This is a genomic window from Zobellia nedashkovskayae, from assembly GCF_015330125.1.
In the GTDB taxonomy this organism is placed as follows: Bacteria; Bacteroidota; Bacteroidia; order Flavobacteriales; family Flavobacteriaceae; genus Zobellia; species Zobellia nedashkovskayae.
In genome coordinates this window covers 1,787,819-1,845,489 of record NZ_JADDXR010000002.1, presented here as the reverse complement: position 1 = coordinate 1,845,489, position 57,671 = coordinate 1,787,819, and the positions used below count along the sequence as shown (strand labels likewise).

The following is a 57,671-nucleotide window of genomic DNA, read 5'->3' as shown; positions in this document are numbered from 1 at the left end:
GATCCAGCCCGAAAAAGCCAAATCACATTACGAGAAAATAATTTACAACTATCAAGACAGTTATTATTTTCCACAAGCCCGAAAGAATTTTAGAATCTTACGAGGTGATGCCCTGAATTAATAAAGTTGAACCAAAAGACCAGCAACATGTATATATACAACATAACAACAAATATTGAAGAATCCGCTCATGATGAATGGTTAATATGGATGCGGGAAGTTCATATTCCAGACGTGCTTGCTACCGGAAAATTTTTGAATGCCAAAATGAGTAAAATCTTGATAGAAGAAGATATGGGCGGCGTAAGTTATTCGGTACAGTTCACAACATTAAGCAAAGAGGTTCTGGAAAGCTATTATACTGAAGACGCACCAAGGCTACGCGAAGAGGCACACAAACGGTTTCCGAACAAATTTGTCTCGTTCAGAACAGAAATGGAGATTGTAAGCGAGCATTAAGCAAGATGCACTACCTTTTTACCTACGGCACCCTTCAGAACATTTCTATACAAAAACAGGTTTTTGGACGTACGTTGGCGGGAATTCATGATGTTCTAAACGGATATCAAATTTCCTCAGAAAAAATAATGGGTAGATACCTCGTTATTGAAAAAACCAACAAAAAAGAAAGTAAAACTGAAGGCATTGTCTACGAACTGCACAAGAGTGAGTTAATAAAAGTAGATTTGTACGAAGGCAAAGCATACAAGAGAATAAAAGTCGGTTTAAAATCAGGTAAAAGTGCTTGGGTTTATGTAAAGGCTTAAAAGAAATATATGGTCGAGAAAAAGAAAAAAAGTTACGGAAATAAATTTGCAAGACCTTGGAAAGAGGATAGCCCCGTAAAAGCCAAAAAACATTTAGGACAGCACTTTTTAAAGGATGAGGAAATTGCCGAAAAAATTGCGAACACCCTTTCTTTGGACGGTTATAGAAATGTAGTAGAAATAGGCCCTGGTACCGGTGTGCTTACAAAATATCTACTTAAACAAGATATGAAGCTCGTAGCTATGGATCTTGATACGGACTCCATAGTTTACCTCAACAACAATTTTCCGTTAGAACACGTAGAAGTAATGTCTGGCAAAAGTACCCTTCAAGTAATAGAAGGAGATTTTTTAAAGTATGACATATCCACTCTTTTTGGTGATGAACAATTTGCTATAACCGGCAATTTCCCATACAACATATCTACCCAAATCGTTTTTAAAATGTTGGAAATCAAGGAACAAGTGCCCGAGTTTTCAGGTATGTTTCAAATGGAAGTCGCAAAGCGTATTTGCGAAGGAGAAGGAAATAAAACGTACGGTATTTTATCTGTATTGGTACAAGCCTATTATGACGCAGAATATTTATTTACGGTGTCTCCCGAAGTATTTGATCCACCACCAAAAGTACAATCCGGTGTGCTGCGTTTGGTCCGTAAAAAAGACTTCACACTAGACTGCGATGAAAAACTGCTCTTTAGAGTTGTAAAAGCCGCTTTCAACCAGCGCAGAAAGACCATCCGCAACAGCTTAAAAACATTTGACCTTTCACCGGAACTTAGAGAAGATATCATATTTAATAAACGTCCTGAACAACTCAGCGTAGCTGATTTTATTGAATTGACTAAAAAAATAGCCTCAGATTTGAGCTAGAAATTTCTACTAAAACCCCTTTAACAGCATATATTTAAAATTTTTACCGTCCAGTAAAGTGGATTTCATGGATAAAGCGTACTAAGAAATCGTAAAGAGCATAAAGCTTTAAGCCTTTTTCTTTAGCTTTGCCGCAGTTTCGTCATAACCGTTTTATATGATAGCATAAAATGACACCGTTTAAACTCACAGATGAACTTCTAGCTGAAATAGAGCAGCTTATTGAATCCCGAGGGGATACCAATTTGGTAAGCCTTTTGGAAGATATTCATTATGCTGATATTGCTGATATCATTGATGAGCTAAACGAAGACGAAGCCACCTATCTCATTAAACTTCTTGAAAGTGATAAAACTTCGGACGTTCTTACGGAGCTAGATGAAGATGTACGTGAATCTATTTTAAGCAATCTATCGGCCAAAGAGATTGCGGAAGAACTAGACGAATTAGATACGGATGATGCCGCAGATATTATTGGAGAGCTTCCCAATGAGATTATCCAAGAGGTTATTTCTGAAATTGAAGACCGTGATCACGCCAAACATATTGTAGACCTTTTACGATATGACGAGAATTCTGCCGGTGGTCTTATGGCAAAGGAATTAGTAAAGGTTAGAGAAAACTGGGACGTACTTAAATGCGTAAAAGAAATGCGCGCTCAGGCAGAAAATGTTACTAGAGTACATTCCATTTACGTAGTAGATGATAATGACAAATTAAAAGGCCGTCTGTCTTTAAAAGATTTATTGACAACCTCTACACGCACCCATATTAGTGAAGTTTATATACCAAAAGTTGATTATGTAAACGTCAACGAAAAACCTGAGGAAGTAGCTAAAATCATGTCAAAATATGATTTGGAAGCTATTCCCGTTGTTGATGAAATAGGCCGTTTGGTTGGCCGTATTACTATTGATGATATTGTAGACGTTATTCGTGAGGAAGCGGAGAAAGATTATCAAATGGCCGCCGGTATCTCACAAGATGTTGAAGCAGATGATAGCATCTGGGACCTTACCCGAGCACGCCTTCCATGGCTATTTTTAGGCCTAGTAGGTGGTATTGGGGCAGCTGGTATCATGGGCGGTTTTGAAGAAATGATAAAGCAACACGCCGTATTGTTTTTCTTTACCCCATTAATTGCGGCTATGGCAGGTAACGTAGGCGTACAATCTAGCGCCATTGTAGTGCAAGGTCTGGCTAACGATGACCTAAAAGGCAGTGTAACCAACCGTTTGATGAAAGAATTACTGTTAGCACTTCTTAACGGCACCATCTTGGCTACCATTCTATTACTTTTTACTTGGCTCTGGAAAGGTGACTTTCTTACATCATTATCTATCTGTTTGTCCTTAATTGCTGTTATTTTAGTAGCCGGTTTTATTGGTACTTTTATCCCCCTGTTTTTACATAAGAGAGGAATTGATCCTGCTATAGCCACTGGCCCTTTTATTACGACCAGCAATGATATTTTTGGCATTCTTATCTACTTCTCTATCGCTAAAATGGTATTGGGCATCTAAAAATTGATATCTTTCAGCTCACAAATTTTGAACTGATGAAAGCTATCAATCTGGCACAGAAGCACACTCTTTTTAGTAAACAATGGCATCCACATCAGATTGCAGTTGTAGATGATATGCAAGTTCTTCTAGCTAAAATTGAGGGCGAATTTATATGGCATGCACACGAAAATGAAGATGAGCTTTTTCAAGTACTAAAAGGTGTGCTGTATATGAAATTTCGAGACCGTACAGAAGTTGTTAATGAAGGTGAAATTATTGTTGTTCCAAAGGGAGTTGAGCACTGCCCTTCAACAAAAGAAGGAGAAGAAGTCCTTGTTTTACTGTTCGAAAAACTGAATACAGCTCATACCGGAAATATAGAACATGAGATTACACAGAACAATTACCCGAAAATCTAAATTTATATTATGAAAATTTTACATGTGGATGTTAACCATCCCCTACTAATAGAACAGTTTAATGAATTAGGTTTTCAGAACGATGAAGACTATGTTTCTTCAAAAGCAGAAATTGAAGCTAAAATTCATGAATATGACGGACTTATCATTCGTAGCCGTTTTAGCATTGATAGTGAATTTTTAAACAAGGCTTCCAAACTCAAATTTATAGGAAGACTAGGTGCTGGGTTAGAAAATATTGATGCTCTTCATGCTGAAGCCAATGACATATTCTTGGCGGCCGCTCCGGAAGGTAATAGAAACGCTGTTGGAGAGCATACTTTGGGTATGCTACTATCACTTTTCAATAAACTACAAAAAGCCGATAGGGAAGTTCGCACGGGTAAATGGGACCGTGAAGGTAACCGTGGTATTGAACTAGACGGCAAAACCGTTGGAATTGTTGGTTATGGCAATATGGGTAAAGCTTTTGCAAAAAAACTGCGTGGTTTTGATATAGAGGTAATTTGTTATGACATTCAAGGTGGTGTAGGTGATGAAAATGCACGCCAAGTAGGTATTATGGAATTGCACCAACGTACAGATGTATTAAGCTTACATATTCCTCAAACTGAACTTACCATTGGCATGGTAAACGCTGAGTTTATAGAGAAATTTCATAATCCATTTTGGCTATTGAATACAGCAAGAGGCAAGGCAGTTATTACTGAAGATTTAGTATCAGGACTAAAATCAGGTAAGGTTTTAGGCGCAGGCCTAGATGTATTAGAATATGAAAAAACTTCTTTTGAAAATATGTTCGGCACAACTGCTAGCGGCACTCCGGACTTAAGTAAAATGCCCGAAGCTTTTCAATACTTAATTCAAGCAGAAAATGTATTGCTCACACCACATGTAGCTGGATGGACTGTAGAAAGTCTTGAAAAACTGGCACAAACCGTAGTAGATAAGGTAAAAGAAAAATTTTGCTAACTTAGAAGACCATAGTCCAAATTGCATATACCTCCCCCACCGGATTATGAGGCGTATAGTTTATTCATCTAAAAATCAAAAACGATGCAATTAGGTAACTTTTCTGTGAGCTTGAATGTCCATGACATTCAAGCATCCAAACAGTTTTATGAAACTTTGGGCTTCTCTGTATTTGCAGGGGATATTACGCAAAATTGGTTAATCCTGAAAAATGGCAACGCTACCATAGGTATTTTTCAAGGTATGTTCGACAAAAATATTCTAACCTTTAATCCAGGGTGGAACTCAAATGCGGAAACACAAGATTCTTTTGATGATGTCCGTAAACTTCAAAAACATTTTAAGGCAAAAGGAATTCACTTAGAAGCCGAGGTAGATGAAAGCACAGCAGGTCCTGGAAGATGTATGATCTTAGACCCGGATGGTAATCCTATCCTTATTGATCAACATGTTTGAGCATGAACTACAAAGCAGATTCACCGCAAGATTATATTGCTCAACTTCCACCAGAACGGCAAGAAGTTATCTCCTTACTGAGAAATACAATATTAAAAAATATACCAAAGGGGTTTGAGGAACAAATAAGCTACGGTATGTTGGGTTATGTTGTTCCACATTCTGTATACCCAAACGGCTATCATTGCGACCCAAAACTTCCACTTCCGTTTATAAATTTGGCTTCACAAAAAAACTTTGTAGCACTATATCATTCTGGTATATATGCGGATTCAAAATTGAACAACTGGTTTGTTGCCGAATACCCAAAGCATTGCAAAAGAAAACTGGACATGGGCAAAAGCTGCATCCGTTTTAAATATATGAATGACATACCATACGAACTAATTGCCAAACTTTGTCAAAAAATGACCGCACAGGATTGGATTGCATCATACGAGAGAAATACAAGGCCTAGCAATAAATAATTCTTTACAACTTCATAACTTTAAAGACCTATCAAACCAAAAATTACTGCCGATATGAAAAATAGAGTAACAGGCTTAGGAGGTTTCTTTTTCAAGAGCAAAAATCCCGATCAAATAAAAACATGGTATAAAGAGCATCTAGGCCTCAATACAGACCAATACGGATGTACTTTTTGGTGGAAAGATAAAGAAGGCAACGATTGCTCAACACAATGGAGCCCAATGAATGAGGACACCACCTATTATGAACCCAGTAAAAAGCAGTTCATGATGAATTTTAGGGTCGAGAATTTGGTAGAATTGCTCGAGATTTTGAAACAAGAGGGAGTTACCGTAGTTGGCGAAATAGAAGAATATGATTACGGTAAATTCGGATGGATTTTAGACCCAGAAGGAAATAAGCTAGAACTATGGGAACCTAAAGACAAGGCGTTTTTATAAAAAAACTAGTTACATTTAAAATATAATAACCAACAAAACTAATACGATGGCAGACGGTAATAAAGATTTTGGAAAAGACTTTGCAGATGATGCCAAGAAAGCAGCCAATGAATTTCAAGAAGAAGTAAAGAAAACTTTTGACCCCAATAGTCCTGATAATGGTAAAATTGTAGCCATTATAGCTCACCTTACCATTATAGGGTGGGTTGTAGCACTTATAATGAACTCTCAGAACAGAACTGAGTTTGGGAGCTTCTACATACGTCAAACCCTTGGAATTTGGTTACTGACCTTTGTTTTGGGTATCATACCTATTGTGGGTTGTTTTGCAGCTGTAATAGGAATTGTATTGATTATTATGAGCCTGATAAATGCAGCCAGTAATAAAATGGATCTTACAATCGTAGTAGGTGAATATTTTCAGGATTGGTTTAAAAGTCTATAAAACAAACCCTGTGCCCTCAGAAAATGATTGAAATAGAACTAAAAGCCATGTTACCTGAAGATTGGCCATCCGTTTCTAAAATATACGCTGAAGGGATGTCCACGGGTTATGCTACTTTTGAACAGCAAACGCCAACTTACGAAGCTTGGTCCGCCAATCATCTTGAACATTGCAGACTAGTTGCTTTTTTAGGCGACAAATGTATGGGCTGGGCAGCACTTTCACCTGTCTCTAAAAGGGCTGTTTATTGTGGTGTAGCAGAAGTAAGCATCTACATTTTACAAGATGCACAAGGAAAAGGCGTTGGTTCTAAATTGATGCAAGCGCTAATTTCGGAAAGTGAAGAAAACGGCTTTTGGACATTGCAGTCAGGTATATTTCCAGAAAATAAAGGCAGCATTAGACTTCACGAAAAAATGGGGTTCCGATATATAGGAAAACGCGAACGAATTGCCCAAAGAGATGGTATTTGGAAAGACAACTTATTATTTGAAAGAAGAAGTAAAATAGTCGGTGCCATTTAACTTAAGAGTGTTATTCCACATTTTCTTGGGACTCCATAAATTTGCGCTCCAATTCTGCCTGAAACTCTTCCATTACAGGCTTTACTGTACTTTGCGGCAAATCTGCAATCTTAATGTACATTAACCCGTCTATTGCATTATTGAACAAAGGATCTACATTGAATGCGACTACTTTCGCATTTTGTTTAATATACTTTTTAATCAGGACGGGTAACCTAAGATTTCCCGGTTCAACCTCATCAATCAATTTATCAAATTTGTTTAAATCTGCCTGAGTTTCATCAAAAATAAATTCCTTATCGGCATCCTTCAACTTCACCTTAAATTCTTTTTTAGGCCTTATGTACTGAGCCACATAAGGATCCCAATAATTACTTTTCATAAACTCGATCATCAAAGATTTTGAGAAGTTAGAAAATTGGTTACTGATGCTTACTCCCCCTATCAGATATTTGTGCTCTGGATGCCTTAACGTAGTATGTACAATACCCTTCCAAAGTAGAAACAAAGGCATTGGTTTTAACTGATATTCCTTTACGATATAGGCCCTACCCATTTCAATAGATTGGCTCATCATCCCAAAAAGTTCGGGCTCAAAACGAAATAAATCTTGAAGATAGAAACCATCTATGCCATATTTGGCAAAAATCTCCGACCCAAGACCCATGCGATATGCCCCGGCAATGACCTTGGAATCATTATCCCACAAAAACATATGGTGATAATACGAGTCGAATTTATCAATATCTATGGAGTTATTGGTACCCTCCCCTATTTCACGAAATGTAATCTCGCGTTGCCGTCCAATTTCTTGAAGGGTAAAAGGGATTTCATCTGCAGGTGCCAAAAACACCTCGTAATTCTTGCTCTGCAGGAGTCGCCTGTCATTTTCAACAAGTTTTTCTATTTCTGCTTCAATCACCTCTCCCTTTACAGGTTTTACTATTTTCCGTGGTTGTTTGGGCAGTTTTAGAGAAGTAGGTATTTGATCTATTAACCTTTCTTTTTCGTAGGCATTGGCCAGTATGTAAGTTTTTTTACGCAGTAGCTCCGTATACTCTTCTAAGGTCTTTTGCTCATTCTGAGTTGCCAAAGAAATAGGTTGCCCAATCCGTATCTTAATAGGTCTATTTCTCTGAGAATACACTTCAGATGGTAACTTTGCCGTTCTAAAAACTCCGCTAATTTTTGCAAGGCGATAAAACAACTTGCTATTTTTGGCATGAAAATATATGGGAACAACGGGTACTTCTGCCTTTCTAATAAGTTTAATAGCCGTTTCTTCCCAAGGTTTATCTACGGCTATTTTGCCTTCCTTTTGCGTAGAAACTTCACCTGCAGGAAAAATACCAATAGGGTGGCCTTCTTTTAAATGTAACATAGCATTCTTAAAACCCGCTATACTACTTTTAGCCTCCTTACGGTCTTCAAAAGGATTTACCGGAAATATGTATTGGGCCAAAGGCTTAAAGCGCTGTAAAAGAAAATTAGCCATTACCTTATAATCCGGTCTATGGCGAAGCATTAACTTCAACAAAACAATACCGTCCATACCACCTAATGGGTGATTACTAACTGTGATATATGGCCCTTCTTTAGGTAAGCGTTTTAAATCTTCTTCGGGTATTTCGTAATCAATCTCATACTCTTCAAGAACTGCATCCAAGAAATCTGGGCCATTTAGATGGCTCATCTTATCGTACCGCTTGTTCATGTTAGAAATCTTCGTGACCCTAAGCAATATCCAAGCCGTAAACGTACCAAAAACTCCGTATTTATCTAGTTTGGTAGCTTTGGCCACTTCTTTAGCGGTCACTAAACCCATAGTTCATTTATCAATTAGGTGACCGCTAAGATAGGAAAAACGTAAGAGGAGAAACCCTTTTTAACAAATTTAGACCTACAATGGGAAGATTACTTTACGACCAACTGTAAGGTCTCTTTACCTCTCTGTTCTAAAAGAACTTCATGTCCGTTTTGCAAAGAATCAATTGCCTTTTCATCAAAATGTCTAATAGTATAAAGAGATACACCTTCATGATGAACAACTTTGAACCTACTTTTTAGAAGATTTAAAAGATCGTCTAAACGACCAAAACGATTATCAACACAGACCGAAAAACTAATTGCCGAATTCTGAATCAGGCCAACTTTCATCTTATGGTCATGGAATAATTTAAAAAGCTCACTGATGCTGTCTTCTACAATAAACGAAAAATCCAATGAGGACAATTTCATCAATACTTGGTCTTTCTTCACTATAAAACAAGGCACTTTTGGCTCTATACCTACTCCTTTACCAACCGTGGTACCTGGACCTTTTGGATTAATAAATGATTTTACGTGAAGTGGAATTTCCTTTTGTTGTAAAGGCTGTAAGGTCTTTGGATGAATTACCGAAGCTCCATAGAAAGCAAGTTCAATTGCCTCTCGATACGATATATTGTTGAGTAATTGCGTTTCCGTAAAATAACGTGGATCGGCATTTAAAACACCTGGTACATCTTTCCATATGGTAACCGAATCTGCATTCAAGCAATACGCCAAAATGGCCGCTGTATAATCTGATCCTTCCCTACCCAATGTAGTTGTAAAATTGTTATCGTCACTACCCAAAAAACCTTGGGTTATATTCAATTTAGTTTTATCTATACCTTTAGATATCCGTTCTTGGGTCTTCTCCCAATTAACAGAAACATCACGGTAAATATCATTGGTTTTAATAAAATCCCGAATATCCACCCAATTACTATTGATGCCTACTTCGTTCAAATAAGCATTTAATATGGTTGTAGACACCAACTCTCCGTAACCCACAACCTGATCATAAACAAAGTTGTAGTTAGGCGATTTGTTCCATGCCAAAAACCCCTGTACCTCCTCAAAAAGACCTTTTACCTGACCAAAAACTTCATGATTCGTATTTGGAAAAAGGTCTCGAAGTATTGCATCATGATACGCTATGGTTTCTTGAAACGCAGCCTTCAAAGCAGATTTATCACTAAAATAAGCATTGACCGTAGCTTCCATAGCATTTGTGGTCTTACCCATTGCAGATACGATAACTATAGTATTGTCATGGCCTGTTTGCTTTAATACATTAACTACGTTTTTTACTCCATCAGCATCTTTTACGGATGCGCCACCAAACTTAAATACTCGCATATTTTTAAATCTTTATTCTGATTTCCGCTTAACGGAAAAGTATATTTTTATTCTTTATGTTAAAAAACGGCTAAAGCTCTTCTAGAATAGAATTGCCCTGAGACCTGTCTCCAGAAGTCCACTGCCAGCTTTCGTGTAATCTTATTTTTCCGTCTTTGGTAATCTCTGGTTTTGACGAACAAAAACCGGTCATTAGCTCACCATCTGTATTAACTTGATGATAGCGCATTTCTATATTACCATCATCCCCTACTAATCCAATAAGGTGTCCCTTTACTATTTTGCCACCCGCGTATTCAGAAGTAAGTATATTTCCTTTTTGCTGGTAATGAAAGATAGTGTCCTGGGTAGTCTCCCCATTATTGGAATTCTGTAAGGGCCGAAATTTTTTACCATCGTAATTCATTAAAATAGCTCTTATTAAAGGTCTAAAAATGATTTAATTCCTTTTTCATCTAGCTGCACTACATCCCAGTCTCTCATTACATTTGCTCCTTTTTTCTCGTAAAATGTAATTGCAGGTTCGTTCCAATCCAATACTTCCCAACAGATTCGTTTTACGCCAAGATCATTTCCGTATTTTACAACTTCTTTTAAAAGCGCACTTCCAAGTCCGCTTCCACGCATTTTCTCCGTCACTATTAAGTCTTCCAAGTGAATAACGGGTCCTTTCCAAGTAGAATATCTTGGGTACACTAATGCCATACCAACGATAGCTCCCTCATTTTCACCAACAAAGCAGTGAAAAAGTTTTTTTTCACCAAAACCATCATTTTTCAAATCGTCTACCGTAACTTCTACTGCGTTAGATTCTTTTTCAAAAATAGCCAGCTCCTTAACAAGTGTAAGGACTTGCGGCATATCACTCTCTTTTGCCTCTCGAATTGAATAATCCATAATTGTTACAAATAAAACACAAAGTTATAAATTTAAAAGCTCAAATATAAACCATTGAACCATAGTTTCACAAAATAGCCGATATTTGTGGTCAAATAAACAGTCTATCCATGCAGCACAAAAAAAACCAGACCCTCGGAGAATTTATTATCGAAAACCAAGATTCGTTTCAGTATTCCTCCGGAGAGCTTTCTAAATTAATTAATGCTATTCGTCTAGCGGCAAAAGTGGTTAACCACGAAGTTAACAAAGCTGGTTTGGTAGATATCCTTGGTAAAGCTGGGGAAACCAACATTCAAGGTGAAGACCAACAAAAATTAGATGTATTCGCCAATGAGAAATTCATCAATACGCTTGCTAACAGAGAAATTGTTTGTGGAATAGCTTCCGAGGAAGAAGATGATTTTATAACTATAAACAGTAATGACGAGCGCCACCAGAACAAATATGTGGTACTTATTGACCCACTAGACGGTTCATCCAATGTGGATGTTAATGTTTCTGTCGGGACCATTTTTTCAATTTACAGAAGAGTTACTCCAGTGGGAACACCTGTAACTTTGGAAGATTTTCTGCAACCTGGCAACCAACAAGTAGCTGCCGGATATGTTGTTTACGGAACATCTACTATGCTTGTTTATACAACTGGTGACGGCGTAAACGGATTTACTTTAAACCCTGCAATTGGTACTTTCTATTTATCACATCCCAATATGCAGTTCCCAGAAGACGGAACTATTTATTCTGTAAATGAGGGGAAATACAGACATTTTCACCAAGGGGTAAAAGACTACATAAAGTACTGCCAAGAAGAAGTAGGAGACAGACCATACACATCAAGGTATATTGGTTCTTTAGTTTCTGATTTTCATAGAAACATGATAAAAGGTGGTATCTATATGTATCCTAAAAGTAGTGTGACCCAAGAAGGTAAACTACGTTTATTGTACGAATGTAATCCAATGGCATTTTTAGCGGAACAGGCAAACGGACTGGCAACTGGTGGCAGGACACGTATCATGGATATTAAGCCTACCGAGTTGCACCAACGTGTACCTTTCTTTTGTGGAAGCAAAAACATGGTAAATAAACTTCAAGAATTTTTAGAGAAATACCATTGAGAACTTACCTATGAGGAGAATTAATTCCTTTCTTATACAGTCGTTGTCCAATGGTTGAGAAGACCAAAGAATTTATGGCCAGTTTAAGACAAAAAAAAAAGCCCCGGAAAAATTTAAATTTTTCCGGGGCTTTATTATGTTTCCTTAGTGTTTCAAAAGATACACGTAATCATCAAAATCTATTCGGCCACTAAAAATAGCCACGGATTTCTCAATTACCTTATCGGCTTGGTCTCCTGAAAAACCCAAACCAATTGCATATTTCTTCAATAACACCATTTCTTCATTGTCAATATGATGGTCAGAAAAAATAATACGAAAAAGGTCATAAACACGCTCAAGTCTGTTTTCTGATGTATGTGGAGGGTCAATGGGATATTTGTTCTCCTTTTTTAACACCTCTATATACTCAGCTTCTGTAATATCAAACTTAGCCGCAAAGCGGTCCAACATACTTTTTTCTTCTGAGCTTATTTCACCATCTACACTAGCCAAAGTTGCAATAGCTGCAAAATGAGCAAGGTTTCTTCTGTGCTCACCACTACTATATAAATCTGCGATTGCCATAAATATCAATTTTATTGGCAGCAAATATAATTTTTTTAGAGGTCATTCTCCTCTTACTGAATGATTATTTTGGACCCGTTATTAGGTACTATCGGTATCTAGATAATAATCCATGACATTTTAGAATATTATGTAACTTTCAAAGAACATGAAAAATCCACTTCTCGAATTCACTGATAAAGGTATTTACTGCAGTGCTGCCAAGGTTTATCTAGACCCTTGGAAACCTGTAGATAAGGCCATAATATCTCACGGTCATGCAGATCATAGTAGATGGGGACATAAACAATATATTACGCATCATAGAAATGTACCTATAATTAGTCACCGTTTGGGCGAAATTAATGTGATGGGAAAAGAATGGGGAGAAACTTTCCTAGTCAATAATGTGAAATTCACCTTATATCCGGCGGGACATATCATTGGATCTTCCCAAATTCGCGTAGAACATAAAGGAGAAATATGGGTGTTTACAGGAGATTACAAAACTGAACACGATGGTATTTCTACGCCATACAAGCCTATTAAATGCCATACTTTCATAACGGAATGTACCTTTGGACTTCCTGCTTTTAAATGGATACCTCAACAAGAGGTTTTCGAGAATATCAACCAATGGTGGGAAGAGAACAAATCTGAAGGCAAAACTTCAATTTTATTCGGGTACAGTCTGGGGAAGGCGCAGCGTCTCCTAAAATATCTAGACCCCGATATTGGCAAAATATATACCCATGGCGCCATTGAAAACATGACCCAAGTATTGCGCCCATTGGTTGATTTTCCAGAAACGACCTTGATTACCAGGGAAACCAAAAAGGAAGAACTACTGGGTAACATTGTTCTTGCTCCACCCAGTGCTCATGGCAGTACGTGGATTCGTAAAATGGTTCCATACGTAACAGCTTCAGCCAGTGGTTGGATGACCTTTCGGGGTGCGCGCCGGCGTCGGGCAATTGATAAAGGTTTTGTTTTGAGCGATCACTGTGACTGGCAAGGGCTTTTATCCAGTATTGAAGCCACCGGAGCGGAAAAAATTATCTGCACCCACGGTTATACCGAAATATTTTCCCGATACCTGCGCGAACAAGGTTATGACGCTCGTACGGAAGAAACTCAGTATGGAGACGAAGAGGACAACACGGCTACTGATGAAACAGCAACCCTAGAAAAGCAAACATCATGAAACCACAAACAACATCAGAAACGGATGTCCCAACCTCCATTGCATCAAATGAATTGGGCATGAGAGGATTCGCTGCACTAATAAAAACACTGGACAGCACCAATAAAACTAATATAAAGGTTCAGGCTTTAGCAGATTATTTTCTGGTTGCTAATGATACGGATAAGGTATGGACCATTGCTATTCTATCTCATCGCAGACCGCCAAGACCAGTAAACACAACCCTATTACGCGAATGGGCCTCGGAATTGGCGAATATTCCCCTTTGGCTGTTTGAAGAGAGCTATCACATTGTGGGCGATTTGGCGGAAACCATTGCCCTGATTGTTCCTTCGAGCAAAACATCCACAGAAAAAACATTGACCCAATTTCTAGAGGAGATGATTGCGTTGAAGAAGAAATCCGACGTCGACAAAAAAACCTACCTCTTTGAAAACTGGAAAGTACTCGATTATTACGAACGCTTCGTTTTTACCAAGTTGATTACCGGAGGTTTTCGTATTGGTGTTAGTCAAAAACTAATGACAAGAGCCTTAGCCAAGGCGACGGAAATAGATGAGGATATTTTGGCCTATAAACTTATGGGAAACTGGGACCCAAACAAAATCACATTTCAAGAACTTATTTTAGAAGAGAACGAGAGCGATTACCTTTCTAAACCTTATCCCTTTTACTTGGCTTACGCAATTGAAGGTGAGCCAGAGGATTTAGGTGATGTTTCTCATTGGTCAGCAGAACATAAGTGGGACGGTATCCGTTCGCAGGTTATTCTTAGAAATAATGAGCTGTTTGTCTGGAGCCGTGGCGAGGAGCTCGTAACCGATAAATACCCAGAATTTGGGACTTTCATAAATAAAATACCGAAAGGTACTGTCATTGACGGAGAAATATTACCTTATATAGATGGGCAGATAGGCACCTTTAATGATTTACAGACACGCATAGGTCGCAAAACGGTTTCAAAGGCTTTACTAAAGAAAGTCCCCGTTATTTTAAAGGCGTATGATATTTTGGAATGGGAAGGAAAGGATATTAGAAACAAACCTTTTACCGAACGTAGGACTATCTTAGAAAAATTATTCAAGGAGATAAACCATACTGACTTACCTTTTCACCTTTCAGAAACCATGCACTTTAATTCTTGGGAAGAGGCAGCCATAGAAAGGGAGCGTTCCCGTGAAATGTTCAGCGAAGGACTCATGTTAAAACACAAAGATTCTCCTTATTTAGTAGGTCGAAAAAAAGGCGATTGGTGGAAATGGAAAGTAGACCCATTAACTATTGATGCCGTACTCACTTACGCTATGCGAGGTCATGGTAGACGCAGTAATTTGTTTACAGATTATACCTTTGCACTTTGGAACACCAACGATGAAGGTGAAAAAGAACTGGTTACTTTTGCCAAAGCCTATTCCGGCCTTACCGATGCCGAGTTTAGAAAGGTAGATGCTTGGATCAAGAAAAACACGTTAGAACGTTTTGGACCGGTGCGCTCGGTTACTCCACATCATGTATTTGAAATTGCCTTTGAAGGCATAGCCTTATCAAAGCGCCATAAAAGTGGGGTTGCCACGAGGTTTCCAAGAATATTGAGATGGAGAAAAGATAAAACTATTCACGAAGCCAATTCCTTAGAGGATTTAAAGTTGATGATTCCTTAACCCATAAATGAATAGAGAAGAACTTTACCATATTGCCCAAAATTGGTTCGACCAACAGAACTGGAAGCCCTTCAAGTTTCAAAAAGACACTTGGAAAGCATTTCTTCAAGGTAAAAACGGACTATTGAACGCTCCAACAGGCAGTGGTAAGACCTATGCTCTTTGGTTTCCTATTGTTTTGAACTACATCAAAAACAATCCCCAGTACAAGGCCAAGCACAAAAAAGGATTAAAAGCGATATGGATTACCCCGTTACGGGCCCTTTCCCAAGAAATTAGACAATCCGCAGAAAGAGTTACTGCCGATCTAGAAACGCAAATGACCGTTGGTATCCGTACAGGTGATACGACCACAAAAGAACGGGCGGGACAAAAAAAGCAAATGCCCGATTTGCTGATTACCACGCCAGAAAGCCTGCAACTCTTATTGGCCACAAAAGGCTATGATAAAATCTTTAAAGATTGTTCTGCTATTGTAGTTGACGAGTGGCACGAGCTGTTGGGCACCAAACGAGGAGTTCAAATGGAACTGGCCTTATCCCGACTTAAAACCATTTCAAAAGACCTTCGTATTTGGGGAATTTCTGCTACTATAGGTAACTTGGAGCAAGCACGGCATGTACTCCTCGGTCCCGACACAGACGCCTTGGAAAATTCCGTAATGATACGGGCGAATATTAGAAAGAAAATTACGGTCAAAAGTATCATTCCAAAAAAGATGGAAACCTTTCCTTGGCGTGGCCATTTGGGTTTGCATTTGCTGGAAGATGTTGTTCCTATAATCAACAACAGCAGAACTACCCTACTATTTACAAATACGCGTAGCCAATGTGAAATATGGTTCCAGAAAATTCTTGAAAAACATCCCGAATATGCAGGTGATATTGCCATGCACCACGGTAGCATCAATAAAGACACCCGCAATTGGGTTGAAAATGCTATTAGAAACGAAGAATTAAAAGCAGTAGTTTGCACCTCTAGTTTGGATTTAGGAGTAGATTTTGCCCCAGTTGAAACCGTAGTCCAGATTGGCGGACCCAAAGGAGTGGCTCGCTTTTTACAGCGTGCGGGCCGCAGTGGACATAGGCCAGGCGAAGAAAGCGTAATTTATTTTTTACCCACCCACGCCATTGAGCTTATTGAGGCCTCCGCATTACAGCAAGCAGTTAAACACAATGCCGTAGAAGACCGCATGCCCTACCTTAATTGCTACGATGTACTCCTGCAATATCTTACATCGTTGGCTATTTCAGATGGATTCTATCCAGATGAAATATATAAAGAAGTTAGTCAGACGTTCTGTTATCAAACTTTGACCTTAGACCAATGGCAATGGTTACTCAACTTTTTAGTTATGGGCAGTCAGAGTCTACAATCATACGATGAATACAAAAAAGTAGAAGTCGAAGAAGACGGAAAATTTAAAGTAAACAACCGTGGCGTTGCCATGCGGCACCGTTTTCAGATTGGCACCATTGTAGGTGATGTAAACCTTACCGTCCGTTATCAAAAGGGAGGATATATTGGCTCTATAGAAGAGTTCTTTATTTCGAAATTAAATAGAGGCGATGTTTTTACGTTTGCGGGAAGAAACCTTGAATTCATTAGAATAAAGGACATGCAGGTACACGTTCGAAACTCAACCAAAAAGACCAATAAAATTTCTAGCTGGTCCGGAAGTCGTATGACCCTATCGGCCCAGATGTCCAAATTATTGCGAGAAGAACTGTATACCTCCAGTGAAGACAGAAAATACCAATCGGTAGAAATACGTTCTCTAGCCCATATATTCGAGCGTCAAAGGCGTGAAAGTATTGTTCCCAACCCAAATGAATTCCTGATTGAAACCTTTAAAACACGGGAAGGGTACCATCATGTATTCTATCCTTTTGAAGGGCGTTTTGTTCACGAGGCTATGGGCAGTCTTTTAGGATACCGCATCAGTTTGCTATCTCCTATCACTTTTTCATTGGCATTTAACGACTATGGTTTTGAGTTGCTTTCTGACCAACAGATAGATATTCAACAAGTCCTAGACAATGATTTATTTACAGCCGAGTATTTACTAGACGATTTACAAAAAAGCCTAAACGCCACAGAAATGGCACGTCGCAAATTTCGAGATATTGCTATTATCAGTGGTATGGTATTTACAGGCTATCCAAACAAGGGCGTTAAAATGAAACATTTGCAAAGCAACTCCCAATTACTTTTTGAAGTTTTCAGGGATTATGAACCTGAAAACTTACTCTTTCAACAAGCCTTTACCGAAACCTTTCAACATCAACTAGAAGAAGGACGTTTGCGACTTTCCTTAGAACGTATTGCCGAGCAAGAAATCGTATGGAAATCATGCGAAAAAGCAACTCCATTTGCTTTTCCATTAATTACTGACCGCATGAGTCGCGAGAAACTATCTAGTGAAAAATTAGCTGACCGCATCAAGCGTATGTCAGCACTATTGATGAAGAAATAAAAAAACCTGCTAAAACATAAAAGTTCTAACAGGTTTCAAATATCTAGGTAATTGAGCTAAGCCTAATTTTACAGACTATTTCTTAGTGTAAACATATTTGTAAACATCCGTTTCTCCTTCATATTCGTCTATAGATGTAATAGTAAGTTCATTTCCTGAAATTGAATATTCAAGTACAGTCTCATCACTATCGGTAACAATCAATATTTTACCAGAAGAAGGTAGTGACCATTCGCCTGACTCTAAACCATCTTCATCTATGGCACATTCGTTTTCATTTCCTTCAACTGGATCGTAATCTATAAAATCATAGATTCCATCAGATTTAAAAACAAGTGTTTCTTCTAAATCACAATTATCAAGCTCATAAGCCACATCATTATCAAACTCAGCCGTAAGTTGCCAAGAGCCCATTAAAGAATTTTCTGGACTATCTTCACTATCATCATCACTACAAGATGTAAAGAAACCAAGGGTTAGCGCACTAAATAAAATAAATACTTTTTTCATAAGATCAAAAATTTGGGTTTTTTATTATGATTTTTAACAAAACGATTCATTTCTTGATTTATTATCTTTATCCGTCATGGTGCAACCTTTAAAAATACGTCATCAACATTTTATTATGCATCCGTCCGGAGTTCTTTTTTGGAAGGAAAAATCAATGCTACTGATTAGTGACGTGCACCTAGGAAAGATATCTCACTTTCGCAAATTTGGAGCAGCGGTACCTCAAGCCGCAGTACTAAAGAATTTTGACACTATGGATGAGGCTATTCATTTCTTTCAGCCAGAAATAATAGTTTTTATGGGAGACCTATTTCATTCTTCACTGAACAAAGAATGGGTATTATTTGAAAAATGGTTAAGCACTGTTATTTCGGAAATTATCTTGGTTGCCGGTAACCACGATATCATTTCACCACTGAAATATGAAAATTTAGGAATACGGGTTGTTTCTGAAATACAGCTAGACGGTTTTTTGTTGACGCATCACCCTGTAGAACGTGAAGGTTTTTTCAATTTTTCCGGTCATATTCACCCCGCGGTTCGTTTGCAAGGTATGGGACGCCAATCTGTGCGATTATCTTGTTTTTTTAAATCAGAGCATCAGATGATATTGCCTGCTTTTGGAACCTTTACGGGAACTCATGTTTTGAAACCACAAGCAGATAATGAAGTTTACGCTCTGACCGAAGATGAAGTTTTTCAAGTACAATTTACAGAATCCCGCCGGAAAAAGCGTTTTTAAACCAGTCCATTTTTTATTAGTTAAGGCTAATCTAAGGATTATTCTTGCCGTAGTTTTATAAAAATTTTCAATCATGAAAAAGAGACTAGCTTTACTCAACTTGTTTTCTGTACTGTTCGTTATTGGTGTCAATTACATCTCGCAAATGTACCGGCTAAACGACACTACCATAGGTGAAATAAGCCGTAAATATGACAACCTTTTTACTCCAGCTCCGTATGCTTTTTCTATTTGGGGCATCATTTTCTTAGGTCTTCTAGGATATGCTATCTTTCAAGTAAAAAGAGCCTTCTTCGGTAAAAAAGAAAGCAACTTTATTTCTCAAACCGGATATTGGTTTTTTATCGCCAACATTCTAAATGCCGCTTGGGTTTTGGCATTTGTATTTGATTACACTGGAATATCAGTATTGATTATGCTGGGTATTCTTTTTTCGCTTATAAAAATAATTTTGAACACCAACATGGAAAGATGGGATGCTCCCATTGAGGTTATTGGCCTAGTATGGTGGCCTATTTGTTTATATAGCGGCTGGATTGCAGTGGCAACCATTGCTAATGTTTCGGCATATCTTACCAAATTAGGTTGGGAAGGCGCACCACTCTCTGAAGTAACGTGGACCATTATTATGGTAATTGTTGCCACGATTATTAACCTGAGCATTACCTGGCAACGTAATATGCGTGAGTTTGCACTTGTTGCCGCGTGGGCCTTTGTTGCTATATTTATAAGACACAAAGACAGTTATGAATTAGTTGCATATTCTGCTCTTGTTGCTGCTATAATCCTATTCGTTTCTTCAATGACACATGCTATTAGAAACAAAGAAACCGGTCCCGCTCAAAAGCTGAAAGAGCGATTACAAAATCATTAAGTAAACAGGTTTACTTTACACCATAGATTTAATATCGTTAGCCCATGATGGATAGGTGAAAATGGTCTGCTTTATTTGTTTAACGGTCATTCCTTGATTTATAGCCAGAGCAAACAAATTAATCGTCTCGCCGGCGTCAGGACCTACCAAATGCGCTCCTACAATTGTCTTTGTACGTTCGTTAAGTAAAAGTTTATAAGCATATACAGGTGCATTAATTCGTTTGGCATTAAACCAATTGGAAGCCGATTCATAATTAACTACTACACTCTTGTACCTGCTTTTAGCTTCCTCCTCCGAATACCCTACTGACGCTAAGTTTGGCAGTGTAAATACCACTGATGGAGTAACTGGAATCTCTAGCTTTTTCTTGTTTCCTTCTATAATATTGGTAGCCACTACATTTCCCTCTTTACCGGAGAGCGGTGTTAACGGTAACCCTTTGTCGGAGACATCACCACAGGCATAGACATTTGCATTACTCGTGCTTTGCAAATAATCATTTGTCTCAATTCCATTCTCATTAAAAGTTACATTTCCTTTTTCTAGCTGTAATTTTAAAATTGCGGGAACCCGCCCTGCCGTATTAAAAACAGCTTTTGTTTTTAAGGTCTCTATCTTCCCTTTTTTCTCAAAGGATACTTTCAGGTTTTTAGTCCCTTTCTTTAATCCCGTAATTTGTGCGTTAAAAATAAATTCGATCCCTAAGTCTTTCGAATACGTAGTCAGTTCCTTGGCTAAATCAGTATCAAAAGCCTTTAGAATTCTCTTGCCGGAATCTATTATAGTTACTTGAGCTCCTGCTCTAGAAGCAATATGTGCAAATTCCATTCCCACGTAACCACCTCCAATAAAAGTGATTTTTTCGGGCAGCTTTTTCTGACTTAAAAAATCATCGCTAGTTTTTAAATGCTTGCTTCCTTTAAAATTCAATTCGCGTGGCTCATATCCTGTGGCGATTACAATTTTATCTGCCTGAATGGTCTTCCCTTCTACGGAAAGGGTATTCTCGTTTATGAATTTTGGAGATTGATGATACATGTCAATTCCTAAGTCCTCTAATTTTTTCTCCGTAGACTTCGGAATAGTTCGAGTAAAACTTTCTTTAAATTTCATCAACTTCTTCCAATTGAGTTTAGGAACATTCTGAATTCCCTTGCCTTCAAGATTTTTACTTGCCTCTATAAGTTCTGTTGCACCCAACAATATTTTCTTAGGATCACACCCCCTATTAGAGCAGGTACCGCCATATTCTCGCTTATCAGCAATAGCAACTTTAAGTCCAGACTCTACACAGGCTTCTGCTACGGCTTGCCCAGCAACCCCACTTCCTATAACAAATACATCATATTTTTGCTCTTTCATATTGGATATTATTTTTAATCTGGGCACTATTATTTAAAAGATTGAATCTCCTCTTTTTAAGCGAATAAGATGAGTCCTTCCCATTCAATTATTAACGCAACAAAACAAACTTGCTTTTCAATATTTAATATCGCGCAAAAAGCAATTCATTGGGTACGAAAACTTAAAGGGAGTTCGCTACCTTTACATTCTTAAAAATTTAGAGACTTGTTTAATTTTCAGGTCAATGTATTATCATCTTGGACGAGCCAGTAAAGCTGACTTTGTTTGAGTTCTTAAAAAACTAACGGTTGACGCAATCTTCAATTCAACAACTGTTTTCTCAGTCTTCGCAAACGCGAAAACTGCAGGATACTATTGCCCAAAAATTTCCGGCAAACGCAGAAAAAAATCAAAATACAAATCACGCAATTATTTTAAAAGGACTCACGGGTTCTTCTTTGTCTTTTGTGTTTTCTGATGTTTTTCAAAATTCAGATAGGCCTTTCCTTTTAATTTTCAACGATAAAGAAGAGGCTGCTTATTATCTGAATGATTTAGAACAAATTATAGGTGAGAAAGATGTACTTTTTTATCCCGGAAGTTACCGTAGGCCTTACCAGATTGAGGAGACGGACAATGCCAATGTTCTTTTACGTGCCGAGGTTCTTAACCGTATCAACTCACGTAAAAAACCGGCTATAATCGTCACCTACCCAGATGCTCTTTTTGAAAAGGTTGTCACCCGTCGTGAACTTGAAAAGAACACCTTAAAAGTTAAATTAAATGACACCATCTCACTAGACTTTCTTAATGAGGTGCTTTTTGAATACAAGTTTAAACGAGTAGATTTTGTAACCGAACCAGGAGAATTTTCTGTTCGTGGGGGTATAGTAGATGTGTTCTCATTTTCTAACGATGAACCTTACCGTATAGAGTTTTTTGGTGATGAAGTAGATAGCATCCGTACGTTTGATGTAGACACACAACTATCTACGAGCAAAGTGAATAAAATAAATGTTATCCCCAACGTAGCAAGCAAATTCTTAGAAGAGAATAGACAGAATTTCCTAGAATATGTCTCTTCTGATACCGTAATTTTTGCTAAAAACACAGATTACATTTTTGACCGCTTAGATGATTTCTTCGCGAAGGCCATAGAGGCGTTCACAAAATTATCCGAAGATATTAAGCATGCAGAGCCCGAAGCGCTATTTATGAATTCAAAGAGTTTTAAAAAGCAACTGAAGGCTTTTGCTCTTTTAACTACTGAGACTTCTACATCATCGGAATTGGTTGATAAGGCTGTTACCATTCAGTTCAATACACATCCTCAACCTTCGTTCAATAAAAAATTCGATTTATTAATTGAAAACCTGAATGCTTACAAGGCGAGAGGGTATACCAATTACATTTTTTGCGCTAGTGATCAACAGGCAAAACGCTTTCATGCTATTTTTGAAGAAGTAAACGAACATGTAGATTACAAGACCATAGTTACACCTCTTTACCAAGGTTTTATTGATGATGACCAAAAATTAGTTTGCTATACGGACCACCAAGTATTTGAGCGTTACCACAAATTCAACCTTAAGAATGGATACGCCAAAAAGCAGGCAATTACACTAAAAGAGCTCAACAAGCTTGAAATTGGAGATTACGTAACCCATATTGATCATGGTATTGGCAAATTTGGCGGACTTCAAAAAATTGATGTAGAAGGCAAAAAACAAGAGGCAATTAAATTAGCATATGGCGAGCGAGACATTCTATATGTTAGCATTCATTCCCTTCACAAAATATCAAAGTTCAATGGTAAAGACGGTGCCGCACCAAAAATTTATAAACTAGGTTCTGCTGCTTGGAAAAAACTTAAACAAAAAACCAAGACCAGAGTCAAGAAAATTGCCTTTGATTTAATTAAGGTTTATGCCAAACGAAGATTGGAAAAAGGTTTTCAATATGATCCTGATAGCTACTTGCAAACTGAACTGGAAGCTTCCTTTATTTACGAAGACACACCAGACCAAAGCACTGCTACCGAGGACTTTAAAAAGGATATGGAAAGTGAGCGCCCTATGGATCGCCTTATTTGTGGTGATGTAGGTTTTGGTAAAACAGAAGTGGCAATTCGTGCAGCTTTTAAAGCTGTTGATAATGGCAAGCAAGTTGCTGTGCTTGTGCCAACCACAATTCTGGCTTTTCAACACCACCGTACTTTCACGGAACGATTAAAAGAAATGCCGGTAAACGTTGATTATCTGAACCGTTTTAGAACCGCAAAAGAACGTAGGGAAACTCTAGCAAAACTTGAAGCTGGCCAAGTAGATATCATCATCGGCACGCACCAATTGGTAAACAAAAATGTAAAATTCAAAGACTTAGGGCTCCTCATTGTAGATGAAGAACAAAAATTTGGGGTTGCTGTAAAAGACAAATTAAAATCAATAAAAGAAAATGTTGATGTCCTAACATTAACTGCCACGCCTATACCTAGAACGTTACAATTTAGCTTAATGGCGGCACGAGATCTTTCGGTTATTAAAACACCACCACCTAACCGGTATCCTATTGAAAGTAGGGTAATTCGTTTTGGGGAAGAAGTTATCCGTGATTCTATCAGCTATGAAATACAACGTGGCGGGCAAGTATTTTTTATTCATAACCGAATTGAAAACATAAAAGAGGTTGCCGGTATGATTCAACGCTTGGTTCCTGATGCCAAAGTAGGCATTGGCCATGGCCAAATGGATGGTAAAAAGCTGGAAAACCTCATGCTCTCCTTTATGAACGGTGAATTCGATGTTCTGGTTTCCACAACTATTATTGAAAGTGGGCTGGACGTTACCAACGCCAATACCATATTTATAAATAATGCTAATAATTTTGGACTGAGTGATTTGCACCAAATGCGTGGCCGTGTTGGGCGTAGCAATAAAAAAGCATTCTGCTATTTTATAACTCCACCTTATGAATCTATGACTCCTGAAGCTAGAAAACGTATTGAGGCATTATCTCAATTTACAGAACTGGGTAGCGGTTTCAACATTGCCATGAAAGATCTAGAGATTCGCGGTGCGGGAGATTTATTAGGAGGGGAACAAAGTGGTTTCATTAATGAAATTGGTTTTGAGACCTATCAGAAAATATTAGCGGAAGCTATTGATGAGCTGAAAGAAAACGAATTTAAAGACCTCTATGAAGAAGTAGAAGGGCATCAAGAAAAACCTTTTGTAAAAGAAACACAGCTAGATTCTGATTTCCAACTACTCTTTCCTGACGATTACATCAATAACATTACTGAGAGGCTTACACTTTACACAGACCTGAACGATGTTGCCGATGAAGAAAGCCTACTAAAATTTGAAGCGCAATTAATTGATCGCTTTGGAGAGATTCCTATTGAGGCCGAAGATTTGCTGAATTCTGTTCGTGTAAAATGGATTGCAAACAGCATTGGTATTGAAAAAGTGGTCATGAAAAAAGGCAAGTTGATAGGTTATTTTATTTCAGATCAAGAATCGCGTTTTTATCAAAGTCCAATTTTCACGAAGGTCTTGCAATTTGTACAACACCATCCACAGCATTGCAAAATCAAAGAAAAGCAAACAAGAAATGGTCTACGTTTAATATTAGTATTTGAACGAATAACCTCGGTAGAGAAAGCCTTAAAAGCTATGGCTCCTTTTAAAGAAACGGTAGGGGCTGTTTCATAGAAAAAAGAAACAATTGTTTATCTTTAAACACACAGAAAAAACACTATTATGAAATTCAGGTTTATACTAGTCTTACTTGTTGCCATGGGAGCACTATCCCTTCATGCACAAAATGCAGATTCTCTTTACTTCAGACAACATTATGACCTAAAGGAATACCGCATACCCATGCGAGATGGCGCAGAACTTTTTACAGCTGTTTACACTCCAAAGGACAAGTCTAAAGATTATCCTATTTTATTAAATCGTACGTGTTACAACGCTAGTAAATATTCAAATTACAATGCCTTCGATTACCCTTCGAGATATTTAATCGAGGATGGTTATATATTGGTGTATCAAGATGTGCGCGGAAGGTACATGTCCGATGGTGAGTTTGATAACATGCGCCCAAATATCCCTGGAAACAACCGTAGGAACAAGAAGGATATTGACGAGAGTTCGGATACCTACGATACTATTGATTGGATGATTAAGAAAATCAAAGGTAACAATGGTCGTGTTGGTATGTACGGCATTTCGTATCCTGGCCATTATACAGCTGCTGGAATGATAGATGCGCATCCTGCGCTCAAAGCATCTTCTCCGCAAGCACCAATTGCCGATTTTTTCTTTGACGATTTTCACCACCAAGGTGCATACTTAGAAAGCTACACAGCTGCTTTTGCCGTTTTTGGTTACCAAAAGGACAGCCTAACAAGAGACTCATGGTATATGGATAAATTAATGCGCTTGTATGAAAATCCTGCAGCAGATGCCTACGATTTCTTCCTGAAACTTGGCCCGCTAAAGAATATCACCAAGAACTATCATCATGATAATTTCTTCTGGAACCAGATTGTGGACCACCCCAACTATGATGAGTTCTGGCAAAAAAGAAACATTCTTCCTCATTTAAAAAATATAGATCATGCGGTCATGACTGTTGGAGGATGGTTTGATGCCGAAGATCTTTATGGACCTTTAAATATTTACAAAACAGTTGAAGCTACCAGTCCAAAAGCGAAAAATAGTATTGTTATGGGCCCTTGGGACCATGGCGCATGGGCTCGGGAGAAAGGAAAGACAATCCACAACCATATTTATTTTGGGGATAGCATATCATCGTTTTACTTAAAAAATATTGAAAGTAAATTCTTTGCACACCATTTAAAAGATGACGGCCCAGACACCTTGCCTGAAGCCTATATGTTTGATACCGGAGCTAAGAAATGGGAAACTTTTGATGCTTGGCCTCCAAAAGAAATTGAACCCATCAGCCTTTATTTTGGTGAAAACGGAAAACTAAGCATCAATAAACCAATTGATGAAAAGGCGGTCTTTGAATACACTAGTGACCCACAGAAGCCGGTACCCTACACTTCACAGATAGAAGGATTGACTTTCACCCCTAGAAGATATATGTCAGATGACCAAAGGCAAGCTTCAAGACGCCCAGACGTATTAACCTTTGAAACAGATGCTCTTAAAGAAGATAGAGTTTTGGCTGGTGAAATAATGGCGAAATTAAAAGTAGCCATGACAGGAACAGATGGAGATTTTATTGTAAAACTAGTAGACGTTTACCCGGATGACCATGAACAATACGAGCATAATCCTGATAACATTATTATGGGAGGTTACCAGCAGCTTGTTCGTGCCGAAGTTTTTAGAGGTAGGTTTAGAAACAGTTTTGAAAATCCCGAACCATTTGTTCCCGGTGAGCCAAGCGATGTAAATTTCAGACTACAGGATATATTACATACGTTTAAAAAAGGCCATCGTATTATGATACAGATTCACAGTACTTGGTTTCCATATATTGACCGTAATCCGCAGAAATACGTAGATAATATATACAAAGCCGATGAGGAAGATTTCATAAAATCTACCATTCAAGTATTTGGATCTTCATCCGTAGAGGTGGGTGGTACTCAAGATTGTTGTGCCCCAGAGCCGTTTCGGTCTTCAAATGAAAAAATAATAAAAGACTAGCGTATCGCTCCAAAACTAATACTTTTGTGGTATCATTTTTGGAACATTTATATTATGAAAAAATATCTTTTTGTATTCACTTTGCTTTTTGCCTTTTGTGCACAAGCCCAGCATACCATTTCCGGAACATTTTCACCTGCTAGCAAATACAAGTATTTATTAGCTTATAGACTAAAGGCCGGTTCGCAGTCTTTCATTGCAAACACCACTATTAAGGATGGAAAGTTTACACTGCAAATACCGGAGAACGCTAAAACAGGTATGTACCGTTTGGTATATGCTGTTCCACAAGATGAGTTCTATTTTGATGTTATTTACAATGGTAAAGAAGATGTTGAACTAGCTTTTGATGCTACGCAAGGTGTTTCCTTTATCTCATCAAAGGAAAATAAAATCATGTCTTCTTATTTTCAGACCATAGGTTCTTCTGTGGAGCAGTTGGTAAATTATTATATAGAAGGGAAGTCAGACAAAAAGGAATTCAAAGAATGTACCAGCCAGTTAAGAGCTGTCCAAGAAGCCTATGAAGAGCAAGCAAAAGGTTTAATGGTCGAAAACTTCATTTTAGCGAACAAACCTTATATTCCAGCTGAATTTGAATCTGTTCAAGAGTACATCGCCCATAAGAAAGATCATTATTTTGACTACTTAAAGGTTGATAACGAGGTTTTACAGGCTTCTGATTTTTTAACGGATAAGTTGAAGAATTACGTTTTTACGGCTTTACCTGCAGAACAACTATCTTCTACCGAAACCGAAAAGGCTATTCAAGCTAATATTAACAAGGTAAACACCAAACTTGCACCGGTAGCGGATGCTTATAAATTTGATGTGTTTTACAACTTATGGAAAATGAGTACTAACGGCGGACTTAACGAAACCACAGATTTTATTTACGATACCTACTTAAAATCTCTTGCCACTGCCTCAAGCGACCCAAACAAAGCCCAAGAATTAGCATCTCAACATCGTTTACGTATTGGTGCGAAAGCACCAGAACTGGAATGGACAGCTGCTGATGTTCAGAAGAAATTGAGTGCAATGGAAGGTGCAGAGAACTATCTCCTTGTTTTCTGGAGCAGTACGTGTTCTCATTGCCTAAAGGAACTTCCCGAGCTTCATAAAGAATTGAAAAAGTATCCAAAGGTAAAGGTCATTGCGGTTGGTTTAGAAGACAACACGGACACATGGGTACCGGAATCTTCCAAATTACCTGCCTTTGAGCATGCTATTGCTTTAGGAAGATGGGAAAGTAAGTATGCTAGATTATATGACATTCGTTCAACGCCAACATATTTCCTATTAGATTCCGATAAGCGTATTATTGCTAAACCGGAGAGCGATAAGGGAGTAATAGAGCTGCTAAAAAAGTAACCCTTAAAGCATTTTCAAATCTTTTATAGTCTTGAAAGCCACATCTACTTGTTTATCATCAACTAGGATGGTAAACTCGTTGGTTGTAGAAATTACCTCGTAAAGTACAATCCCTTCCCAAGCTAAGCGCTGGAATATGAAGTAATAAATTCCAGGAACGGATACGTTTTCCGCTGGAAGCTTCACGGTAATAGATGATAAGTTCGTAGCCTTCTGCGTACACTTCTCATTCTTGAAAAGATCTTCTACCGTACCATCTAGGCTATTGCTTACCACAATATTCAGTTCATTTACACCACGAGAAGAAGTATAGAAAACATCTTTGTTCTTATTTACTTCCTCCAATAGTTGGCTTTGGTTTTCAAGAATGGACTCAGAAACTAAAAAAGTAAAATCAGTGAGTGATGAGCGCACTGTAATCTCACCAATATTCTTTAAAACTTTGATTATTTTGTGAGTCGCCCTAAATTCTAAATCATCTGAAAGGCGTTTCAAAGCCATTACAATTGCTCCGTTGCGAATGTCTTTTCCTAATTCGTTCTCAATTTCTGGTTTTACAATCCTAGAAAGTGATGTTAAATTGATAATGCCTTGTGCTAGTGCACTTTGCAAGAAAGGCTTCTTTTTAATGTACTGTTCGACTACGGAAGAAATCGTTTTCATGGGTTCACAAATATTGGTTGCTGGACAAAAATAACATATTGTTATAAATAAAACAAATTGTGTTGTAATGTTCTTTACCTATTTTTTTGGAAAATCAATTATCACGGTAAATACGGGCGATTTTCAATGGAAATCTTGTTTTAAAATAAGTTAAAAATGATAAAAAGCACTTTCTAAATGCTCTATTTTGAAGATTTTAGGGTTCTTCAAAATGGTAATTACATCAAAACGGACGTCTACATCTAAATCATTGTCAGTAATGTAGAAATCTGCAGCAGTAACCAAAAGCTTAATTTTTTTTGATGTTATCGTTTCTGCAATAGGTATAATTTGATCATTACTACGGGCACGCACCTCTACAATAACCACTACGCCATCCTTTTGGGCTATGATATCTATTTCGGCTTTTAAATAACGGTAATTTTTATGGAGAATTTTATATCCCTTTTCAAGCAAAAAATTGACTGCCAGTTTCTCTCCTTCTTTACCAAATTCATTATGTTTTCCCATATGAGCACCTCTAAGTCTTAATAAAACGTGTAATTCATCGAAAAAGCGTGTAAAACGACATCAATAATTTAATTGCCGTCGTAAATCATATAACAGTATGTCGAAAATACCAGAAAACACATACTATCCAAAATCTTTGTGCGTTAAGAACTAGCCCCAAACACATGAAACTGTTCTTTAAAGCCTACGAAAATTATGGAATATTTTGTTAACTGTAATACGTCGCCTTTGGCATCGTATACTACTCCCTTAGACAGAAACAGGGCGGCTCACCTATACAGAAGACTGGGATTTAGCGCTTCGGTTGAAACTATTAACCAAGCCGTTGGTTCTACTGCAGAAACCATTGTAAATGCAATAATGTCTCAAGCGGCGGGTGCGCCAACTATACCCAAGCCCGAATGGGCAGATTGGAACAACAGCAATTACCCAGAAGATGATACTTTACGAAGTCAACTAAAACGAACGCAAGAAGACGACTTTAGTCTAGCCTACGCTGAAAGCATGCTGGACAACAACCTTCGTGATCGTATGAGCTTTTTCTGGAGCAATCATTTTGTTACAGAACTGGATATATACCAATGCACGCCGTTTCTTTATAGTTACGTTAATTGTCTACAACGGAATGCACTAGGCAATTTTAAAACATTCACTAGCGAAATTGGGATTACGGATGCCATGTTATATTATCTAGATGGAGTTTATAATAATGGGCACAACCCCAACGAAAACTACGCAAGAGAACTTTATGAACTTTTTACCTTAGGTGAAGGTAACAACTATACTGAAGAAGACATTGTGGAAACCGCGCGTGCCCTTTCAGGTTATGTTGAGCGTGGCGAGTTAGGTTGTGAGCAGGTAACTTTTGACCCAGAAAAACATGATGCGGACAGTAAGACCATTCTAGGTCAAACAGGCAATTGGGGCTATGATGATGTTATTAATATCCTGTTTGAACAACGTTCTGCAGAAATAGCAGGTTTTATCTGCAGAAAATTATACGAGTTTTTTGTACACCCAGATTCTAACGATAACGCTGGTAACGCCCAGGTTATAATTTCTGGAATGGCGGCTACGTTCATTGCTAACGATTTTGAGATTGCCCCTGTACTTTCACAATTATTTAAAAGTCAGCATTTCTTTGATGATGAGGCTATTGGTGTAATCATCAAGAGTCCTTATGACTTCTATTTTAATATACTTAAAGAAAGCAGTTTTAGTTATGACGATACCGTTTTAGCTAGCCTTATCAATTATAGCGGACTTCTTAGTCAAAGAATGTTTGACCCATTTGATGTGGCGGGTTGGCAACGGAACCGTTCTTGGATAAATACCAATTTTATGATTGGCCGATGGTTGACCATTGAGGCTATCATGGAAGAATTCTTTGATTCCGATGATGAGCAGTTTAGAACCTTTGGACTATCACTAGTAAGTGTAGATGAAGGTAATGCAAGTAATCCCGATGTGGTAGCAAGAGCAATCATTGATTTTATTTTACCCAAAGGTTTACTTAACGATTCAGAATACAATAAAGCATATGTCATTTTTAGAAGTGACGTTCAAGAACAATACTATGAAGGCGGCTCAACACCAAGTTGGACCTTGCAAACCTCTATGGAAGGTCCTACCCAAGTATATCTACTCTTACAATATTTAGCCAGACAACCCGAATTTCAACTAAAGTAAACCTACTACTATGTGCGATACTCACCACACAGATCCCCATAAAGGCCTAGAACACGATGGCCACGATCAAGAACATAAATCTTGGAGCAGACGCTCATTTTTACAGGCTTTAGGAATTGCCGGTTCTGGCTCCATGATGCTAGGCAGTAATATGCTTACCGCTTCTGCACCATCGCCCTTAACAGCGGCAATAGCCAATTCAGAAACGGATAAAATTTTAATTTTAATTCGACTTTCTGGCGGAAACGACGGACTTAGCACCGTTATTCCTATTGAACAATACGATTCGTATGCCAAAGCACGACCGAATATATATATTCCTGAAAGTAAAGTTTTGAAACTTACCGATGAGTTTGGTATACCTTCTTATATGAAGTCCTTGCAACCTATGTGGAGCGAAGGTCAGTTTAAAGCTGTTCATGGTGTAGGATACGAAGGCCAAAGTCTATCGCATTTTACGGGATCCGACGTTTTTGCTAATACCGATTTAACCTCAACGGGTTTCAGCGGGCTCAACACAGGTTGGATGGGAAGGCATTTTGAAGAATGTTACCCAGATTATCTCGTATCCCCCCCACCTGCACCGGCTGCCATTCAAATTGGTCAGTTTGGAAGCTTGGTTTTTCAAGGAGATGAAACTAATTATGCATTTGTAACCTCAAATGTGGAACAACTAGAAGAAATAGCAGAGTCCGGTGTGCGTTACGGTCTTGAACAAGAATTGTTCAACGATTGTATGTATGGTGATCAATTGCAATTCTTAAGAGGAGTTGCCAATACCACATATGAATATTCGGGGGTAATTCACGAAGCATGGTCGCGTGGTGCAAACCAAGTAGAATACCAAGAAAATAGTTTTGCAAAACAATTAGCCCTATTGGCCCGATTGATAAAAGGAAATTTAGGGACTAAGGTTTATATGATTTCTATGAATGGTTTTGACACACATGGTAACCAGCCTTTGGCTCATGAGCGTTTAATGAGCAACCTTTCTATTGCTATTGATAATTTCTATGAAGATTTAGCATATACGGAACAAGATGACAATGTGCTTAGCATGACGTTCTCAGAGTTCGGGAGACGTATTTTTGAGAATGGTTCTAACGGTACCGATCATGGTAAAGCAGCACCTACTCTATTTTTCGGACCTGGTTTGCAAGGCAGTGCTTTTGTAGGCGAACATCCTACACTTGATAATCCTGATGGCAGAGGAAACTTAGAATACACAATGGATTTTAGAGATTTATATGCCACCGTTTTAGCAGAATGGCTTTGTGTACCCATACCTCTAGTAGAGCAACATTTATTAGGACACACGTACGCTCCGGTAAATCTTGGATTTAACTGTAGTGGTACTGATTTCCCTGACGTTGTTTATAGCGATGGAGAACCAACAATACCTACGTCAGAAAATGGCGGATTGACCGATAAACCTGTGGTACCAAATAGCGAACAGCTGAACTCCATAGTTCATAAACCGTTCTACCCTACGGACAACTCGCCACATATCTACCTAGAAATGCCGGTAACGGCCCATGTAGATATTCAGCTTTTTAATATTATAGGGCAAAAAGTGGGTACCATCAGCAACGCAATCATGTCCGAAGGTGTTAACGAAATTAATATTAAGGAAAATATTCCAGGTCATTTGGCTGCGGGTAAATACATTTATCGCATTCAAGTACAACAGCATAAAATGAGTAAATCTGTAATGGTTGCATAACCTTACCGTATTCATTTCATAAAAAAAACCTTCGCTATGGATGACCATTGGCGAAGGTTTTTTTATTTACTTTCCGTCTTATCTCAAGAAAAGACTTTGTCTACTATACTTAAGTCAATTTAGACTTATTATTTTTAGTCGTGAACGATAGTTCTTTTGAAACACGAGAACCTTTACTCTTATAAAGTCGGGCAACATCTTCTTTTTCTTGACTATTTGTTACCGCTTCCACTTCTTCTTTAATGTCCTCTAAAATTTTAAATTTGTTTGGGTTTCCTGTACTCATGGTTTATGTGTTTAAGTTAATGGTTAAATAAGGGGCTCTATATATAAAACTGAACCATTCCCAAATTCGTATACATCTTCGTTGAACTGCAGGACCGCTTCCTATTCAATTTAAAATCATCCTTTTTAACTTTCATTTGCTCACTAACAAATCCACTTGTGTAATGCTGTGCAAAATCAGTACTTTTGCACCCTAATTCGAAATCAATGGCCGAGAAGCTTAAACACCCAGAGAGATATACCATTACCGCCGCGTTGCCTTATACAAATGGCCCAATACATATTGGTCATTTGGCCGGTGTTTATGTGCCTGCAGATATTTACGCACGCTATTTACGCTTAACTGGCAATGATGTTGCTTTTGTATGCGGAAGCGACGAGCATGGTGTTGCTATCTCAATGAAAGCTAAAAAAGAGGGTATTACTCCTCAAGAGGTCATTGATAAGTATGATGGAATTATTCGTAAGTCTTTCGAGGATTTTGGCATCACTTTTAACAACTACTCTAGAACATCTAGGGAAATTCATCATAAAACCGCTTCTGACTTTTTTGTAAAGCTTTATGAGCAAGGCGATTTTATTGAAGAAACTACGGCACAATTGTATGATGACGAAGCGAAACAATTTCTGGCCGACCGTTTTGTAGTTGGTACTTGCCCAAAGTGTGGATATGAAGAAGCATACGGCGATCAATGTGAAAATTGCGGTTCTACATTGAACGCAACGGACCTTATCAACCCAAAATCTACTATTACTGGCACGGTTCCGACCACTAAAGAAACCAAACATTGGTTTTTACCTTTGGACCGATATGAAGATTTTCTAAAAGAATGGATTTTAGAAGGTCATAAATCTGATTGGAAACCTAACGTTTATGGCCAATGTAAAAGCTGGATCGATGATGGACTAAAACCACGTGCTGTAACCAGAGATTTAGACTGGGGTATTCCCGTACCTGTAGAAGGTGGTGAAGGCAAAGTACTTTATGTATGGTTCGACGCACCTATCGGTTATATTTCATCTACCAAAGAATGGGCAGCCCGCGAAGGAAAAGACTGGGAGCCCTATTGGAAAGATGAAAATACCAAGCTTGTTCACTTTATAGGAAAAGACAATATAGTTTTTCACTGTATTATCTTCCCTTCCATTTTAAAAGCCCACGGCGATTATATTTTGCCTGAAAATGTTCCAGCAAATGAGTTCTTGAATCTAGAAGGCAACAAGCTTTCCACTTCAAAGAACTGGGCAGTTTGGTTGCATGAATATTTAGAAGAATTTCCGGATATGCAAGATGTACTTAGGTATACCTTAACCGCGAACGCTCCTGAAACCAAGGATAACGATTTTACTTGGAAAGATTTTCAAGCTAGAAACAACAACGAACTGGTTGCTATACTCGGAAACTTTATAAACCGTGTAGTGGTCTTAACCAATAAATACTATGAAGGTATTGTCCCTGCTCCTTCTGAATTTTCTCAGGTAGATAAGGAAACTTTAGAGTCACTTCAAAAATTCCCTGAAACCATTTCTAGCTCTATAGAGCGATATCGTTTTAGGGAAGCAGGTCAAGAACTTATGAGCTTAGCACGTCTGGGTAATAAGTATTTGGCAGATGAAGAACCATGGAAAGTAGTCAAACAAGATGAAGAACGTGTTAAGACAATTATGTTTGTTGCTCTTCAGATTGCAACGGCCTTATCTGTATTAAGTGAACCGTTTTTACCGTTTACCGCTAAAAAACTTAAAAATATATTAGCTATTGGCTCTGGTGAAGTTGAGACCTCTTGGGCAGAAGTTTCTACCAAAGAAACCTTACTTCCTGCTAATCATAAAATCAACAAGGGCGAGCTACTCTTTAGAAAAATAGAAGATAGCGAAATACAAGCTCAGTTAGACAAACTTGAAGCCACAAAAAAGGCCAACGAAAACGCGAATAAAGAACTTATGCCACAGAAAGATACTATCAATTTTGATGATTTTACAAAACTAGATATGCGTGTAGGCACCATTTTGGAAGCCGAAAAAATGCCTAAAACCAAGAAGTTATTGGTTCTAAAAGTGGACACTGGTTTGGACACACGTACTATTGTTTCAGGTATTGCAGAGAGTTTTACACCAGAAGAAATAATTGGCAAAAAAGTTACCGTTCTTATCAACCTAGCTCCTAGGGCATTGCGTGGTGTTGAAAGCGAAGGCATGATTTTAATGACCGAAAACGCAGATGGTAAGTTAGTTTTTGTAAACCCAGATGAAGATAGTGTTGGTAACGGGGAAGGGATAAGTTAAATTCCTTAAAGGCTTGCCTAAGATTTTCTCAATTGTCTCAACTATTTTCAACGGTCGTTAATAAAGTCATATGCAACTCATTTCCTTTATCAAAAAAAACACTCAACTCCCTCAAAAGAGTATTGAGAATACGGTAGAGCTTCTTAACCAAGATTGTACCGTCCCTTTTATTTCGCGCTATAGAAAAGAGATAACAGGTAATTTAGACGAGGTTCAGGTTGGAGCCATCGTGCAATTTAAAACTCAGTTTGAAACACTGGAAAAGCGAAAGACTGCAGTTTTAAAGGCTATAGAAGAGCAAAATGGATTAACTGATGAGCTTCGGCTTAAAATTCAACAGACCGATGACCTTGTTACGCTTGAGGATTTATACCTGCCATTCAAGAAAAAACGAAAGACCAAAGCAGAAACCGCCCGTAAAAATGGATTAGAGCCTCTAGCTAAAATGATTATGGCCCAAAACCATAATGATATTGAAGCGGCTGCCAACCAATATACCAATGGTGAAGTTGCCAATACTGATGAAGCTTTAGAAGGTGCTAGGCATATTATTGCCGAATGGGTTAACGAGCGGATATCTATAAGAAACCAAGTAAGGAACCAATTAGAGCGCAGTGCACTAATTGTAACAAAAGTTATCTCAACCAAGAAAGTAGATGAGAAAGCACAGAAATTCCGTGATTATTTTGATTGGAGCGAAGCTCTAAAACGATGCCCTTCTCACCGACTACTTGCTATTTTACGTGCCGAAAACGAAGGTTTTATTCGCGTAAAAATAGAAATCGATTCTGATGAGATGCTTAGGCGTATTGAAGACCGGGTTATAAAATCCAATAATTTCTGTACGCCTCATATTGAATTGGCTATTGCGGATGCATACAAGCGTTTGCTTTATCCTTCATTATCGAATGAAATCCTCAAAAAAGCAAAAGAAAAAGCAGATGATGATGCCATTATGGTATTTTCTAAGAACCTGAAACAACTTCTACTGGGAGCTCCTTTAGGTGAAAAGCGGATTTTAGCCATAGACCCAGGTTTCCGCTCAGGCTGTAAAGTAGTTTGCTTGAGCTCACAAGGAGATTTAGAACACAACGAAAACATATATCCGCATGCCCCGCAGAACAAGGATACCGAAGCCATAAAAAAAATAAGTTCACTGTGTGATGCTTATAAAATAGAGGCTATTGCCATTGGTAATGGAACGGCATCCCGTGAAACCGAGCAATTGGTAAAACGTATTCATTTTAAAAATCCTATTGAAGTTTTTGTAGTAAGTGAGGCGGGAGCATCCATTTATTCCGCTTCAAAAATAGCCCGTGATGAATTCCCCAATTACGATGTAACCGTACGAGGTTCTGTTTCTATAGGAAGACGATTAGCAGATCCATTGGCAGAGCTCGTAAAAATAGATGCTAAATCTATTGGTGTTGGGCAATATCAACATGATGTGGACCAAAGTAAGCTTCAGACTTCGCTAGATAGTGTCGTAGAGAGTTGTGTGAATTCCGTTGGAGTGAACATAAATACCGCTAGTGTTCCCTTATTGAGTTATGTATCCGGAATTGGCCCGAAATTGGCAGAAAATATTGTTGCCTACCGAAATGAAAATGGAGCTTTTACAAGCAGAACGGAAATTAAAAAAGTAGCTCGTTTGGGCGGTAAAGCTTTTGAGCAAGGAGCCGGTTTTCTCAGGATTAAAGATGCTAAAAATCCATTGGATGACTCTGCGGTTCACCCGGAAAGTTATGCTATAGTTAAAAAAATAGCCAAGGACAAAGGTATTCCGCTTACAGAATTAATAGGAAACAGTAGTGCTTTAAAAAGCGTAAAACTAGAGTCCTATTGCACGGAAACCATAGGTTTACCTACTCTTAAAGATATTGTAGAGGAACTTGAAAAGCCAGGTCTTGACCGTCGTGAGAAAGCCAAGGTTTTCACTTTCAATCAAAATATAAAATCCATTACGGATTTACAGGAAGGTCAACTATTACCGGGTATTGTCAATAACATTACCAATTTTGGATGTTTTGTTGATATTGGTATTAAAGAAAGTGGGCTTATCCATGTATCCAATTTATCTGACACCTTCGTAAAGGATGTGAACGAACATGTGCATCTACAACAACAAATAATCGTAAAAGTATTATCTGTTGATATTCCTAGAAAACGCATTCAGTTGGCCTTGCACAAAGGATAAATATATTGCCCCAAGAATAGCTGCAGAACTTCCAAAACATTCCAACTCTATTCTACTAAAACAATAATTATAAAACAAAAGCCCTCTTTCGAGGTCTTTTGTTTTATTGATTTTTAGAATGTTATTCAAATGTCCAAACATCGTTTTGAACATTATTTGCTTCGCCTGTTCCTGCAATTACCCATGCCTTGTTTTTAAAGACAACCGAAGAATGCCTAAATCGTCTTGAAAATGGCGCCGCATTAATGGCTTCCGTCCATATTTTTCCATCTGTACTGAACCACGCATCATTTTTCCAATTAAATTCTTCATCAATACCACCAATAACCCACATTTTATTATCGAATACGATGGATGTATGGGAGAATCGACCCGTAAAATCGGCATCTTTAGATAAAACATCCCAATTAATTCCATCTTTACTGAACCAAACATCACCCAATCTCTCATCTAATTTATTTCTTCCGCCAATAACATAGATTCCATCCTCAAAAGCTACCGTAGAGTGCAAATTTCGAGCTTCAAAACCAGCATCTCCGGAAACCTCTTTCCAAGTAAAACCGTCTTGGCTTACCCAAACATCATTTTGTAGGTTATTGTCCGTATCAACTCCACCTATCAACCAAATCTTATTGTCATAAACTACAGAGGTATGTCCGGCCCTACCATTAAATGGGGCATCATTAACGACGACATCCCAAGTTTCACCATCTTTACTTGCCCAAACATCATTTTTAATTTTGCCCGTATCGTCAAAGCCACCAATCACCCACATCTTACCATCAAAAACTACCGACGAGTGAGCTGCACGCGCTCCATAATCTGCAGATTCCGTAGCGAGCTCCCAATTTATACCATCTTCGGTAAACCAAACATCTTTAAATGGTACGGTACCCGCTCCTATAATAGACCCTCCTATTACCCATATTCTATCTTCATATACGATTGAACTATGAAGTTGTCGTGCACTAAAAGCAGCATTAGCGGTTTCAGGAACATCATTAAAACGTAAGGGTCTGGTTGAAAAAGTTCTCGTATCGCTCGTTACACTAGCTCCTTCAGAATCTCTTGCAACAACCTTCCAAGCGTATTCCTTCGTTAATTCTAGACGATCTTTGACCTCATAACTATTGACCTCAATATCTTCTGCAAATACCTTATCCGCTGCATCACCTTCATCTAAGTATAAATCATACACAACAGTATCACCATCCGGATCGGTACTAGCATTCCAACTAAATATGGGTAAAACGTCTACCTCCACCGCGGCATCCGGTAGAACTACCAATTCAAACTCAGATGGAGCACTATTTTCTTCTTCGGCAACTTCGGTATCATCCTCCGTATCAGATTCAATAGTCTCTTCAATAGGAGCTGGAGGGTCATTATCATTTTTACTACAAGACAAGCTAAGCAAGAGAAAGGTTAAACAACTTAATTTCAGTAAGGTTTTCATTTTATTATAGTTTAAAAGTTATTCTCGCAAGGTATTCTGAGACTTATTCGAAACCTTCAGGGGATTCCCTGAAATAAAAATATCAGGGTTAACCCTGAAATGTTGGATAAGTAAAATAAGATCCTTAATTATATAGACTGTATTAAAATTCTATACTTCGTTTTCGCAAGTGGTTAGAAGGAACACATTACACCACAAATTGTTATTACCCTCCTACCAAATATTCCAAACTATTGATTTTAAGTGTTTTAAAAACTAGGGGTTAACCCTGATATAGAAAAATCAGGGAATACCCTTACGCTTTAGCACTTTTATAGAAATACTTTAGTCATAGAAAATTGAGAAAAAATATAGCGATAGAAATGAGTACACAAAGTGCGGGTTGAAATTTACGATAACCCTATGATTACTTATCGCGAGAAGATGGTACCAACTAATACAAAACTCCGAGAACATGAAAAACATTTTAATAGTAGGCGCATCTGGACATGGGGGTATGGTTCTGGATTGCATTAACAAAAAAGGACAATATAATGTTTTAGGCTTTATAGATTCTTTTAAAAAAAAGGGTACAAAAAAATACGGACTTGAAGTTTTGGGAACAGAGCTAGACCTTCCGTGGCTTGTATGGCGTCTAGACATACAAGGTGTTATTATAGCAATTGGAAACAATTGGACCAGAAAAATCATGGTGGATAAAATCAATACTATCTGCCCGCTGCTTGAAATGGTTACCGTGGTACACCCTAGCGCCATTATAGGCATGGGCGTCAAAATCGGAAAAGGAACCGTAATAGCACCGGGAGCCATAATAAATGCGAATTCCCAAATGGGTGATTATTGCATTCTAAACACCAATTCCTCACTTGGACATGACGGAATTATGGAAGATTTTTCCAGTGTTTCTTCAGGGGTATGCACCGGAGGAAACCTTACGCTTGGCAAATATTCAGCTATATCCCTTGGGGCAAATGTTATTGAGAATATTTCTATTGGCAAACATAGTCTTATTGGTGCCGGTTCTCTGGTCATTAAAAATGTGGCATCATATTCCCTAAACTATGGAACACCAGCACGTTTTATAAGAAAAAGAAAAACGGGAGATGCTTACCTAAACGGCGATGCCAATTGTGGTCAGTCATACGCTGTGCATAATGAAACTAATAAAAAATCTTATGTTCAATAGGGTGCATAACATAGAATTTTCAAATAAACCCACTACGTGGAGAAGTTCATTTTTTTGGCTACTGGACCAATTTAAAGGTTCCAAGATCCGTAAACATTATGATGCCATAAAACGAATAAACTTAAACCATGAATCCGATTACGCCACGCAGCAACGCACTACCTATTTAAACCAGATTTTACATCATGCTGTAAAAACGGTACCCTATTATAAATTTTTGGGAATAACCGCCACTTCTCTCCAACATTTTCCGGTAGTAAATAAAAATCTGATCAAGAAAAATAGCAAATCATTTCTTTCCGAAAGTTACGTAAACAAAAAAACATTCAATGCCTCTACAAGTGGTTCAACAGGAACGCCTTTTACGGTAGTTCATGATGAAAATAAAAAAAAGCGCCATAAAGCCGATGTGCATTTCTTTTGGGAAACAGTTGGCCATACCTGGGGCCAAGGGTTTTATTATTTTAGAATTTGGAACAAACAGAACAGAAAGAGCAAATTCATTCAAAAAATACAGAACATTAGCCCAATAGATGTTTTTAAACTAAACGACAGTAAGATTAAGGAATTCCTAAACCGAATCATATTTGGCAATGCTCCCAAAAGTATACTTAGCTATGCCTCTGCGCTAGATGGAATTGTAAAATACCTAAAACGCCACCCTACCGATCTATCCAATGCGAAAGTCATCTCTATTATAGCCATGTCCGAATCATTGGACAACCCCACAAAAAATTATTTGGAAGTACATTTTGGTTGTCCCGTTGTTTCTCGTTATGCGAATACCGAGAACGGAATGCTAGCCCAGCAAACCCCCTTCTTAGAAAACAATTTTCTTTTAAACCTAGCCAGTTATCATATTGAGATTTTAGATACTAACGCAGACATTCCGCTAGAAGATGGCAAAACGGGAAGAATTGTCGTAACCGATTTTTTCAACCGTGCCATGCCCCTAATACGCTATGATACGGGAGACCTAGGAGCTATGAAAAAAATAGAGATAAACGGAAACATTCACTACGTCCTAAGTACTGTTGAAGGTCGAAAAATGGACGCTATATTCAACACTAAAGGTGAACCTATTTCTCCTTTTACCCTCACTAATAATATGTGGAAGTACAATAGATTAAATCAATACCAATTCATTCAGAAAGGTAAAAACAATTATGAGTTTATACTGAACGTACAAACTAGTTTTACGCGCGAAAAGGAATTGATCAATGAGTTTAAAGGCTATCTGGGCAGTAATGCCAACCTGGCCGTTACCTATGTAGATGAAATACCGTTGCTGTCTTCCGGGAAACGAAAAAAAGTACTCAACCTAACCGAAAAATAACTTAACACAAAATACAATGGCAATACACTTTACCAATCCAGGAAGGATCAAAGTATTCCTTAAAGACCCCAAAAAAAAAGGTATTTTAAAAATTCTTAAAGAGGTATTCGTACTCTGGACCACCAGAAAAGAAGTGCCTATGTACTATTTTAAGCATCTTTATAAAAAAGAAGTTAAAAATTATAAGGATTATTTAAGTACTGACTTAAACAATCGGATACAGCGGAGCCCAAAACTTAACAAGCAAGAATACACCTCCATATTAAATAACAAACTGAATTTTGCTCTTTATTGTGAAAAGCATAAACTAGCAACCCCAAAACTTATTGGTCACAACTTTGGCAAAAGCTTTTTTTTAGAGAATGGCATTTGTGAAATTTCTACATTAAATCAATTGATGCAAGCTTACGAAGCCATATTTCAATCTACACCCGCCAAAGCAATTTTCTTTAGACCATTATCACTTTATGGTGGCAAAGGCTGTTTTAAATTAAGTAAAGAAAACTTGCAAAAAAAATTACAATTAGAATATGAAAATCTTATAAGCGGTAATTATGCACATACCGAAGTTATAGCTCAACATCCTGAAATCAATGCTATTTACTCAAAATCCATAAACACCCTTCGTATACTAACGCATATGGAAAACGGAGAAGTGGATATTATTACTTCTAGCATGCGTTTTGGTGCAAAAGGCAATGTTGTAGACAATACTTCATCGGGAGGACTTACCATAGGTATCAACCAAAAAATAGGCACTTTAAAACAAACTGCCTATTTTGATATAGAGTTTGGCGGCGAACAAACAAATAAACATCCTGACACAGATTTTGTATTACAAAATTTTAAGATTCCTTACTATAAAGAAGCCTGTAAATTGGTAAAGAATGCATCAAAACACATTCCTAATGGAATGGTTGGTTGGGATGTGGCCATCACTCCTTACGGGCCAATTCTTATAGAAGGAAACGAAGACCCTAGTCTTTATATAAGCGACATACTAGAAGGAGGACTTTTAAAAAATTCCAAAATGTTAAAAATGATAGCTAGGATTTAATAGGCAAAGGCATATTTTAAATAGTAAAGTTAGAAATGCATAAGAAATTAAGATGTCTAATTTTTCAACAACCCCTTTTCCATCGCGATTTTTATTAGCCCAACACTGTTACGGGCACCTAGCTTACTTATAAGATTCATACGGTGGGTTTCTACGGTTTTGGAACTGATACAAAGTTTATCGGCAATTTCGTTGGTAGTGAGTTCTTCTGAAATCGCAGTCAATACTTCTTTTTCGCGGCGGGTAAGTTTAGGAATAAAAGAACTTGCTTTCTTCTGGCCCAATGAACTTTGGAGTAGCTTTTTCTGAATGTCTTTTTGCAAGTACTGCCCACCATCCAAAACAGTTTTAAAAGCAGTAATCAATTCTTCTTTACTCGTATTTTTCAAAAGATAACCACTAGCTCCGTTGCTCAAAATTCCCTTTACAAAAGCAATCTCGCTAAAACTACTTAATGCGATGATTTTTAATTTTGGAAACGATTCAATTAATTTTTTACATAAATCTATACCATTACCATCCGGCAAATTAATATCCAACAATAAAATATCAGGTTGCTGTTTGGATAGTCCTTCAACCGTTGTTGCAACACTGTTATATTTGTATGATATGACCATATCCGGTTCATACCTGAGCATGGTTTCTATGCCCTGTACCACCATTTGATGATCATCCGTAATAGCTATGGTTATCATGGTTCTTTGGTTTTGGTATCCATTGTAATGGTATATGATGTCCCTTTTTCGTTAGAAACAAAATCCATTGTGGCATTCAAATAATCCACCCTAGATTGAACGTTTTGCATGCCAATACCATCGCTTTTTACCGTTTTAGGATCAAAGCCCTTACCATTATCCTCAACAGTAAGTTGTAACGTATTTTTCAAATGACTCAGTTGTACATTAATTTCATTGCCCTGGGCATGCTTAATGCTATTGGTTACCAACTCTTGAACAATTCGGAATAGATTAGCTTCTTGTTTCTTATCTAAGTTTATATCTTCCCCTACCTGCTGAAAATTAACTTCAGACTCATGAATACTATCCATACTTTGACAATACTCTTCAACCGCTTCCAAGAGGTTGAAATCTTTTAAAGAAGGCGGTACTAGATTGTGCGAAATTGCACGCACTTGTTCACAAGAATTATCGATCATAGTAACGGCTTCTTTAATTACCGTATTGTTCATCTCGAGCAAGGAAGACAGTTTAAATTTAATAGCAGAGAGATCTCCATTAACCCCATCATGCAGTTCTTTGGCAATACGCAAGCGTTCTTTTTCTTCGCCTTCCATCAGCGATTCTAGGGTTTTTACTTCTTGTTCTCTTTCTATGGAAACCAACTGCTGTTGCATACGCTTTTGGCGTTGGTTGAAAGAGAACCACAATAATATAGATCCAAAAAGGAGGGAAACGATCAATATGGTCATAGTACGGGTTTTTGATTTGCTTTCTTGTATTGTTAATTTTTGGTCTGACAAAGCCAATTGCTGTTCGGCAATTTCTTTGTCTTTTTTTTCGGTTTGGTATTTTTTATCCAAGGCATTTACCACCTCAATCTTTTCCTTGTAAATCATGCTATCTTTTAATTTATTATGCTCTTGCATAAACCCATAAGCTTTCTGGTAATCTTTATTTCGTTCATGCAGTGTTGACAACATAAAAAGTGCCTTTTTAGTGAGTTCATTCAATCCGCCTTCTCTTCCCAGATCTAGAGCACTATTAATATAAGCCTCCGCTTCCTTATAATGTCCTTGGTTTAAAAGCACATCACCCAAACTAATAAAAAGATCTTTTTTGAAATAAGTATAGTTATTTTCTTGAGCTAATTTTAATGCTGTTATGTAATAAGGAATCGTTTTTTCATACATATCTTGATGTAAATAGAATTCACCCCAATTTCTATTTACAAAAAAATGCAACATCTGGTCTGAGACATTTTCTGAAAGACTATCCGCTCTTTTTATATAAAATTCGGCCTTGACAAAGTCCTTTTTCATAAGATATGGCAATACTAAATCACTATTCGTGAGAGCAATTTTAGCAACATTGTTCTCATCAGTAAATTTTAAGGATTTTAATAGTAGTTCTATTTGCTTATCATAATCATCTAATTCTAGATATACCGCAGATAGATTAACATAGGCATCGCTTAGACGTGTACTATCTTTTCTTTCTTCAAGAATATGAATACCGTGTAAATGATTTTTAATTGAACTCTCAAGTTCTCCCTTGAACATAAAACTATTTGCTCTATTTAAGGAAACTTTCATTTCGTTTAAGCTTGACTTGATGATTTTATTAACGTCCTCCGCCTTTTTATAATAATACAAAGCCGAATCATATTGAGCTATATTGGATTGTACTAAGCCAGCATATAGACTTGCTTTAAAAGCGCCGTTGTGATAATTGTTTTTCTTGCTAAGGTCAAATGCTTTTTTATAAAGAATTAATGCCTTGGTAGGTTCCGAATATTCAATAGCTTCAGATTCTGTAATTATATCCAGAATCTCCAATGTATCAACCCCCTTCGTCTGTCCAAAGGCAGAACCTGAAAACAACAACAAAATAATACAAACGGATAGTAATTTTTTCATAAAGGTTGGTTTTCAGGTTCTTAAAGATATTGATTTTCTTAAAAGCATTACTAATCAACCCTTTTGACCGTAAAAATTTTATAGTACACCGTTTGTTTTCATGTCCTAAAAATTCAAAATCGTAAGCAGTAAGATGATATAAAAACGTGCTGGTTTCAACGCTATTTAGTTTAAGCTAATGCAAGATCAAAATTTAACTTCACGAAAACCTCAAGGAATTCCCTGAAATAAAAAACTCAGGGTTTACCCTGAGTTTTATCCTTTCTTTCTGTAGGCATATATTCAATTCCGTTAAAATCTATTTTAGCAATTTGACTAAGCTCTTTCAATTGATAGTTTAAGTACAGTACAAGTAGCAAGAAGATTTCAACACCTACAAGCAACCAAGGATTGATTCCATTAACCAAACCCGCTATGGGTTCAGAAAGTAGTGCAGACGTATTTAAAAAAATGAGCGCTAATAATACAATTGAAATTTTCATAACTGTTGTTCTTTAGGTTATTTACAATTGCAAATTCCTGAATAAGAACAAGATATGCATCAGGGGATTCCCTGAAAAGTTAAATTCAGGGTTTTCATGGAGAAAACTTTTAAAAAAGAGGTTCAATACATTTTTAACTTTTTAATCTTATTTAGATTTATTTAAAATAACTACATTTGCTTTATAATTAGAACGAAGCCCGTGTCAAAAAAGAAGAAATCGTCCAAAAAGAAGGATAAAAAAGGAGCAAAATCCGAACTTCTACAACGTAAAGTTGAAAATGCACTTGCAGATAACGTGAAGCTGAAAAGCAAGTGTTGTAAAAAGTTCAAAAAAAACGAAAGCAAAAGGTGCGGTCGTTGTCCTTGTTTTGACCTTCTTAAAAAAGTGGCTTAAACCATTTCTCTCTTTAAAAACTTACCTGTCTACTTTTACGATTTCTTGATTTAAAAAAGGAAATAGACCTCCTATATTTGCAGTATGCTCAAGATTGCGTATCACCCTATTTACAAACATTCCTTACCCGAAGGGCATAGGTTTCCAATGCTTAAGTACGAGTTGTTACCCAAACAGCTTTTACATGAAGGCACGTGTACGCTTGAAAACTTCTTTGAGCCAGAAATACCAAACGATAAATACATTGTTGCTGTTCACGATCCTGAATATTTCTATGATCTTTTAAATATAAAAATCCCATCTCGTGAGGCACGAAAAATAGGTTTTCCGCTGACTGAAGACTTAGTCGAACGCGAACGAATTATAGCAGATGGCACTATGCAAGCCTGTTTGTTCGCAATTATCAATGGTATAGCCATGAATATTGCCGGGGGCACTCATCATGCCTACTCAGACCATGGCGAAGCTTTTTGTATGCTAAACGATCAGGCAATTGGCGCACGTTTTTTACAGGCACAGAACTTGGCTAAAAAAATACTGATTGTAGATTTCGATGTGCACCAAGGGAACGGTACTGCAGAAATTTTTAAGAATGATAACTCTGTTTTTACATTTTCCATGCACGGCGCTAGTAATTATCCCTTTAAGAAAGAACAATCGGATTTAGACATTGCCCTCCCCAAAGACACTGGCGACAGTGATTATTTGTCCTTATTGAGGGAAACTTTACCTAAACTGATTTCCAAAGAAAAACCGGATTTCATCTTTTACCTTTGCGGTGTAGACGTTATTGCGTCGGACAAACTTGGCACTTTAGGGTTAAGTATTGAAGGTTGTAAAGAGCGGGATGCGTTTGTACTGGAAACTTGCAATCAGCTTCAAATACCAGTTCAATGTAGTATGGGCGGCGGCTACTCTCCGGATATCAAAACTATTGTTGACGCTCATGCCAATACCTTTCGTCTTGCTCAAGAAATCTATTTCTAACGTATAACTTTTCTTTTTCATCAACTGAACTATTAATAATTCTATCCATTTATTCTGTATCTTAACGGAAGACCCGAGCTCCAATAACACCATTATTACCGATAGCGTCTATTTTTTTCGAATTTAAACGTTGAAGGTTTTCAAAATACATCTAGTTTTGTCGTCATTATGAAAAAGACCATAACCTTACTCTTTATTTTCCTTACAATTGGCACATACGCTCAAGACTCTATTGTAGCACCTACCGAAAAAAGATGGGACATGTTTAAATACGACTTTGTAAATATGTTTAAAGGTGTGGGGTACTCCTATGCAAGACCACTTCATTGGAAAGGGCAGCAATGGGCGCAACTGGGCGGTGTGGTAGCGGGTACGGGAGCAGTTTATCTTTTTGATGAACAAAGCTCTGAGTTTATTCAAAGACAAAAAGAAAGTGTACCCCATATTATTCGTGAATATGGTGAACTTTATGGTAGCCCAGAAAATAATTATTTAGCAACATCAGGTGTTTATATAGCCGGACTGATTACCAAGAATGAAAAACTTCGCCGTACAGGTGTTCTTCTAATCGCATCTGCAACTTCTTCAGGTTTTTTACAACAAGTTTTAAAGTCTGTTGTAGGTCGTGCCAGGCCAGTTGCGGAAAAAGGGAAAGATACATTTGACCCTTTCAATTCAAACCGAAACTATCATTCTTTTCCATCTGGGCACGCATTATTGGCATTTACCAATGCCTATGCTATTGGTAAGCAATTTAAAAGTCCGTGGATAAAAGCAGGTGTTTACACTTTGGGAGCTATCCCCGGAATTTCACGTATTTGGGATGGTCAGCACTATTTAAGTGACTTTGTTTTTGCGGTTGCAATTAGCGTAGCTACCGTAGAATCTATTGACAGATACCTTGATAAAAAATACGACGAAAAATACAACGACCAAGCTAAAAAGACGAGTTGGAACCTCAACTTTGGCCCCGGAACATTGGGTGTTGTTGTTCAGTTTTAAATTCTTCCCAGTTTAGAATATCAAATACGTGCTCAATACCAAAGCTGTGATAGCTGCCCCTGCTATAAAAGCATATTTCCATGGCTCAACACTAACAGCATCCGTAGTCATAGGTTCGTAATCCGTATCCCTTGGGTAGAGTTTTCCGATTACCAACATGATGATAATGTTCAGAACGAATAAAATAGCCATTACATGTAAAAAGTGTGGATAAGCTTCTGCCTGTATCACACTCAAGGCCTTTGCTTCAGTTATACCATTCTGAGCAGCCTCAGCAAGTGCATTATCTACAAAATAGGGCTTGATAATAAACTGACTTATAGAATACAGAACAACCCCTGAAATCACCCCAATTTTAGCGGCTATTGCCGGTACGCGTTTGGTAAAGAAACCAATAACGATTACGGTTAGAATTGGAATACTATAACAACCATTTGCTTCTTGTAACCAAGCAAAAAGTCCTTGTGGAGCATTCGCAATCAACGGTGCCACGCACATTCCTAAAATGCCAAGTACAAGACCGAACACCTTACCCGCCTTTACTGTTTCTATTTCAGTAGCGGTCTTTTTAAAATATTGTCTATAAAGATCAAATCCGAATAAAGTAGCACTACTATTTAATAAACTATTGAACGAACTTAGAATGGCACCAAAAAGTACCGCAGCAAAAAGACCTGTAAATGCTGCAGGAAGCACTGTGGCAACCAATTTAGGGTAGGCTTGATCAGGATTGTCTAGTTTACCTTCAAAAATATGCCAAGCAATAATACCTGGTAGCACTACGATTATTGGTATCAAAAACTTCACTAAAGCGGCTAGTATTACTCCTTTTTGCCCCTCCTTTAAATTTTTAGCTCCAAAAACACGCTGTAAAATAACTTGGTTCGTTCCCCAATAGAACATCTGCACAAGCATCATTCCTGTAAAAATAGTTCCAAAAGGAATAGAAGCATCTACATCTCCTTTTACGTTGAATTTCTCAGGATGAGTTTCCCATAAAATAGATATTCCATCGCCAATACTACCGTCTCCAATGGCCAGCAACCCAAAAACAGGAATAAGAAGACCACCGATCAAAAGTCCTATTGAGTTGATAAGGTCAGAAACAGCAACAGCCTTCAATCCGCCAAAAATTGCATATATAATACCAATAGTACCTATACTCCAAACACAGAGCCACAGCGTGGCCGTATCAGAAAGTCCAAGAAGACTAGGTAAATCAAACATTGTACTAAAAGCCAAGGAACCCGAATACAGTACCGAAGGAATCACCACAATAACATAACCTGACAAGAATAAAGCCGTAAGAATGGCTTTTGTACCATGATCGAATCTATCTTCCACAAATTGCGGAATTGTTGTTATACCACCTCTCATGTATCTAGGAAGCAAGAATACAGCAGTTATAATCATCGCAATAGCCGCCAATGTCTCCCAAGCCATTACCAGAACACCTTCGGTAAATGCTTGTCCGTTCAGCCCCACAATCTGTTCTGCAGAAAGATTGGTCAAAAGTAGCGAACCAGCAATTGTGATTGCTCCTAGACTTCTACCGGCAAGAAAATAGCCATCAGCAGAATTTTCATTGGTACTTCTTGTAGCATACCAAGCGATAACGGCTACTAAGAGTGTAAAACCTACAAAAGAAACTATTGAGAGCATATTTTTGGTGTTTTAAGTTGGTGTTGAGCAATAAATATAACTTAACTATCAGTTATCAATTTTCTTTAATACGCGGCACGGATTGCCTACAGCTACCACATTTTCAGGAATATCTTTAACGACTACACTACCTGAACCAATGACACTGTTATCACCTATGGTAACACCCGGATTTACAATTACACCTCCACCAATCCAAACATTGTCTCCAATATAAATTGGTTTTGCATATTCAATTCCTGAATTACGGGCTTCAAATTCCAAAGGGTGGGTAGCAGTGAGTAACCTTACTCCCGGCGCTATCATCACATTTTTACCTATGTAAACCGGCGCGGCATCCAAAATAATACAATCAAAGTTAGCATATGAATTTTCTCCCCAATAAATATTGAAGCCATAATCGCATGTAAAACGATTTTCGATGTAGAAATTCTTACCAGTTTCGCCAAAAAGCTCTTTAAAAAAATGCTTACGCTGCCGTTCCTTATCCATTGGTATAGCCTCAATTTCACGCATTAATCTTCTTGCGTTTAACCTACCTCTTACCAACTCCCTATCATGTGGATTGTAGGGCAGCCCATTAATCATTTTTTCTTTTTCCGTCATTTGAAGTCTACTATATTTTCTTGGCTCTAATGATTCCACAGGCGGGAACCTCTATTTCTAGTACACCTTTCGAAAATACTACATTATCTTCCCTTATCAAACTTCCTTGGCAATCATAGATTTTACAGCGGTAAGTTCCTAAATCTATAGTATTTCGGACGATAACTTGATCTGCAATTTGACCATTTAAGATATCTATAAGTTTATGAGCATCATTAAGCTCAGTAACCCAAGCATCATAAACACCAATAATTAACTGCCCATTCTTAGATACCCTTTCTGTGGGATAGTTGGCAAGAGGTTTAGAAGGAAGAAAATCACCGTTCATAAGAACATCTGCATTTTCATTCCAGTACTTGGTGTAAAACCCGATCATATTTAAATATTCCTTAGGAGTTTCACTTAACATTACCGAAAGTTGAGGGACACCAAAAAGCGTATTGATGACTTGAAGTGCCGCAATTTCTAACGGTTCATCTGCATGCCAAGTAACCATATCGGAATGTACAGCGGTATTACCCGCAAGCATACGTATATCTGCAATTCGCAATCGGTTCATGGTAGCATCTCCCGGGCAATCAAAAGCCCGGAACATGTTTCCATATTTACGCATTGCCGGTCCAGTATATTTCTGTCTGAACTCGATAAAGATTTCGGGGTTTATTTCTGTTAAAGCATTTTTTACGTCTGTCAACAAACGGTCAACAGCGCCGTTAATAGAAGCGTAATCTGCATCTGACCCTAACATAGTAGGTGTGTCTTTGTAAAATCTAAAATCGTCTATAAAGTCTAGTTTAAAACCGTCTAAATTCCAGTCTTTAGCTGCATTTGTATAAATATCGATTAGGTATTGCCTTACATCTGGATAACGTGGGTCAAAAACAGGTGCCCATCTGTGGTCTTCTGTTAAGTATTTCCCTTTAAAACGTTTAAAGGCTTTTGATTTTTCGCCACAGAACGGCACTGAATACCACAGGGCTACTTTCATTCCCGTTTCATGTACGCTTTTTACGAATTCCGCCATTTCAGGAATACGATCCGGCTGCCAATCGCCAGTAAAATCATAACCTCTATTTGTGTCAAAGGTTTGCCAGCCATCATCAATAATAATTGCCTCGTAACCTAAATCCTTAGCTAATCTACATTCCTCTAAAAGCAAGGGTATTTCTAGGTTTTGATGAAACTGATACCAGGTAGAATACAATGGTTTTTTAGCGATTTCCGGAACATAAGCCGGTTTTAACTGCTCAAAAGTTTCCCACCAGGAAGACACATCACGGAGACTATCAGAAAAATGCTGATTTTGATTATCCAATCTTATCTGTGCTTTAAAATTTTTGAGAGGATAGTGCTGCTCCATAAAAAACGTGATATGACAATAAAAACAATTGTCTTCTTCACGCAAACGTGCATTCATTTCCAATTTATTGATAGCGTTGGAACAAGCAAAGGTTAAAACATTCTCATCACTATTTCCAAAAAGAGATATTACAGGAGAATCAATAGAAATTCTAGATTCCATATTATCTAACTCCCAATCTGCCTGAATACGTTTGTTAAAATCTGTTGTAGGCTTCCAAACTCCCTTTACATTAATCGCAGGAACCTTCCATTGCAGTGTAATTGGTTTAGGAACCATTTGTTCATCACTGCTAACTTCAAAATCATAAACCAGAGTACCTGCATGGTCATATACTTTCTTAAGGGATGTTACTAAACTCTGTTCCGTTCCTATTATAGTGATTTCGGGATTTGCTGTAATGGTCTTCTTTACAATCATCTTTTTTATATTGTCCAGTAATTAATTAGCAATTGATGGTTTTCTGACTTTTCTCTTTTAGCAAAAAAAATTATATCTAACACCTGTATTTATTACAGGAAAAGGAGAAAACAATTTTATATGTTACGTTATGCTATTCTATGCTACATAACGAAAATAAGATTTTTTTTAACACCGTAGACAAAAATCTAACATCCGAAATAAGAAATAATCAATTTAAGACCTTAAAATTATATAATTTTAAATTTAGAGAGATAACTTTTGCAGTAAACACAGCCTTAAGAAAGGTGTTACAAAGAATTGCGCTTAAACAGTTTTGATGTAACTATAGTTTGAGAAACCATATTGTTTTTAACGTGATGTGCAGCCATTGTGGCCATATCTTTAAAATCTGTAGAAATGGTCGTGATGCCTCCAAAGGCAATTTCTTTTATAATATGGTCATTATGGGATAGAACACCCACATCTTCCCCTACTACCAACCCAGAATTATGACAATCTTTAAGCAATTCCCAAAGTGAGGTATCGTTTATAAAAAAATAGACTGTTTCTTTCTCTAGTGAACCCTCTACATAGTCCTCTAATACAACTCCGTTTAAGCCATAATCAGCCACGAACCTATGAAATGCCATCAAAATTCCCCTTGGGTAATCCTTATTCTCCGCAAAGAAAAGCACTATCTTCTTATACTTTTGTATATGCGGAAGCAACTCTATTAGCTTATCAAAAGTAGTTGCCTCAAATTCCTGCGCGATATAGGAATATTCCTCTGGCATGGACAAATACCTATCAACAATCAAAAGTTTTTGGGGTTCAATAGATTCAAGGAGTGGTCTTATTACCGAGTTAGGTATGGGTGCTACTACATACATTCCGTACTTACCACGGATATTATTAAAAATAGTCTCAAAAATGGCAACATTATTATGATGAAAAAAGACATCTATTTGATAGCGTTCTCCTAACTCTTTCCGAAACGTATTATAAAAATCTTCTTGAAAACGTTGAAATGAGAATAAAAGTAAAGCTATTCTTAATGTTACCTTCGTTTCATCACTAATGATAAAGTACCCTTTCAACTTTTTTGACTCTACTAAGCCTCTCTCCTTTAACTCCTCGTATGCTTTAACGATTGTCTTTCGTGCATAACCTATATCACTTACCATTTTATTTATTGATGGTAATTTGTCTCCAACAGAAAGCTCCCCGGAGTCCAAAGCTTCAATTACACCGTGCACCAATTGTTCGTGCTTTGTTAAACTATTTACTTCTTTTAGTCGATGGATTATATGGAGTAACGACATTAGATAATGTTAAAAATTAAAAACTTCAGCTAATTTGTAAGTATAATAATACAAATCTATCATAATAAACTTCTAATATCATGATTTTTGCGATACAAATAAAAAAATAAACATTTCACAAAAAAATAAATATCCATTTCATATTAAACAAAAATACCTGACAGATTATAAACAAATTTCAATCAAAGAATATTTAAAGTCAAATGAAGAAAATGATTTAACCATAAGACTAAAAGTCGCATAACTGAATAATCAACTAATTTTTATGTTACTTTTTCCATCTTAAGCTCTCCATAATCCCACGAATATCATTTTGAAGATAGGCTGCCGCCGGATAAATGGAATCATAATTGGGCCTAGTGTAGAAATACAACGAGCCTGTTACAAAATGGTTAGTACTATCAGTAACATAAAATTGCGCTTGTGAGGCTGCATTGCCACTAACCTCAAAGAACATACCGTAAACTCCGTTTTTCTCATTCACAAAGGGTTGTTCCGCTATACCGTCAGCCTTTACAGCATGCTCATAACTTAACCTTTGAGCATCAGAAAGTAATTTTTGAACATTGTCCTCTACCTTTTTATAGTTGATGTAAATTTCCCCCCTCATCTGAGGATACCCTAAGACTAGTGAAGTCTTTGTTTTGCTTTTTATATTAGCTTGGGTATTATATTTAAAAGAGAAGTGATCGGTCTCTAACTCTCCCTGTTTTGGTGCACCATACTCTAGTCTAAGCTGGGCTTTAGGCTTGGGCAAAACTTCTTCATTACAGCCAACAGCCAAAATAAAAACCATTAAAAGAAACCAACTATATCTGTACATCCTGGGGCAACGTTATTTTAATTTGCTTCAACCTCTTTTTGTCTAAGCTTTCTACTATGAACTGATATTTATTAAATACAATCACTTCACCTCTCTTTGGGAAACTTCCTGCTATCTCAAGAACAAAACCAGCAATGGTCTCGGATTCCCCCTTTTGTTCCTCAAATTCGGTTTCGTTTTCAATTTTTGCGACTCTATAGAAATCCTTCAACGCGGTCTTACCGTCAAAAACGTAATTAAAATCATCTAATTTTGAAAATATAAGGTCTTCATCATCAAATTCATCACTTATATCTCCAACTATTTCCTCTATAATATCCTCTAAAGTAACAATACCAGAAGTACCACCATATTCATCTACCACTACTGCCAAATGATTCTTCTTTTCCTGAAATTCCAACAACAAATCGTCAAGCTTTTTATTCTCTGGAACAAAATATGGCTCCCGAATTAGTGTCATCCAATTAAAGGTCTTCCTGTCTATATAAGGCAACAAATCTTTAACGTAGAGCACTCCAAGAACATTGTCCATGTTCTCTGAAAAAACCGGAATTCTAGAATAGCCATGCTTTTTAATTTCACCTACCACCTCTAGAAACTTCATGTCTTCACTAATCGCAAATATATCTATACGAGGGCGCATGACCTGTTTTGTATCCGTGTTACCAAACGTAACTATACCTTGCAGAATTTTTTGTTCTTCTTTGGTAGTATCGCCATCTGAGGTTAATTCTAAAGCTTGGGAAAGTTGATCTATACTTAAACTGGATTTTTGTTTACCCAATTTATTGTACAAAAAAAGAGTACCAGCTCTCATAGGTAGACTCAAAGGGCTGAACAGAAAATCTAGCACATTAAGCGGATAAGACATTAAGTGGGCAAATGCAATTCTATTTCGGTTTGCGTATACTTTGGGTAAAATCTCTCCAAACATCAATATTAGAAAAGTAGCTACTACCACCTCCAAAAGAAACCTAACCCATTCCAACTCTACGTTAGCAAAGAGCGAGTTCCCTATATTACTAAAGAGTAGCACAACGCCAATATTAATAGCATTATTTGCTATAAGAATGGTGGCCAAGAGTTTTTTTGGCCGTTCAAGAAGCTTAATAATTATATTACCTCGTACGCTTTTATTTTCTGCAATTTCATTGACCTCTGTCTGCGAAAGCCCAAAGAAGGCCACCTCCGCACCCGATATTAAGGCAGACAACATTAACAATACAACAAGAATTGTGATTTCAAATGCAAATGCACCTGTTAAAGTCATAAAGTAAGGTACTAAGCTAAGGGGATCAGGGTCCAACAGTCAGAAATTTAGTAGTAAACAGTGGTTTGTGAATATAACTTTAGCGCGAATCTCTGCTTGGTATTTGGCCAGGAAAAGTCCGAAAATGCTGCGAAACTACAATGGTCTGAATATGCTTGTGTCATAGGTATTGATTGTATTTCTAGGGGTTTACTAAAAATACATAATTTTTCTTAGAAAGGAAGATCATCTTCCTGATCAGGACGAGCTAATGGAGCAGCTTTAGGACTACTTGATGCACTTGAAGCCGCATTTTGTTGCGGCTTTTGCCCTCCAGATTGCTGGTTTGCCATACTTTCTTTCTTTGTAGAAAGAAATGTAAAATCCTGTACATGAACTTCGGTACTGTAACGTGTGTTGCCATCTTCACCTTGCCATTGGCGGTTTTTCAAACGGCCCTCAACATAAACTTTATCGCCTTTACTTAGATACTTTTCGCATATTTCCGCTGCCTTGTTTCTAACAACAATATTATGCCAATCTGTATTGGTAACGCGCTCTCCGGTTTGTTTATTGGTATAGGTCTCATTAGTAGCAATAGGAAAGCGACCAATTGCCCCTCCTCCTTCAAAATAATGCATTTTGACTTCATCACCTAAATGGCCAATCAACATTACCTTATTTAACGTACCGCTCATAATCTCCTTTTTTGCAATTTGAATCTACAAATATACTCGTTTTTTAGCCTCCATTACCACCTGTTTCTCTTACGATTATCAAATTTAACCTATACATTAACAGAAATTAATAATGTGCAAGAGGCCACTATTGGAAATAGGTCTTTTTAAAACGCTCTAAAAAGTCTGCAATAAGAACAGGAACGGGATATTTCTCTACATCTTCAAAGGATACACCACCGTCTTGTTGACTTCCTTTTGTATGCACGATCCAAAACGTAGTATATAAATGTTGATGAGATAATTTGTGTATAATAGCGTCGGTGTTAAACTTATCGACGGATACAATTTCAGGCTGATAATCAAAACTGTTCAATTGCCGAGTAAAACTTTCCTTTATTAAGCTTTCTTCAGACTCTATCAGAGGAAATTGCCATAGATTCTGCCAAATTCCCTTCCCTTTTCGTTGCTCAAGCATCATTTTAGTGTCTTCGGACATAAAAACAACGTAATTGAAATACCTATCACGGACTTTAGTCTTTTTTAACTTTACAGGTAGCTCACCTACTTTGTTGGTTTGAAGTGCAACACAACTTTTATTTAGGGGACATTCATCACAATTTGGTTTTTTTGGCGAACATTGAATTGCACCAAATTCCATGATACCTTGGTTATAATCACGAATGTTTTTAGCATTCATTACCTCTCTTGCTAACTTTTTGAAATATTTAACACCTTCGGTACTATTGATAGCCAAATCAACACCAAAATAACGTGCTAAAACCCTATAAACATTACCATCTACAACGGGTTCTGGCCTATCAAAACAGATGGAAGAAATGGCACTTGCAGTGTAGTCTCCCACCCCCTTTAGCTTCAGTAGTTCCTTATAAGTATCAGGGAAATCACCCCCATACTCACCTACTACCATCTTAGCTGTAGCATGTAGATTTCTTGCCCTAGAATAGTACCCCAAACCTTGCCAAAGCTTTAAAACCTCCTCTTCAGAAGCGTTTGCCAAGTCATGGACTTTAGGGTAATTACCAATGAATTTCAAGTAGTACGGAGTACCCTGTACCACCCGTGTTTGTTGCAACATTATCTCCGAAAGCCAAATCTTATACGGATCACGTGTACCCCTCCACGGTAGGGTTCTTTTATTTTTGTCGTACCAAACAAGAATTCTCTCTGAAAAAGTCATTTTTATAACTGCTATGCGACAAAATTAATGGTTTATAAAACGATA

General features: G+C 37.6%; 52 protein-coding genes (1 of these 52 cut by a window edge). 30 read left to right on the top strand and 22 right to left on the bottom strand.

From position 1 onward, the window contains the following. From IWB64_RS07815 to IWB64_RS07760, 12 genes are all read left to right on the top strand, one after another. Positions 1 to 121, top strand: partial view of a tetratricopeptide repeat protein gene (locus tag IWB64_RS07815; protein ID WP_194533480.1) — the 3' end only. 1,664 nt of this gene lie to the left of the window's left edge; the window shows 121 of its 1,785 coding nt (coding positions 1,665-1,785); its start codon lies beyond the left edge, outside the window; the stop codon is at positions 119 to 121. A gap of 26 nt (positions 122 to 147) precedes the next feature. Beyond that, positions 148 to 459, top strand: a complete 312-nt coding sequence (locus IWB64_RS07810; RefSeq protein WP_194533479.1) for a DUF4286 family protein — start codon at positions 148 to 150, stop codon at positions 457 to 459. A gap of 5 nt (positions 460 to 464) precedes the next feature. After that, entirely contained in the window at positions 465 to 767 is a 303-nt protein-coding gene (locus IWB64_RS07805) for a gamma-glutamylcyclotransferase family protein (protein ID WP_194533478.1), read from the top strand. A 9-nt stretch (positions 768 to 776) separates the two neighbouring features. After that, positions 777 to 1,640, top strand: a complete 864-nt coding sequence (rsmA, locus tag IWB64_RS07800) for a 16S rRNA (adenine(1518)-N(6)/adenine(1519)-N(6))-dimethyltransferase RsmA (RefSeq protein WP_194533477.1) — start codon at positions 777 to 779, stop codon at positions 1,638 to 1,640. 170 nt (positions 1,641 to 1,810) lie between these two features. Continuing rightward, on the top strand, positions 1,811 to 3,163 hold the full coding sequence (gene mgtE, locus IWB64_RS07795; protein ID WP_194533476.1) for a magnesium transporter: 1,353 nt from the start codon (positions 1,811 to 1,813) through the stop codon (positions 3,161 to 3,163). 35 nt (positions 3,164 to 3,198) lie between these two features. Next, the gene (locus tag IWB64_RS07790; protein ID WP_194533475.1) at positions 3,199 to 3,564 is read left to right on the top strand and encodes a cupin domain-containing protein; all 366 of its coding nucleotides are present in this window, start codon (positions 3,199 to 3,201) and stop codon (positions 3,562 to 3,564) included. Positions 3,565 to 3,573: 9 nt separating this feature from the next. Then, entirely contained in the window at positions 3,574 to 4,536 is a 963-nt protein-coding gene (locus IWB64_RS07785) for a 2-hydroxyacid dehydrogenase (protein ID WP_194533474.1), read from the top strand. Between the two features lie 84 nt (positions 4,537 to 4,620). Further along, positions 4,621 to 4,992, top strand: a complete 372-nt coding sequence (locus tag IWB64_RS07780; protein ID WP_194533473.1) for a VOC family protein — start codon at positions 4,621 to 4,623, stop codon at positions 4,990 to 4,992. A gap of 2 nt (positions 4,993 to 4,994) precedes the next feature. Further along, positions 4,995 to 5,459 (top strand): DUF1801 domain-containing protein, encoded by a 465-nt coding sequence (locus IWB64_RS07775; RefSeq protein ID WP_194533472.1) that lies wholly within the window; start codon positions 4,995 to 4,997, stop codon positions 5,457 to 5,459. Between the two features lie 54 nt (positions 5,460 to 5,513). Beyond that, a complete protein-coding gene (locus tag IWB64_RS07770) occupies positions 5,514 to 5,900 on the top strand; it encodes a VOC family protein (RefSeq protein WP_194533471.1) in 387 nt (128 codons plus the stop codon). A 46-nt stretch (positions 5,901 to 5,946) separates the two neighbouring features. Beyond that, positions 5,947 to 6,345, top strand: coding sequence for a YtxH domain-containing protein (locus tag IWB64_RS07765; RefSeq protein WP_194533470.1), 399 nt, complete (start codon positions 5,947 to 5,949; stop codon positions 6,343 to 6,345). Positions 6,346 to 6,368: 23 nt separating this feature from the next. Next, a complete protein-coding gene (locus IWB64_RS07760) occupies positions 6,369 to 6,869 on the top strand; it encodes a GNAT family N-acetyltransferase (RefSeq protein ID WP_194533469.1) in 501 nt (166 codons plus the stop codon). Positions 6,870 to 6,879: 10 nt separating this feature from the next. Here IWB64_RS07760 and IWB64_RS07755 read toward each other — a convergent pair whose 3' ends face one another. The 4 genes from IWB64_RS07755 to IWB64_RS07740 form a co-directional block, all read right to left on the bottom strand. Then, positions 6,880 to 8,694 (bottom strand): GNAT family N-acyltransferase, encoded by a 1,815-nt coding sequence (locus tag IWB64_RS07755; RefSeq protein ID WP_194533468.1) that lies wholly within the window; start codon positions 8,692 to 8,694, stop codon positions 6,880 to 6,882. An 89-nt stretch (positions 8,695 to 8,783) separates the two neighbouring features. Continuing rightward, positions 8,784 to 10,034 carry an aspartate kinase gene (locus IWB64_RS07750; RefSeq protein WP_194533467.1) on the bottom strand — a complete coding sequence of 417 codons (1,251 nt, stop codon included), beginning with the start codon at positions 10,032 to 10,034 and terminating at the stop codon, positions 8,784 to 8,786. Positions 10,035 to 10,104: 70 nt separating this feature from the next. After that, positions 10,105 to 10,440, bottom strand: a complete 336-nt coding sequence (locus IWB64_RS07745) for a n-acetylglutamate synthase (protein WP_194533466.1) — start codon at positions 10,438 to 10,440, stop codon at positions 10,105 to 10,107. A gap of 14 nt (positions 10,441 to 10,454) precedes the next feature. Then, positions 10,455 to 10,931, bottom strand: coding sequence for a GNAT family N-acetyltransferase (locus IWB64_RS07740; protein ID WP_194533465.1), 477 nt, complete (start codon positions 10,929 to 10,931; stop codon positions 10,455 to 10,457). A 110-nt stretch (positions 10,932 to 11,041) separates the two neighbouring features. Here IWB64_RS07740 and fbp point away from each other — a divergent pair, with 110 nt between their 5' ends. Continuing rightward, positions 11,042 to 12,052: a class 1 fructose-bisphosphatase gene (gene fbp, locus IWB64_RS07735; RefSeq protein ID WP_194533464.1), complete on the top strand. Its 1,011-nt coding sequence runs from the start codon at positions 11,042 to 11,044 to the stop codon at positions 12,050 to 12,052. Between the two features lie 144 nt (positions 12,053 to 12,196). On the opposite strand, the gene IWB64_RS07730 is transcribed toward fbp, so the two are convergent. Further along, entirely contained in the window at positions 12,197 to 12,619 is a 423-nt protein-coding gene (locus IWB64_RS07730) for a tellurite resistance TerB family protein (RefSeq protein WP_194533463.1), read from the bottom strand. A 148-nt stretch (positions 12,620 to 12,767) separates the two neighbouring features. Between IWB64_RS07730 and IWB64_RS07725 the strand changes: the two genes are divergently transcribed. Genes IWB64_RS07725 through IWB64_RS07715 form a run of 3 tightly spaced genes read left to right on the top strand, consistent with a single transcriptional unit; the run spans position 12,768 to position 17,939 of the window. Continuing rightward, positions 12,768 to 13,802, top strand: coding sequence for a ligase-associated DNA damage response exonuclease (locus tag IWB64_RS07725; protein WP_194533462.1), 1,035 nt, complete (start codon positions 12,768 to 12,770; stop codon positions 13,800 to 13,802). Positions 13,803 to 13,861: 59 nt separating this feature from the next. After that, entirely contained in the window at positions 13,862 to 15,463 is a 1,602-nt protein-coding gene (locus tag IWB64_RS07720) for an ATP-dependent DNA ligase (protein ID WP_194535833.1), read from the top strand. Positions 15,464 to 15,470: 7 nt separating this feature from the next. After that, positions 15,471 to 17,939 (top strand): ligase-associated DNA damage response DEXH box helicase, encoded by a 2,469-nt coding sequence (locus IWB64_RS07715; protein WP_194533461.1) that lies wholly within the window; start codon positions 15,471 to 15,473, stop codon positions 17,937 to 17,939. Between the two features lie 75 nt (positions 17,940 to 18,014). Here IWB64_RS07715 and IWB64_RS07710 read toward each other — a convergent pair whose 3' ends face one another. Beyond that, positions 18,015 to 18,449 carry a lipocalin-like domain-containing protein gene (locus IWB64_RS07710; protein WP_194533460.1) on the bottom strand — a complete coding sequence of 145 codons (435 nt, stop codon included), beginning with the start codon at positions 18,447 to 18,449 and terminating at the stop codon, positions 18,015 to 18,017. Between the two features lie 76 nt (positions 18,450 to 18,525). On the opposite strand from IWB64_RS07710, the gene pdeM reads away from it, so the two are divergent. After that, positions 18,526 to 19,191, top strand: a complete 666-nt coding sequence (gene pdeM / locus IWB64_RS07705) for a ligase-associated DNA damage response endonuclease PdeM (protein ID WP_194533459.1) — start codon at positions 18,526 to 18,528, stop codon at positions 19,189 to 19,191. A 73-nt stretch (positions 19,192 to 19,264) separates the two neighbouring features. Then, positions 19,265 to 20,065: a tryptophan-rich sensory protein gene (locus IWB64_RS07700; RefSeq protein WP_194533458.1), complete on the top strand. Its 801-nt coding sequence runs from the start codon at positions 19,265 to 19,267 to the stop codon at positions 20,063 to 20,065. A gap of 15 nt (positions 20,066 to 20,080) precedes the next feature. Here IWB64_RS07700 and IWB64_RS07695 read toward each other — a convergent pair whose 3' ends face one another. Then, on the bottom strand, positions 20,081 to 21,430 hold the full coding sequence (locus IWB64_RS07695; RefSeq protein WP_194533457.1) for a dihydrolipoyl dehydrogenase family protein: 1,350 nt from the start codon (positions 21,428 to 21,430) through the stop codon (positions 20,081 to 20,083). 290 nt (positions 21,431 to 21,720) lie between these two features. Between IWB64_RS07695 and mfd the strand changes: the two genes are divergently transcribed. From mfd to IWB64_RS07680, 3 genes are read left to right on the top strand one after another with little or no spacing between them, the layout of a single operon-like run. Next, entirely contained in the window at positions 21,721 to 25,125 is a 3,405-nt protein-coding gene (gene mfd, locus IWB64_RS07690) for a transcription-repair coupling factor (RefSeq protein WP_194533456.1), read from the top strand. Between the two features lie 48 nt (positions 25,126 to 25,173). Beyond that, the gene (locus IWB64_RS07685; protein ID WP_194533455.1) at positions 25,174 to 27,099 is read left to right on the top strand and encodes a CocE/NonD family hydrolase; all 1,926 of its coding nucleotides are present in this window, start codon (positions 25,174 to 25,176) and stop codon (positions 27,097 to 27,099) included. Positions 27,100 to 27,153: 54 nt separating this feature from the next. Next, complete coding sequence (locus IWB64_RS07680) at positions 27,154 to 28,473, top strand: TlpA family protein disulfide reductase (RefSeq protein WP_194533454.1); 1,320 nt, start codon at positions 27,154 to 27,156, stop codon at positions 28,471 to 28,473. Positions 28,474 to 28,476: 3 nt separating this feature from the next. Here the strand turns inward: IWB64_RS07680 and IWB64_RS07675 are convergent, their stop codons facing one another. After that, positions 28,477 to 29,136: an aspartate kinase gene (locus tag IWB64_RS07675; RefSeq protein ID WP_194533453.1), complete on the bottom strand. Its 660-nt coding sequence runs from the start codon at positions 29,134 to 29,136 to the stop codon at positions 28,477 to 28,479. Positions 29,137 to 29,286: 150 nt separating this feature from the next. Beyond that, a complete protein-coding gene (locus tag IWB64_RS07670) occupies positions 29,287 to 29,646 on the bottom strand; it encodes a YraN family protein (protein ID WP_194533452.1) in 360 nt (119 codons plus the stop codon). 195 nt (positions 29,647 to 29,841) lie between these two features. Between IWB64_RS07670 and IWB64_RS07665 the strand changes: the two genes are divergently transcribed. Both IWB64_RS07665 and IWB64_RS07660 read left to right on the top strand, forming a co-directional pair. Then, positions 29,842 to 31,335 carry a DUF1800 domain-containing protein gene (locus IWB64_RS07665; protein WP_194533451.1) on the top strand — a complete coding sequence of 498 codons (1,494 nt, stop codon included), beginning with the start codon at positions 29,842 to 29,844 and terminating at the stop codon, positions 31,333 to 31,335. A gap of 10 nt (positions 31,336 to 31,345) precedes the next feature. Then, entirely contained in the window at positions 31,346 to 33,058 is a 1,713-nt protein-coding gene (locus tag IWB64_RS07660; protein WP_194533450.1) for a DUF1501 domain-containing protein, read from the top strand. A gap of 109 nt (positions 33,059 to 33,167) precedes the next feature. Here IWB64_RS07660 and IWB64_RS07655 read toward each other — a convergent pair whose 3' ends face one another. Next, entirely contained in the window at positions 33,168 to 33,344 is a 177-nt protein-coding gene (locus tag IWB64_RS07655) for a hypothetical protein (RefSeq protein ID WP_194533449.1), read from the bottom strand. Positions 33,345 to 33,550: 206 nt separating this feature from the next. On the opposite strand from IWB64_RS07655, the gene metG reads away from it, so the two are divergent. Both metG and IWB64_RS07645 read left to right on the top strand, forming a co-directional pair. After that, entirely contained in the window at positions 33,551 to 35,629 is a 2,079-nt protein-coding gene (gene metG, locus IWB64_RS07650) for a methionine--tRNA ligase (protein ID WP_194533448.1), read from the top strand. Between the two features lie 70 nt (positions 35,630 to 35,699). Then, positions 35,700 to 37,826 carry a Tex family protein gene (locus IWB64_RS07645; RefSeq protein WP_194533447.1) on the top strand — a complete coding sequence of 709 codons (2,127 nt, stop codon included), beginning with the start codon at positions 35,700 to 35,702 and terminating at the stop codon, positions 37,824 to 37,826. A gap of 121 nt (positions 37,827 to 37,947) precedes the next feature. Here the strand turns inward: IWB64_RS07645 and IWB64_RS07640 are convergent, their stop codons facing one another. Continuing rightward, on the bottom strand, positions 37,948 to 39,282 hold the full coding sequence (locus IWB64_RS07640) for a Kelch repeat-containing protein (RefSeq protein WP_194533446.1): 1,335 nt from the start codon (positions 39,280 to 39,282) through the stop codon (positions 37,948 to 37,950). A gap of 454 nt (positions 39,283 to 39,736) precedes the next feature. Between IWB64_RS07640 and IWB64_RS07635 the strand changes: the two genes are divergently transcribed. Genes IWB64_RS07635 through IWB64_RS07625 form a run of 3 tightly spaced genes read left to right on the top strand, consistent with a single transcriptional unit; the run spans position 39,737 to position 42,861 of the window. After that, positions 39,737 to 40,468: an acetyltransferase gene (locus tag IWB64_RS07635; protein ID WP_194533445.1), complete on the top strand. Its 732-nt coding sequence runs from the start codon at positions 39,737 to 39,739 to the stop codon at positions 40,466 to 40,468. After that, positions 40,437 to 41,804 carry a phenylacetate--CoA ligase family protein gene (locus tag IWB64_RS07630; protein ID WP_194533444.1) on the top strand — a complete coding sequence of 456 codons (1,368 nt, stop codon included), beginning with the start codon at positions 40,437 to 40,439 and terminating at the stop codon, positions 41,802 to 41,804. Before IWB64_RS07635 ends, IWB64_RS07630 begins: the two co-directional genes overlap by 32 nt. A 16-nt stretch (positions 41,805 to 41,820) precedes the next feature. After that, complete coding sequence (locus tag IWB64_RS07625) at positions 41,821 to 42,861, top strand: sugar-transfer associated ATP-grasp domain-containing protein (protein ID WP_194533443.1); 1,041 nt, start codon at positions 41,821 to 41,823, stop codon at positions 42,859 to 42,861. Positions 42,862 to 42,917: 56 nt separating this feature from the next. Here IWB64_RS07625 and IWB64_RS07620 read toward each other — a convergent pair whose 3' ends face one another. From IWB64_RS07620 to IWB64_RS07610, 3 genes are all read right to left on the bottom strand, one after another. After that, positions 42,918 to 43,556 carry a response regulator gene (locus IWB64_RS07620; protein WP_194533442.1) on the bottom strand — a complete coding sequence of 213 codons (639 nt, stop codon included), beginning with the start codon at positions 43,554 to 43,556 and terminating at the stop codon, positions 42,918 to 42,920. Further along, complete coding sequence (locus IWB64_RS07615; protein WP_194533441.1) at positions 43,553 to 45,457, bottom strand: tetratricopeptide repeat-containing sensor histidine kinase; 1,905 nt, start codon at positions 45,455 to 45,457, stop codon at positions 43,553 to 43,555. Before IWB64_RS07615 ends, IWB64_RS07620 begins: the two co-directional genes overlap by 4 nt. Before the next feature lie 236 nt (positions 45,458 to 45,693). After that, positions 45,694 to 45,939, bottom strand: a complete 246-nt coding sequence (locus IWB64_RS07610) for a hypothetical protein (RefSeq protein ID WP_194533440.1) — start codon at positions 45,937 to 45,939, stop codon at positions 45,694 to 45,696. A gap of 480 nt (positions 45,940 to 46,419) precedes the next feature. Here IWB64_RS07610 and IWB64_RS07605 point away from each other — a divergent pair, with 480 nt between their 5' ends. Both IWB64_RS07605 and IWB64_RS07600 read left to right on the top strand, forming a co-directional pair. Further along, positions 46,420 to 47,322, top strand: a complete 903-nt coding sequence (locus IWB64_RS07605) for a histone deacetylase family protein (RefSeq protein ID WP_194533439.1) — start codon at positions 46,420 to 46,422, stop codon at positions 47,320 to 47,322. 168 nt (positions 47,323 to 47,490) lie between these two features. Continuing rightward, complete coding sequence (locus IWB64_RS07600; RefSeq protein WP_194533438.1) at positions 47,491 to 48,324, top strand: phosphatase PAP2 family protein; 834 nt, start codon at positions 47,491 to 47,493, stop codon at positions 48,322 to 48,324. Between the two features lie 12 nt (positions 48,325 to 48,336). Here the strand turns inward: IWB64_RS07600 and IWB64_RS07595 are convergent, their stop codons facing one another. The 8 genes from IWB64_RS07595 to mutY form a co-directional block, all read right to left on the bottom strand. Then, the gene (locus IWB64_RS07595) at positions 48,337 to 49,986 is read right to left on the bottom strand and encodes a solute:sodium symporter family transporter (RefSeq protein WP_194533437.1); all 1,650 of its coding nucleotides are present in this window, start codon (positions 49,984 to 49,986) and stop codon (positions 48,337 to 48,339) included. A gap of 48 nt (positions 49,987 to 50,034) precedes the next feature. After that, positions 50,035 to 50,592 carry a sugar O-acetyltransferase gene (locus IWB64_RS07590; RefSeq protein ID WP_194533436.1) on the bottom strand — a complete coding sequence of 186 codons (558 nt, stop codon included), beginning with the start codon at positions 50,590 to 50,592 and terminating at the stop codon, positions 50,035 to 50,037. Positions 50,593 to 50,602: 10 nt separating this feature from the next. Continuing rightward, on the bottom strand, positions 50,603 to 52,372 hold the full coding sequence (locus tag IWB64_RS07585) for a glycoside hydrolase family 36 protein (protein ID WP_194533435.1): 1,770 nt from the start codon (positions 52,370 to 52,372) through the stop codon (positions 50,603 to 50,605). A 290-nt stretch (positions 52,373 to 52,662) separates the two neighbouring features. Then, the gene (locus IWB64_RS07580; protein ID WP_194533434.1) at positions 52,663 to 53,676 is read right to left on the bottom strand and encodes a GntR family transcriptional regulator; all 1,014 of its coding nucleotides are present in this window, start codon (positions 53,674 to 53,676) and stop codon (positions 52,663 to 52,665) included. A gap of 268 nt (positions 53,677 to 53,944) precedes the next feature. Next, positions 53,945 to 54,499, bottom strand: coding sequence for a gliding motility lipoprotein GldD (gldD, locus tag IWB64_RS07575; RefSeq protein WP_194533433.1), 555 nt, complete (start codon positions 54,497 to 54,499; stop codon positions 53,945 to 53,947). Continuing rightward, complete coding sequence (locus tag IWB64_RS07570; RefSeq protein WP_394370085.1) at positions 54,486 to 55,805, bottom strand: gliding motility-associated protein GldE; 1,320 nt, start codon at positions 55,803 to 55,805, stop codon at positions 54,486 to 54,488. Before IWB64_RS07570 ends, gldD begins: the two co-directional genes overlap by 14 nt. A gap of 176 nt (positions 55,806 to 55,981) precedes the next feature. After that, on the bottom strand, positions 55,982 to 56,446 hold the full coding sequence (locus IWB64_RS07565; RefSeq protein ID WP_194533432.1) for a single-stranded DNA-binding protein: 465 nt from the start codon (positions 56,444 to 56,446) through the stop codon (positions 55,982 to 55,984). Positions 56,447 to 56,573: 127 nt separating this feature from the next. Further along, positions 56,574 to 57,626: an A/G-specific adenine glycosylase gene (mutY, locus tag IWB64_RS07560; RefSeq protein WP_194533431.1), complete on the bottom strand. Its 1,053-nt coding sequence runs from the start codon at positions 57,624 to 57,626 to the stop codon at positions 56,574 to 56,576. Positions 57,627 to 57,671: the final 45 nt, after the last annotated feature.

What these genes read in the sequence shown, in the direction of transcription:
- IWB64_RS07805 (WP_194533478.1), top strand. Translation starts at nt 465, where the DNA reads ATGCACTACCTTTTTACCTACGGCACCCTTCAGAACATTTCTATACAA.
- IWB64_RS07720 (WP_194535833.1), top strand. Translation starts at nt 13,862, where the DNA reads ATGAGAGGATTCGCTGCACTAATAAAAACACTGGACAGCACCAATAAA.
- IWB64_RS07615 (WP_194533441.1), bottom strand. Translation starts at nt 45,457, where the DNA reads ATGAAAAAATTACTATCCGTTTGTATTATTTTGTTGTTGTTTTCAGGT.
- IWB64_RS07660 (WP_194533450.1), top strand. Translation starts at nt 31,346, where the DNA reads ATGTGCGATACTCACCACACAGATCCCCATAAAGGCCTAGAACACGAT.
- IWB64_RS07810 (WP_194533479.1), top strand. Translation starts at nt 148, where the DNA reads ATGTATATATACAACATAACAACAAATATTGAAGAATCCGCTCATGAT.
- IWB64_RS07640 (WP_194533446.1), bottom strand. Translation starts at nt 39,282, where the DNA reads ATGAAAACCTTACTGAAATTAAGTTGTTTAACCTTTCTCTTGCTTAGC.
- IWB64_RS07625 (WP_194533443.1), top strand. Translation starts at nt 41,821, where the DNA reads ATGGCAATACACTTTACCAATCCAGGAAGGATCAAAGTATTCCTTAAA.
- IWB64_RS07685 (WP_194533455.1), top strand. Translation starts at nt 25,174, where the DNA reads ATGAAATTCAGGTTTATACTAGTCTTACTTGTTGCCATGGGAGCACTA.
- IWB64_RS07785 (WP_194533474.1), top strand. Translation starts at nt 3,574, where the DNA reads ATGAAAATTTTACATGTGGATGTTAACCATCCCCTACTAATAGAACAG.
- IWB64_RS07665 (WP_194533451.1), top strand. Translation starts at nt 29,842, where the DNA reads ATGGAATATTTTGTTAACTGTAATACGTCGCCTTTGGCATCGTATACT.
- IWB64_RS07670 (WP_194533452.1), bottom strand. Translation starts at nt 29,646, where the DNA reads ATGGGAAAACATAATGAATTTGGTAAAGAAGGAGAGAAACTGGCAGTC.
- IWB64_RS07605 (WP_194533439.1), top strand. Translation starts at nt 46,420, where the DNA reads ATGCTCAAGATTGCGTATCACCCTATTTACAAACATTCCTTACCCGAA.
- IWB64_RS07740 (WP_194533465.1), bottom strand. Translation starts at nt 10,931, where the DNA reads ATGGATTATTCAATTCGAGAGGCAAAAGAGAGTGATATGCCGCAAGTC.
- IWB64_RS07610 (WP_194533440.1), bottom strand. Translation starts at nt 45,939, where the DNA reads ATGAAAATTTCAATTGTATTATTAGCGCTCATTTTTTTAAATACGTCT.
- IWB64_RS07780 (WP_194533473.1), top strand. Translation starts at nt 4,621, where the DNA reads ATGCAATTAGGTAACTTTTCTGTGAGCTTGAATGTCCATGACATTCAA.
- pdeM (WP_194533459.1), top strand. Translation starts at nt 18,526, where the DNA reads ATGGTGCAACCTTTAAAAATACGTCATCAACATTTTATTATGCATCCG.
- IWB64_RS07645 (WP_194533447.1), top strand. Translation starts at nt 35,700, where the DNA reads ATGCAACTCATTTCCTTTATCAAAAAAAACACTCAACTCCCTCAAAAG.
- mutY (WP_194533431.1), bottom strand. Translation starts at nt 57,626, where the DNA reads ATGACTTTTTCAGAGAGAATTCTTGTTTGGTACGACAAAAATAAAAGA.
- IWB64_RS07695 (WP_194533457.1), bottom strand. Translation starts at nt 21,430, where the DNA reads ATGAAAGAGCAAAAATATGATGTATTTGTTATAGGAAGTGGGGTTGCT.
- IWB64_RS07595 (WP_194533437.1), bottom strand. Translation starts at nt 49,986, where the DNA reads ATGCTCTCAATAGTTTCTTTTGTAGGTTTTACACTCTTAGTAGCCGTT.
- IWB64_RS07730 (WP_194533463.1), bottom strand. Translation starts at nt 12,619, where the DNA reads ATGGCAATCGCAGATTTATATAGTAGTGGTGAGCACAGAAGAAACCTT.
- IWB64_RS07710 (WP_194533460.1), bottom strand. Translation starts at nt 18,449, where the DNA reads ATGAAAAAAGTATTTATTTTATTTAGTGCGCTAACCCTTGGTTTCTTT.
- IWB64_RS07630 (WP_194533444.1), top strand. Translation starts at nt 40,437, where the DNA reads ATGAAACTAATAAAAAATCTTATGTTCAATAGGGTGCATAACATAGAA.
- IWB64_RS07680 (WP_194533454.1), top strand. Translation starts at nt 27,154, where the DNA reads ATGAAAAAATATCTTTTTGTATTCACTTTGCTTTTTGCCTTTTGTGCA.
- IWB64_RS07790 (WP_194533475.1), top strand. Translation starts at nt 3,199, where the DNA reads ATGAAAGCTATCAATCTGGCACAGAAGCACACTCTTTTTAGTAAACAA.
- IWB64_RS07600 (WP_194533438.1), top strand. Translation starts at nt 47,491, where the DNA reads ATGAAAAAGACCATAACCTTACTCTTTATTTTCCTTACAATTGGCACA.
- IWB64_RS07620 (WP_194533442.1), bottom strand. Translation starts at nt 43,556, where the DNA reads ATGATAACCATAGCTATTACGGATGATCATCAAATGGTGGTACAGGGC.
- IWB64_RS07765 (WP_194533470.1), top strand. Translation starts at nt 5,947, where the DNA reads ATGGCAGACGGTAATAAAGATTTTGGAAAAGACTTTGCAGATGATGCC.
- IWB64_RS07770 (WP_194533471.1), top strand. Translation starts at nt 5,514, where the DNA reads ATGAAAAATAGAGTAACAGGCTTAGGAGGTTTCTTTTTCAAGAGCAAA.
- IWB64_RS07715 (WP_194533461.1), top strand. Translation starts at nt 15,471, where the DNA reads ATGAATAGAGAAGAACTTTACCATATTGCCCAAAATTGGTTCGACCAA.
- IWB64_RS07655 (WP_194533449.1), bottom strand. Translation starts at nt 33,344, where the DNA reads ATGAGTACAGGAAACCCAAACAAATTTAAAATTTTAGAGGACATTAAA.
- gldD (WP_194533433.1), bottom strand. Translation starts at nt 54,499, where the DNA reads ATGTACAGATATAGTTGGTTTCTTTTAATGGTTTTTATTTTGGCTGTT.
- rsmA (WP_194533477.1), top strand. Translation starts at nt 777, where the DNA reads ATGGTCGAGAAAAAGAAAAAAAGTTACGGAAATAAATTTGCAAGACCT.
- IWB64_RS07760 (WP_194533469.1), top strand. Translation starts at nt 6,369, where the DNA reads ATGATTGAAATAGAACTAAAAGCCATGTTACCTGAAGATTGGCCATCC.
- IWB64_RS07700 (WP_194533458.1), top strand. Translation starts at nt 19,265, where the DNA reads ATGAAAAAGAGACTAGCTTTACTCAACTTGTTTTCTGTACTGTTCGTT.
- IWB64_RS07590 (WP_194533436.1), bottom strand. Translation starts at nt 50,592, where the DNA reads ATGACGGAAAAAGAAAAAATGATTAATGGGCTGCCCTACAATCCACAT.
- IWB64_RS07755 (WP_194533468.1), bottom strand. Translation starts at nt 8,694, where the DNA reads ATGGGTTTAGTGACCGCTAAAGAAGTGGCCAAAGCTACCAAACTAGAT.
- IWB64_RS07750 (WP_194533467.1), bottom strand. Translation starts at nt 10,034, where the DNA reads ATGCGAGTATTTAAGTTTGGTGGCGCATCCGTAAAAGATGCTGATGGA.
- IWB64_RS07635 (WP_194533445.1), top strand. Translation starts at nt 39,737, where the DNA reads ATGAAAAACATTTTAATAGTAGGCGCATCTGGACATGGGGGTATGGTT.
- IWB64_RS07725 (WP_194533462.1), top strand. Translation starts at nt 12,768, where the DNA reads ATGAAAAATCCACTTCTCGAATTCACTGATAAAGGTATTTACTGCAGT.
- IWB64_RS07745 (WP_194533466.1), bottom strand. Translation starts at nt 10,440, where the DNA reads ATGAATTACGATGGTAAAAAATTTCGGCCCTTACAGAATTCCAATAAT.
- IWB64_RS07580 (WP_194533434.1), bottom strand. Translation starts at nt 53,676, where the DNA reads ATGTCGTTACTCCATATAATCCATCGACTAAAAGAAGTAAATAGTTTA.
- IWB64_RS07565 (WP_194533432.1), bottom strand. Translation starts at nt 56,446, where the DNA reads ATGAGCGGTACGTTAAATAAGGTAATGTTGATTGGCCATTTAGGTGAT.
- metG (WP_194533448.1), top strand. Translation starts at nt 33,551, where the DNA reads ATGGCCGAGAAGCTTAAACACCCAGAGAGATATACCATTACCGCCGCG.
- mgtE (WP_194533476.1), top strand. Translation starts at nt 1,811, where the DNA reads ATGACACCGTTTAAACTCACAGATGAACTTCTAGCTGAAATAGAGCAG.
- IWB64_RS07675 (WP_194533453.1), bottom strand. Translation starts at nt 29,136, where the DNA reads ATGAAAACGATTTCTTCCGTAGTCGAACAGTACATTAAAAAGAAGCCT.
- IWB64_RS07775 (WP_194533472.1), top strand. Translation starts at nt 4,995, where the DNA reads ATGAACTACAAAGCAGATTCACCGCAAGATTATATTGCTCAACTTCCA.
- fbp (WP_194533464.1), top strand. Translation starts at nt 11,042, where the DNA reads ATGCAGCACAAAAAAAACCAGACCCTCGGAGAATTTATTATCGAAAAC.
- IWB64_RS07585 (WP_194533435.1), bottom strand. Translation starts at nt 52,372, where the DNA reads ATGATTGTAAAGAAGACCATTACAGCAAATCCCGAAATCACTATAATA.